This window comes from Desulfobacterales bacterium, from assembly GCA_021647905.1.
Lineage (GTDB): Bacteria > Desulfobacterota > Desulfobulbia > Desulfobulbales > BM004 > JAKITW01.
Genome location: JAKITW010000016.1, coordinates 1 through 40,771 on the forward strand (window position 1 = coordinate 1; position 40,771 = coordinate 40,771).

The 40,771-nt window shown below is 60.7% G+C and carries 32 protein-coding genes; 24 read left to right on the top strand and 8 right to left on the bottom strand.

What is annotated here, in order from left to right; translation table 11 throughout:
• Nucleotides 1-193 precede the first annotated feature (193 nt).
• The 7 genes from rimM to ileS all read right to left on the bottom strand — a co-directional run bounded on the left by rimM (nucleotide 194) and on the right by ileS (nucleotide 7,289).
• Nucleotides 194-739 (bottom strand): ribosome maturation factor RimM, encoded by a 546-nt coding sequence (rimM, locus tag L3J03_04275; protein ID MCF6290196.1) that lies wholly within the window; start codon nucleotides 737-739, stop codon nucleotides 194-196.
• Nucleotides 740-743: 4 nt separating this feature from the next.
• Nucleotides 744-980 (bottom strand): KH domain-containing protein, encoded by a 237-nt coding sequence (locus L3J03_04280; protein ID MCF6290197.1) that lies wholly within the window; start codon nucleotides 978-980, stop codon nucleotides 744-746.
• A 17-nt stretch (nucleotides 981-997) separates the two neighbouring features.
• Nucleotides 998-1,258 (bottom strand): 30S ribosomal protein S16, encoded by a 261-nt coding sequence (rpsP, locus tag L3J03_04285; protein MCF6290198.1) that lies wholly within the window; start codon nucleotides 1,256-1,258, stop codon nucleotides 998-1,000.
• Between the two features lie 78 nt (nucleotides 1,259-1,336).
• A complete protein-coding gene (gene ffh / locus L3J03_04290; protein ID MCF6290199.1) occupies nucleotides 1,337-2,698 on the bottom strand; it encodes a signal recognition particle protein in 1,362 nt (453 codons plus the stop codon).
• A gap of 298 nt (nucleotides 2,699-2,996) precedes the next feature.
• The gene (gene fabD / locus L3J03_04295) at nucleotides 2,997-3,947 is read right to left on the bottom strand and encodes an ACP S-malonyltransferase (GenBank protein ID MCF6290200.1); all 951 of its coding nucleotides are present in this window, start codon (nucleotides 3,945-3,947) and stop codon (nucleotides 2,997-2,999) included.
• A gap of 3 nt (nucleotides 3,948-3,950) precedes the next feature.
• Nucleotides 3,951-4,475: a signal peptidase II gene (gene lspA / locus L3J03_04300; GenBank protein MCF6290201.1), complete on the bottom strand. Its 525-nt coding sequence runs from the start codon at nucleotides 4,473-4,475 to the stop codon at nucleotides 3,951-3,953.
• 21 nt (nucleotides 4,476-4,496) lie between these two features.
• The gene (gene ileS, locus L3J03_04305) at nucleotides 4,497-7,289 is read right to left on the bottom strand and encodes an isoleucine--tRNA ligase (GenBank protein ID MCF6290202.1); all 2,793 of its coding nucleotides are present in this window, start codon (nucleotides 7,287-7,289) and stop codon (nucleotides 4,497-4,499) included.
• A 374-nt stretch (nucleotides 7,290-7,663) separates the two neighbouring features.
• On the opposite strand from ileS, the gene L3J03_04310 reads away from it, so the two are divergent.
• The 5 genes from L3J03_04310 to L3J03_04330 all read left to right on the top strand — a co-directional run bounded on the left by L3J03_04310 (nucleotide 7,664) and on the right by L3J03_04330 (nucleotide 12,979).
• Nucleotides 7,664-8,422, top strand: coding sequence for an AAA family ATPase (locus L3J03_04310; protein MCF6290203.1), 759 nt, complete (start codon nucleotides 7,664-7,666; stop codon nucleotides 8,420-8,422).
• An 85-nt stretch (nucleotides 8,423-8,507) separates the two neighbouring features.
• Nucleotides 8,508-9,287 (top strand): cell division ATP-binding protein FtsE, encoded by a 780-nt coding sequence (gene ftsE, locus L3J03_04315; GenBank protein MCF6290204.1) that lies wholly within the window; start codon nucleotides 8,508-8,510, stop codon nucleotides 9,285-9,287.
• Nucleotides 9,284-10,171, top strand: a complete 888-nt coding sequence (locus L3J03_04320; protein ID MCF6290205.1) for a permease-like cell division protein FtsX — start codon at nucleotides 9,284-9,286, stop codon at nucleotides 10,169-10,171. Before ftsE ends, L3J03_04320 begins: the two co-directional genes overlap by 4 nt.
• A 100-nt stretch (nucleotides 10,172-10,271) precedes the next feature.
• Nucleotides 10,272-11,510, top strand: coding sequence for a peptidoglycan DD-metalloendopeptidase family protein (locus L3J03_04325; protein MCF6290206.1), 1,239 nt, complete (start codon nucleotides 10,272-10,274; stop codon nucleotides 11,508-11,510).
• A gap of 104 nt (nucleotides 11,511-11,614) precedes the next feature.
• Complete coding sequence (locus L3J03_04330) at nucleotides 11,615-12,979, top strand: S41 family peptidase (GenBank protein MCF6290207.1); 1,365 nt, start codon at nucleotides 11,615-11,617, stop codon at nucleotides 12,977-12,979.
• Between the two features lie 149 nt (nucleotides 12,980-13,128).
• Here the strand turns inward: L3J03_04330 and era are convergent, their stop codons facing one another.
• Nucleotides 13,129-14,034, bottom strand: coding sequence for a GTPase Era (gene era / locus L3J03_04335; protein MCF6290208.1), 906 nt, complete (start codon nucleotides 14,032-14,034; stop codon nucleotides 13,129-13,131).
• Between the two features lie 61 nt (nucleotides 14,035-14,095).
• On the opposite strand from era, the gene L3J03_04340 reads away from it, so the two are divergent.
• The 19 genes from L3J03_04340 (at nucleotide 14,096) to L3J03_04430 (ending at nucleotide 40,598) form a co-directional block, all read left to right on the top strand.
• Nucleotides 14,096-14,293 carry a hypothetical protein gene (locus L3J03_04340; GenBank protein MCF6290209.1) on the top strand — a complete coding sequence of 66 codons (198 nt, stop codon included), beginning with the start codon at nucleotides 14,096-14,098 and terminating at the stop codon, nucleotides 14,291-14,293.
• A gap of 198 nt (nucleotides 14,294-14,491) precedes the next feature.
• Complete coding sequence (locus tag L3J03_04345; GenBank protein ID MCF6290210.1) at nucleotides 14,492-16,489, top strand: ribonuclease catalytic domain-containing protein; 1,998 nt, start codon at nucleotides 14,492-14,494, stop codon at nucleotides 16,487-16,489.
• A gap of 460 nt (nucleotides 16,490-16,949) precedes the next feature.
• The gene (locus tag L3J03_04350) at nucleotides 16,950-17,222 is read left to right on the top strand and encodes a hypothetical protein (GenBank protein ID MCF6290211.1); all 273 of its coding nucleotides are present in this window, start codon (nucleotides 16,950-16,952) and stop codon (nucleotides 17,220-17,222) included.
• A 252-nt stretch (nucleotides 17,223-17,474) separates the two neighbouring features.
• Complete coding sequence (mraZ, locus tag L3J03_04355) at nucleotides 17,475-17,948, top strand: division/cell wall cluster transcriptional repressor MraZ (GenBank protein MCF6290212.1); 474 nt, start codon at nucleotides 17,475-17,477, stop codon at nucleotides 17,946-17,948.
• Nucleotides 17,949-18,045: 97 nt separating this feature from the next.
• Complete coding sequence (gene rsmH / locus L3J03_04360; GenBank protein ID MCF6290213.1) at nucleotides 18,046-18,981, top strand: 16S rRNA (cytosine(1402)-N(4))-methyltransferase RsmH; 936 nt, start codon at nucleotides 18,046-18,048, stop codon at nucleotides 18,979-18,981.
• Nucleotides 18,978-19,340 carry a hypothetical protein gene (locus L3J03_04365; GenBank protein MCF6290214.1) on the top strand — a complete coding sequence of 121 codons (363 nt, stop codon included), beginning with the start codon at nucleotides 18,978-18,980 and terminating at the stop codon, nucleotides 19,338-19,340. The genes rsmH and L3J03_04365 overlap by 4 nt, the downstream gene beginning before the upstream one ends.
• A gap of 9 nt (nucleotides 19,341-19,349) precedes the next feature.
• Nucleotides 19,350-21,242 (top strand): hypothetical protein, encoded by a 1,893-nt coding sequence (locus L3J03_04370; protein ID MCF6290215.1) that lies wholly within the window; start codon nucleotides 19,350-19,352, stop codon nucleotides 21,240-21,242.
• Nucleotides 21,243-21,247: 5 nt separating this feature from the next.
• Complete coding sequence (locus tag L3J03_04375; protein MCF6290216.1) at nucleotides 21,248-24,304, top strand: UDP-N-acetylmuramoyl-L-alanyl-D-glutamate--2,6-diaminopimelate ligase; 3,057 nt, start codon at nucleotides 21,248-21,250, stop codon at nucleotides 24,302-24,304.
• Nucleotides 24,304-25,383 carry a phospho-N-acetylmuramoyl-pentapeptide-transferase gene (mraY, locus tag L3J03_04380; GenBank protein MCF6290217.1) on the top strand — a complete coding sequence of 360 codons (1,080 nt, stop codon included), beginning with the start codon at nucleotides 24,304-24,306 and terminating at the stop codon, nucleotides 25,381-25,383. Before L3J03_04375 ends, mraY begins: the two co-directional genes overlap by 1 nt.
• Before the next feature lie 15 nt (nucleotides 25,384-25,398).
• Nucleotides 25,399-26,808, top strand: a complete 1,410-nt coding sequence (murD, locus tag L3J03_04385; GenBank protein ID MCF6290218.1) for a UDP-N-acetylmuramoyl-L-alanine--D-glutamate ligase — start codon at nucleotides 25,399-25,401, stop codon at nucleotides 26,806-26,808.
• 8 nt (nucleotides 26,809-26,816) lie between these two features.
• Nucleotides 26,817-27,926, top strand: coding sequence for an undecaprenyldiphospho-muramoylpentapeptide beta-N-acetylglucosaminyltransferase (gene murG, locus L3J03_04390; GenBank protein ID MCF6290219.1), 1,110 nt, complete (start codon nucleotides 26,817-26,819; stop codon nucleotides 27,924-27,926).
• 17 nt (nucleotides 27,927-27,943) lie between these two features.
• Nucleotides 27,944-29,329 (top strand): UDP-N-acetylmuramate--L-alanine ligase, encoded by a 1,386-nt coding sequence (murC, locus tag L3J03_04395; GenBank protein ID MCF6290220.1) that lies wholly within the window; start codon nucleotides 27,944-27,946, stop codon nucleotides 29,327-29,329.
• Nucleotides 29,330-29,340: 11 nt separating this feature from the next.
• Nucleotides 29,341-30,264: a UDP-N-acetylmuramate dehydrogenase gene (gene murB, locus L3J03_04400; protein MCF6290221.1), complete on the top strand. Its 924-nt coding sequence runs from the start codon at nucleotides 29,341-29,343 to the stop codon at nucleotides 30,262-30,264.
• Nucleotides 30,265-30,273: 9 nt separating this feature from the next.
• A complete protein-coding gene (locus L3J03_04405; protein MCF6290222.1) occupies nucleotides 30,274-31,116 on the top strand; it encodes an FtsQ-type POTRA domain-containing protein in 843 nt (280 codons plus the stop codon).
• A gap of 1 nt (nucleotide 31,117) precedes the next feature.
• Nucleotides 31,118-32,350, top strand: coding sequence for a cell division protein FtsA (gene ftsA / locus L3J03_04410; protein ID MCF6290223.1), 1,233 nt, complete (start codon nucleotides 31,118-31,120; stop codon nucleotides 32,348-32,350).
• Between the two features lie 78 nt (nucleotides 32,351-32,428).
• Nucleotides 32,429-33,616, top strand: a complete 1,188-nt coding sequence (ftsZ, locus tag L3J03_04415) for a cell division protein FtsZ (GenBank protein ID MCF6290224.1) — start codon at nucleotides 32,429-32,431, stop codon at nucleotides 33,614-33,616.
• A gap of 101 nt (nucleotides 33,617-33,717) precedes the next feature.
• Nucleotides 33,718-35,478: a radical SAM protein gene (locus tag L3J03_04420; GenBank protein ID MCF6290225.1), complete on the top strand. Its 1,761-nt coding sequence runs from the start codon at nucleotides 33,718-33,720 to the stop codon at nucleotides 35,476-35,478.
• Entirely contained in the window at nucleotides 35,468-36,916 is a 1,449-nt protein-coding gene (locus tag L3J03_04425) for an ATP-binding protein (protein ID MCF6290226.1), read from the top strand. Before L3J03_04420 ends, L3J03_04425 begins: the two co-directional genes overlap by 11 nt.
• A 757-nt stretch (nucleotides 36,917-37,673) precedes the next feature.
• Nucleotides 37,674-40,598, top strand: a complete 2,925-nt coding sequence (locus L3J03_04430; protein ID MCF6290227.1) for a PAS domain S-box protein — start codon at nucleotides 37,674-37,676, stop codon at nucleotides 40,596-40,598.
• Nucleotides 40,599-40,771 lie beyond the last annotated feature (173 nt).

Here is a 40,771-nt window from a genome sequence, read left to right on the forward strand (position 1 = left end):
CCGAAGTTGTTTCAAATTCCGCTTTTGCCGTCACGGCCGCGGCTCAGGGTCCGCTACACCGTTCGGTATAAGAAAACCCCTTTCCCGGTCCAACCTCAAACGTACGGGGTTTACCGAAACCTTACTCAGTCGCAAATAATCACGGTGCAATAACTATCGAATATCATTACCCCAAACCTGTAAGTGCTTACAGTCAGTCGTTCATGTCGAGCAGCCCAGGAAGCGGCGTAATCACCAGGGTCTGTTGCCGGTCCCGGCTGAAACGGACCATCTCCTCCCGGAGCGGCACCAGATACTCCCGGTCTCGGCCGCGGATCACCAGGATATCATGGGCCTTGGTATTGATAAGCCCGGTCACCGTGCCCAGTTCCCGCCCGTCCTCGGTTATTGCCAGAAATCCCTGAACCTCATGTTGGTAAAACTTTCCGGGTTCCAATGGCGGCAGCTCGGCCCGGTTCACCCACACCTCCAGACCGGCCAGGGCCTCGGACTCGTTCCGGCTGGTCACCCCGGCCAGGGCAAGGATCGCGTTCCGGTTCCGGCTTCTGCTGCCGAGCAGGGTAAATTCGCGGTGTTCACCGGTCTGCGGATGCCGGAGTATTATTCTGCTGTAGGACTTGAAATTATCCGGGCCGTGGATCAAGGAAGAAACCTTGAGTTCGCCCTTGATCCCCTGGGCCTTGAGCACCTTGCCCACCCGCAGGTGGTCCGGCGGGCCGGTCCCACGTCCCCGGGTCATAACCCTATTCCATGATCTCCAGCCGGGTCCGCTTGTTTCCGGCCCGGCCGGCCGCGGTCGCGGCCAGCAACGAGCGCATGGCCCGGGCCGTCCGCCCCTGCTTGCCGATAACCTTTCCCAGGTCCTCCTTGGCAACGGTCAGTTCGACCAGGACCAGGTCCTCCTGTTCCTTCTCATTGACCTGAACCGCCCCGGGCTGATCAACCAGAGCGGTGGCAATATAATCAATCAGTTCCTTCATTGATTCTCCGCTGCGTCCTATGCGGCCTCCACAGCCTCGGCCTTGCGATGTTTGCGGATCAGACTCTTTACCGTGGTGGTGGGAATGGCGCCCCTGGCCATCCAGGAATCGAGCTTCTCCCGGTTGAAAACCACCTCGGCCGGGTCCTTGAGCGGATCATAGGTGCCGACGATATCAAGGAACTTGCCGTCCCGTTTGGCCTCGACATCCGCGACCACGATACGATAAAAGGGCATTTTCTTCCGGCCCAGCCTTGTTAACCTGATCTTTACTGACATTCTTTCCGTGACCTCCTGATGGGGTTCTGCAATTGCATGGGAATGGCGCCGGACAAAGTTACCGGCCCACCTTTTGTTTTATCTCCGTCGCGACAGGCCCTTGGGCAACTTGCGGCGCTTCCTGCCGCCGACCATGGCCCCGGCCTTGCCGCGGAACTTCTTCATCATCTTCAACATCTGGGCATAGCTCTTCAGGACCTTGTTCACGTCCTGCACCGCGGTGCCGCTGCCCTTGGCGATCCGCTGCCGCCGGCTGGCATTGATCATCTGGTAATGATTGCGCTCGCGCCGGGTCATCGAATTGATGATCGCCTCGATCCGCACCAGTTCCCGTTCGTCCGGCGCAGCCACGTCCTTCATCTGCTTGATCTTGTTCAGGCCGGGGATCATCCCCATGATCTGCTCCAGGGAGCCCATCTTCTTGATCTGGCCGATCTGGTCGCGAAAATCCTCAAGGGTAAAGGTGTTCTTGCGGATCTTCCTGGCAAGCTGCTCCGCCTTTTTCTTATCAACAACTGCTTCGGCCTTTTCGATCAGGGAGAGGATATCACCCATCCCCAGGATCCGGGAGGCCAGCCGGTCCGGGTGGAACACCTCCAGGGCCCCCAGATCCTCGCCCACCCCGACGAACTTGATCGGGCAGCGGGCCACCCGCTTGATTGACAGGGCCGCGCCGCCACGGGCATCACCCTCCATCTTGGTGAGAACCACGCCGGTAATATCCAGGTCCTCGTTGAACTTGGTCGCCACATTGACCGCATCCTGGCCGGTCATCGCATCGGCCACAAAGAGGATCTCGGCCGGCTGCAGGACAGCCTTGATCCGCCGCAGCTCTTCCATCAACTCCTGGTCCAGGTGGAGACGGCCGGCGGTGTCGATGATCAGGGTATCGCATTTCACCGTTGCCGCCGCGGCCAGGGCCTCCCGGCAGATGGTCACCGGGTTGTCGCTGGCCCGGGAGGGGTGAACCCGGACCCCCAGCCGCTCGCCCAGCACCTGCAACTGATGAATAGCCGCCGGCCGATAGACATCGGCCGGGACCAGATAGGGGCTCCGGCCCTTGTCGACCAGAAACTTGGCCAGCTTGCCAGCGGTGGTGGTCTTGCCCGAGCCCTGAAGTCCGGCCAGCATCAGCACCACCGGCTGGCGGCCGTCCAGGCGCAGGGTTTCGGTCCGGCCGCCCAGGAGTTCGACCAGCTCCTCATGCACCACCTTGACCACCTGCTGGCCCGGCGACAAGCTGGCGGCAACCTCCCGGCCCACTGCCCGCCCGGCCACGGTATGGATAAACTCCTTAACCACCTTGAAGCTGACATCAGCCTCAAGCAGGGCCATCCGGACCTCGCCGAGCGCATCCTGGATATTCTCTTCAGTGAGCGTGCCGTGACCGCGCAGCTCCTTGAATACCTTTTGCAGCCGTTCCGTTAAATTCTCGAACATAAAAAAAACCGTATCCGTCGAAAACCAGGTTGATCGCCGCCTGCGAACTCGCTGCAAGCGCCCCTGGGGCATGAATTGTTTTCCACCGCAACCAGCGCCCGGATCATGCCGTTTCCGTAACCGTTCGGCAGATTATTAGCGATTCTTCGACCTTGCTGAACAACTCCATTTCCACCGGCCATTGTGACCGGAAGGCAACCGGCCGGCCGGCACACCCTGAAAAACGGGGAAGAATACCGGGATATAACCTGGATGTCAAGCCCATTCACCACCCCACCACGTTTCCCGGCGAGCGGTTTCAGCCCAGTTTTTCCAGGCAGGCGGCCAGGCCGGCCGGGCTGTCCACCTGCAGCCGCTGGTAGTTGTAATCCCGGGGCGCGATCTTTCGCAACAGCCCGCTCAAGACCGTCTTCGGCCCGACCTCGATAAAGATCCGCACCTGCCGGGTCACCAGGGAATTGATACTGTCGAACCAGCGCACCGGGCTGGCAATCTGCCGGGCCACGATATCGCGGATGGCCGCCGGGTCGGTCTCTTCGGCAGCCGTGACATTGAACAAAACCGGAACAGTCGGCCGGGCAAAGTTGATCCTGGCCATGGCAGCCCTGAAATCAGGGACCGCGTCCGCCACCAGGGGACTGTGGTTGGCCACGCTCACCTGGAGGGGAATAACCTTGGCGCCCTGTTCGGCGAACAGGGCCGCGGCCGCATCCAGGCCGGCAGGATCCCCGGAGATCACCACCTGTTTCTCGCTGTTATGATTGGCCGCGGTCACGATCCCGCGACCAGCCAGGCCGGCCAGGGCCCCGGTCACCTCGGCCATGGTCAATCCGAGCACGGCCCGCATCCCGCCGGGATGTTTCCGCCCTTCCCGCTCCATCAGCCGGCCCCGCACGGTGACCAGTTCCATGGTATCTTCAGGGGTCAGGATCCCGGCGGCGCAGAGGGCGCTGTACTCGCCGAGACTGTGACCGACAAAATAATCCGCCCGCACCCCGGCCCGGGCAAGGGCCTGCCAGCAGATGAGATTGGCCGCCGTGATCGCCGGCTGCAGATGCACGGACCGGGTCAGTTCGGACAGCGGTCCCTCCAGGCAGAGAGAGCGGAGCGGAAAACCGCTCACCGCCTCGGCCATGTCCATCAACTCCCCGGCCCGGGGATCGCTGTCCAGGAACTCCTTGACCATCCCGACGTACTGCGAGCCCTGGCCGGGAAACATCACCGCGATCTTTTTCCTCTCATTGCCCATGGGTCAATACTCCTCATCTGAAACCAGCCTGTCCGCCGGCTGTTGCTTGCCATCGAGCCAGAATCCGACCAGAAAAAGGCCTACCCCGATGGTAATGGCGGAATCGGCCAGGTTAAAGGCGGGCCAGTGGTAATCCTTAATATGGAAGTCCAGAAAATCGGTCACCGCGCCGAAGCGGAGACGATCGATCAGATTGCCCATTGCCCCGCCGGCAATCAGGCCGACCGCATAGGCAAAGATCCGGCCCGAGGCCTTGAAATGGCGATAGGAAAAGATCATCACCCCCAGGGCGATTACGGCCACCACCACGAAAAACAGCTGCCGGGCCATGGTCTGCTCGCCGCTTAAAAGGCCAAAGGCCGCCCCGGTATTGCTCACCAGCACCAGGTTAAAGAACCCGGGGATCACGATCTTCACCTCAAAGGGCTGAAAGACCGCGTGTACCCACAGCTTGGTGAGTTGGTCGGCGACCACCACCAGCACTGCCAGAGCGAACACCGCGTAATCCGTTCGAGAGAGTTTCACCATGGCCAGGGCACGCTGTCCTTATTAATAATATTCCGTCACCACGGTAACGCAACGCTGGCAGAGCAGGGGGTGAACATCGTCCCGGCCCACTGTTTCCGAACGGATCCAGCAGCGCTCGCATTTCCCGCCGTTGGCCGGCCGGACCGCCACCGCAAGCCCGGGCAACTCCTCGCTTTGGCATGCATCCGGCCCGGCGCTCTCCACCCGGCGCAGGGAAGAGACAATGGCAATCTCCTGGAGCAGGTCCCACTTGTCAGCCAGGAATCGATCCAGTTCACCGGTCACCGCCACCCGGACCTCGGCCTCCAGCGGATGGCCGATCACCTTGTCCCGACGCGCAAGCTCCAGGGCCTTGGTAATCTCGCCCCGGACCGCGAGCAGCCGCTTCCACTTGTCATCCAGTTCCTGGTCCAGGAACTGGTCGTTCTCCGGCGGGAACAGCGCGAAAAAGACCGTTTCCTCCCGGTCGGCCTGGGCCGGCAGGTGGTCCCAGACCTCGGCCGCGGTAAAGCTTGCAACCGGGGCCATCAAGCGAAGCAGGCCGTCAAGGATGGTATAGAGAACGGTCTGGGCGGACCGCCGGGCCACCGAGGCGGTGGGCGCGGTATAGAGCCGGTCCTTGATCACGTCAAGATAAAAGGCGCTCATGGTCACCCCGCAGAACTGATGCAGGCCATGGAAGACCGGATGGAAATCAAACTGCTCATAGGCGGCGATCGCCTTGCGTTTCATCAGTTCAAACCGGTGCAGGGCCCAGCGATCGATCTCCTCCAGGTCCTGGCAGGCGACCCGGTCCCGGTCCGGTTCAAAGTCAGCCAGGTTGCCGAGCAGAAAACGGATGGTGTTCCTGATCTTGCGATAGGCGTCGGACAGCTGTTTCAGGATCTCGTCGGAGATCTTGATGTCGTCGCGGTAATCCTCGCTGGCCACCCACAGCCGCAGGATCTCGGCCCCGTACTTTTTAATCACCTCTTCCGGGGCAATGACATTGCCCACGCTCTTGGACATCTTCTTGCCCTGGCCGTCGACCACGAACCCGTGGGTAAGCACCCCCCGATAGGGCGGGATATTGCGGGTGCCAACCGCGGCCAGGAGCGAACTCTGAAACCAGCCGCGGTGCTGGTCGCTGCCCTCGAGGTAGAGATCGGCCGGCGCATCAAGCTCGGGTCGCTCCTCAAGCACCGCCGCATAGCTGACCCCGGAATCGAACCAGACATCGAGGATATCCCGTTCCTGGACAAACTCGGCAGACCCGCACTGTTGGCACCGGGTATCCGGGCCGAGGAAGTCGATGGCATCGTGCCGGAACCAGGCATCCGCGCCCTCGGCGCGAAAGAGTCGGTCAATCCGGTCGATCACCGCCTGGTCGCGGAGCACTGCATTGCATTTTCTGCAGGTGAACACGGTCAGCGGCACCCCCCAGGCCCGCTGCCGGGACAGACACCAGTCGGGCCGGGACTCGACCATGCCATAGATCCGCTCCATCCCCCATCCCGGGGTCCAGGTCACCTCCTTGATCGCGGCCAGGGCCTTATTGCGAAGCCCGTTCTCCTCCATGGAGATGAACCATTGCTCCGTGGCCCGGAAAATCACCGGTTTCTTGCAGCGCCAGCAATGGGGATAGCTGTGACTGATCCCCTCCTCGTGCAGCAGCAGTCCCTTGTCGGCAAGGTCGTGGTTGATCCTGCGATTGGCCGCATGGATCTCCAGGCCGGCATAGGGGCCGGCCTCAACAGTGAAACAACCGCGGTCATCCACCGGCGACAGGATCGGCAGGTCGTACTTCAGTCCGCTCAGGTAATCGTCCCGGCCATGGCCGGGCGCGGTGTGGACACAACCCGAGCCCGCGTCCAGGGTCACATAGGGGGCAAGGATCAGGAGCGACTGCCGCGCCAGCAAGGGGTGATTGCACTTGCGCCCCTCGATCAGGCCGGCGGAAAAGGTAGCCAGAACCTCGTACTCCTCGATACCGCACCGGGAACAGACCGCTGCCACCAGTTCCTCGGCCATCAACAGGACCTCGTCAGCCACTGCCACCGCGGCGTAGGGATACCCGGGATGCAGGGCCACGGCCAGGTTGGCGGGCAGGGTCCAGGGGGTGGTGGTCCAGATCAGGGCTGCGACCTTTTTTCCGGCCAGGGCCGGGATCACCTCACCCAGGTCGTCGGCCAGGGGGAATTTCACAAAGATCGAGGGCGAACCATGGTCATGGTACTCCACCTCGGCCTCGGCCAGGGCGGTCCGGCAGGAAGAACACCAGTAGACCGGCTTCTTGCTCCTGACCACGCTGCCGGACAGGAGAAAGCGGTTGAATTCCCGGGCAATGGCCGCCTCGTAGCCATGGTTGATGGTGAGATAGGGATCGTCCCAGTCACCGAGGACCCCGAGCCGGCGGAACTCATTCTTCTGGATCTTGATCCATTTCCGGGCATATTTACGGCAGGCGTTGCGCACCCCCAGGATGCCGATTTCATGCTTCTTTTTTCCCAGTTCCTTGTCAACGTTATGCTCAATCGGCAGACCGTGGCAGTCCCAGCCCGGCACATAGGGGCAATTGAAGCCGGCCATCCGCTTGGACTTGAGAATAATATCCTTTAATATCTTGTTAAAGGCAGTGCCCAGATGAATGTTACCATTGGCATATGGCGGGCCGTCATGCAGGATATAGGCGGGCCGGCCGGCGGTATGCTCCTGGACCCTGGCGTACAGGTCTTCCTTTTCCCAGCGCGCCAGCAGCAACGGCTCCTTCTGGGGCAGGTTGGCCTTCATCTTGAACTTGGTCTGGGGCAGATTCAATGTTGCCCGGTAATCCATATATATACTCTCCCGTTACCATCGCCCGGCAAGAAATATCCCGCCGGGGGAACACTGGTGGAATTCGCTTCCAAGGCCCGCGGACAGGCCGCCAGGAGGCAACGGCGGAGCCCTGTCCGGCCCGGAAATCACGGCAAAAAAACGCAGCCGCTAACCATACCAATTAGGCTGCAAGTTGCAAGGGTAAAGTTGCAGCCCGCCGGGGCGTGAAGCCGCAATGGACGCCGCTCTTTGCATTTGACATCCTTCGGACCGGTCCCTATAGTGAAAAGGATCAGGGGCCGGTGTCTGCCGGGGGTCCACCACGCGACCCGGCCGGAACACCGGTCTGTTTTTTTCAATTTCAGTATCCGTGGCACGGAAGGAGACACACCATGTCCAAGGTCATAGCCATGGCCGGCAAGGGAGGGACCGGCAAGACCACCCTTTCGGCCCTGCTCATCCATTACCTGCTCACCACCGAACAGACCCCGGTACTGGCGGTGGATGCGGATGCCAACGCCAACCTCAACGAGTTGCTCAACCTTAAGGTGGAGATGACCCTGGGCCGGATTCGCCGGGAGCTTAAAAGCGAGATGCCGCCCAATATCACCCGGGACCAGTACATGGAGATGAAAATCCACCAGGCCCTGGTGGAGGAACGCGGCTTTGACCTGCTTGTCATGGGCCAGCCCGACGGGCCGGGCTGCTACTGCGCCGCCAACCAGTACCTGGCCATGACCATGGACCGGCTGGCGGCAAATTACCGCTACATCCTGGTTGACAACGAGGCGGGGATGGAACACCTGAGCCGGATGAACATCAATGAGATCGACGTGCTGCTCATTGTCTCCGACCCGTCGGCCCGGGGCATCCTCACCGCCCGGAGAATCGCCGAACTCACCGGTCCCCTGGGGCTGCGGATAAAAGAACAGTACCTGGTGGTCAACCGGGCTCCGGAACCGATGCCGGCCGAACTCACCGCCAAGATCAAAGAGGCGGTGGCCGCGGCTGACATGGAACTTGCCGGAACCCTGCCCGACAGCGCGGTCCTGGCCAGCCAGGAATTGAGCGGCAAGTCCTATCTTGCCCTGCCGACCGACGCCCCGGTGGTGGCTGCCGCCTTTGCCCTGTTCGAAAAAATTCTCAACTGATCCGGACGGTTCCCATCGGTCCGGCCGTTGGAAAAGGTTGACAGATCCGCTGGTTCGTAATAGAGAAAACAGGTCGTCATTCAGCATGGCCGGACCATATCGGCCGGCTTTTCACCCGGCAGCCGCCGGGAACGCCGCACTGCCCGAACATTCCGTGCATACCATGAACAAAACAATGGTGGACCTGGTCAAGGTCACAAAGATTTATCCCCCGGATGTGGCGGCCCTTGAGGATGTCAGCCTGAGCGTGGCCCAAGGGGAGATGCTTTTTCTTACCGGGATGAGCGGGGCCGGAAAATCGACCCTGTTGAAGCTGATCTGCGGCATTGAGACACCCAACAAGGGGCTGATCGAGGTGATGGACCGGGACCTTGCCAAACTCAAGCCCAGGGAGCTTCCCCGGCTGCGCCAGAAGGTGGGCATGGCCTACCAGGACTTCAAGCTGCTGCCGGACCGGACCGTGGCCCAGAATGTCGGCATGGCCATGGAGGTCTCCTATGAGAACTACCGCAACATCCGCAGCCGGGTAAAGGAACTGCTCCGGCAACTTAACCTGGGGCATAAACACGATACCCTGGCTGACAAGCTTTCCCGCGGCGAGCAGCAGCGGGTGGCCATCGCCCGGGCCGTGGCCAACTTTCCGGCCCTGGTGCTGGCCGACGAGCCCACCGGCAATCTGGATGCCACCACCACTGAACTGGTGATGACCCTGCTCAGGCAGTACAACGATGCCGGCTGCACGATCATCATCGCCACCCACGATCAGTCTATCTACCGGAACAGCGACCATCGAGTGATCGAACTCAGCCTGGGACGGATCGTCGATCAACCGGCAGGGCCGCTCAATGCCCGGGAGTCGCGATGAAATTCCTGACCCATGTCCTGACCCAGACCGGACGCAACCTGCAGAAGACCTGGGCCACCCAGTTGATGACCCTGCTCACCGTGAGTCTGTCGGTGCTGATATTCGCCTTCTTCTTCCTGATCTATACCAATGTGATCAAGGCCGGAGAGCGGCTGGGCGATCATCTCCGGCTCACCATCTATCTGGACGAGGAACCGGGCCCGGAGATGCGGGTCCTGTTGACAAAAAAAATCACCGACTTCAACGAGGTGGAGAAGATCAAGTTCACCTCCCGGGCCCAGGCCTTCAAGCGACTCTCCACTCAACTTGGCGACGATCAGGAGGTGCTGGCCGACATGGACCCCTCCTTTCTGCCGCCCTCCATCGAGATTTACCCGAAAAAGGACCTCAACAGCCTGGCCCGGATCAAGGCGTTTTCCGACTATCTCGAAACCCTGCCGGGCGCCACCAAGGTCCAGTACGGGCATGGCTGGGTGGAGCGGTTTCACTATTTCACCAAGCTGGTCCGGGTCATCGTCCTGTTGAGCGGGATTCTGCTGATCCTGACCACGACCTTCATGGTGGCCTACACCATCCGCCTGGCCGTGATGAACCGGCAGGCGGAGCTTGAGATCCTCAGGCTGCTGGGGGCCACCAACAGCTATATCCGAGCCCCGTTCCTGCTGGAGGGGCTGCTCCAGGGGCTGCTCGGTTCGGCCCTGGGGATTTTCCTGCTGCTCATGCTCTTCCGCTGGATCAAGATGTTGTTTACCGGAGAAGGCTTTCTGAACCTGTTCGAATTTTCCTTTTTCCCGCCGCTCACCACCGGAATCATTATGGCCGCGAGCATACTGCTCTGCACCGTGGGCAGCCTCTCGGCCATGCGGAAATTCATGCGCATATAAAATGAACAACAACGCTTTCGGGAAATCGCAGCCCATTGGTACCCGGGCACCATCCAGCAAAGCAAAACAGGGCCGGAGATGTCGGCCGGCCCCCCTCCTTATGGCCGTGCTGCTGGCCGTAATTGTCTGCGCCTCCCCCCTGCCGATCGAGGCGACCGGGCCCCGGCTCGCCATTAAGCCGCCGCAGGCAGAGATCAAGGTCAACAATAAAAGAATCCAGCGACTGCAGGAAGGAATCATCGAGCAGAAGCTCAACATCCTTAACTCCCGGAAAAAGGAACGCGACGTTTTAAACGAACTGGCGGAAATCAACAACCGGTTGCTGAAACAGCGGCAACGGTTGGCAAGGATCAAGCATGAATATATTATTCGGGAACAACAGTTGGACGCGGACCAAAAAAAACTGGTCCGGATAACCGTGGAACATGAAGCCTTCAAACCCCACGTGGAAAAACGGCTGGCCGCCTATTACCAGACCGGTACGGTCAGCATGGTGAATGTCCTGTTTTCCAGCCGCAGCCTGCCGGATATGCTCGACCTGCGGGAATCCTTTCGCCGCCTCCTGCAACATGACCGCAACGCCATAAGAAACTACCGGGCCACCGTTGCCGAACTGGAACAGACCCGCCGGGTCCATACCCGGGAACGGGAAAAGCTGATCGCGATAATGGAACAGGTCCGCCGGGAGGAACAGAGCCTGGCCGACACCCAGGCGGCCCGGCAAAGGCTGCTCAAACGAATCGGCACGGAAAAGGCTCTGTATCAACAGGCCGCGGCAGAGATCAAAAAGGCGGCCACCGAACTGGCCGACACCCTGCGGGAGCTGAGAATGCGAGCCACCCCGGTGCTGGCCGCCGCCGCGCCGGCCCCTGTCCGACCCTTGGCGGCCAGGCCCGAAGCAACGGCAAACGACCGCTCCTTTGCCGGCCACAAGGGCCGGCTCGCGCCGCCGGTGGCCGGCATTCTCCTGCCCCGCTCCCGCAGGAACAGTTCCGGCAAACTGGTCGAAACTCCGGGAATCGACATCCAGATCCCGGCCGGGACCCCGGTCAAGGCGATCTATGCCGGCCGGGTTATCACCTCGGCCCGGCTCAAGAACTATGGCAACCTGCTTATCATTGATCACGGCCACCAGTACTACTCGGTTATTTCCCGGGCCGCCCGGTTTTACAAGAAAGAGGGGCAGCTGGTAAAAAAAGGCGAGATTATCGGGCAGACCGGGCCGGACACCGCCCGACCCGGCCATGGCCTGCATTTCGAACTGCGGCACGGCGTCAACCCTGTCGACCCCCTGGAATGGCTCAATACCTCCACCCTCACCGGACGGTCCTCTCGCTGACAATATTCTGTTGATAGGACAGCACCCGCCGTGCTAAGTATAGCGAAGTTACTGAGTTATTAGTTATGCCCCGGGTCACCGGCAAACCGACAAAAGGATCCCCCATGAACCGAAAAAGAAGTCTGAACGGCAGAAACACCCTGATATTGCTGGTTGCCTGCCTGTCCTTTCTCCTCCCCTCCCCGGCCGCTTCCGCCGAAAAAACCGGTAATCTTCAGGAGACCTACAAGAGCCTGGAGATCTTTTCCAACGTGTTGAGCGAAATCCAGAAGAACTATGTGGAAGAGGTCGACACCAAGGAGGTGATCAAGGGGGCGATCAATGGAATGCTGGCGGCCCTGGACCCCCATTCCTCCTTCATGTCTCCCGAGGATTTCAAAGAGATGCGGATGGAGACCAAGGGCAGCTTCTCAGGGATCGGCATTGAAATCACCATGAAGGACGGGGTCCTGTCCGTGGTGTCCCCCATTGAGGGCACGCCCGCCTTTAAGGCCGGAATCAAGGCCGGTGACATGATTGTTAAAATCGAGGGTGAAACCACCAAGGGGATGACCCTGATGGATGCGGTAAAAAAACTGCGCGGCCCCAAGGGTACCGAGGTGACCATCTCGATCCTGCGCCGGAACTGGACCGATATCAAGGAGTTCACCCTGGTCCGGGACGTGATCCCCCTGCACAGCGTCAAGGCCAAGATGCTTGAGCCGGGCTTCGCCTATATCCGGATCACCAACTTCCAGGCCCAGACGGCCCGGGACCTGAAAAAGGAACTAAAGGACCTCACCGGTCAGGAGGATATCACTGGTCTTATTCTTGACCTGCGCAACAATCCCGGCGGGCTGCTCGACCAGTCGATCAAGGTGGCGGACTTTTTCCTTGAAAAAGGAATAATCGTTTCCACCCGCGGACGGCTGGAGGACCAGAACATGGAATACCGAGCCCACGCCGGGGGAGATAATTACCACTTCCCGCTGGTGGTCCTGGTCAACGGCGGTTCGGCAAGTGCTTCGGAAATCGTGGCCGGCGCCCTGCAGGACCAGCGCCGGGCCCTGATCCTCGGCACCCAGACCTTTGGCAAGGGCTCGGTACAGACAATCGTGCCGATGAACGACGGCTCTGGACTGCGCCTGACCACGGCCCGCTATTATACCCCCGACGGCACCTCCATCCAGGCCAAGGGCATCACCCCGGATATCGTGGTTCCGTTCAAAACTCCGCCGACCGGTGACCAGGCTGAAGCCGGTCATGAAAACAGAAAAATTGTACGGGAAAAGGACCTGCGCCACCACCTGAAGAACGGCGACGAATCAAAGAAAACCGACCGGCAGGTGGTGGAAGAGAAAGGCGAAAAAAGCAACAAGGATGATCAGGCCGCTGAGATCAAAAAAGAGCTGGCCCGGGACAATCAGTTGAACACCGCCCTGCTCATCCTCAAGGGCCTGAACATGATGGACCGCGGAACAACGGAATAACAGAGGGCGGTATCGGACTGACAGGACATATCCGACCTATGACCTATGGCTCGCGTTTCGCGAGCGATGTTACTGGCCACTGCCTACCCTCCTCTGTCTTTTGTCCTCCGTCCTCTGTCTTCTGTCCTCTGTCCTCCGTCCTCTGTCCCTCAAAATCCCAGCTCTTTCAGAAACCGCATGTTCCGGCTCCAGTTCTTCCGGACCTTGACCCACAGCTTGAGCAACACCCGCTGGTCGAGCAGGGTTTCGATATCCGCCCGGGCAGTACTGCCGATCTTGCCGAGTTTGGTCCCCTTCCTGCCGATGATGATCGCCTTCTGGGAGCCCTTTTCCACATAGATGGTGGCATGGATGGTGACCAGGCCGCGCTGTTCGTCCTCCTTGAAACTGTCGACCAGCACTGCGGTGGAATAGGGCACCTCCTGCCCGGTGAGCAGAAAAATCTTTTCCCGGATGATCTCGGCGACAATGAACCGTTCGGTGCTGTCGGTGGGAATATCCTCGGGATAGAGGCGCGGCCCGGACGGCAGGAGGCGGATAATCTCCTTGACCAGAATATCGGTGCCGTTGTTGTTCAGGGCCGAGATGGGCACAATGGCGGCAAAAGGATATACCGCCTGGTACATCTTGATCAGGGGGAGGAGCTGCTCCTTGTCCAGCAGATCGATCTTGTTGAGTCCGAGGATCGCCGGCCGTTTGCTTCCGGCAAGATAGTTTATCGCCTTTTTCTGTTTTTCCGGGAGCGGCAGGGATACATCCGCTAAAAAGAGGATCACCTCCACCTCGGTCAGGGTGGACAGGGCGATCTTGACCATCTCCTCGTTCAAGGGCTGCCGGGCCTGGTGCAACCCCGGGGTGTCAAGCAGGATGATCTGGTATTCCGGAGCGTTCATGATCCCCAGAATCCGGTTGCGGGTGGTCTGGGGCTTGGGGGTGACAATGGATATCTTCTGCTCAAGCAGGGTATTCATCAGGGTGGACTTGCCCGCGTTGGGCGGCCCGACAATGGCCACCATCCCTGTCCTGCACTGCTGTTCGTTGTTCTCCGAATGCATATTCCCGCTCTGTTTGATTTTTTGTAACCGTTCACCGGGGGTACGGATTTACGGTAATCTCATGCCCGTAAGCGGTTACCAGTGGCTTAGATTCGTTCATTTGGGACTGCGAAGCATACTGGTGCTATTCGAGCAGGCCGAAATGGGCGAAGATGAGGTGCTGGTGAACGCTTACGATTTTTTTTCGGTTGCCCATCATACCCGATGTGGGGCCGGGCAGCAGTGTAAAAATGATGACAAATCACCAGAGACCTGGTAGATGATCCATCTCCCGACGGTAAACGCTTACCGGCCGGTGGGTTCCGTAAATCTGTAGCCCCTGGGGAACGGTTACTCCCGACGTACGGAGTTCGGGTTTTCTCCTGAAGATCACTACTTGCAGGTAACTGATCCCGGGGCAACCACCCAGTTGAAATTACAACGAAAAACCTGCACACTTGAAGAGCACGCCTGTCCCATGAGTCTGCACGGAAAACTGATCGAATATCTTGCCGAGGGCCGGATTCTCTGCGCCCTGGTCCATGAAGATTCCGGAAAACGGTTACGGATCTTCAGCCAGAACGGCAGGGAACTCAATCTGCCCCACTCCCGGGTGATCCATCACTCCCGGACATCCTATCCCCTGACCCTCTCCCGGGAAGAGGAGATCGCGCTGCTCAAGGATGTTGCCGCCACCCGGCAGGCCCTGGCCGCGACCGTTGATCTGAAAGAGCTGTGGGAACTTGTTGTTGACGAGCCCACCAATGTCTTTACCGCCTCCTTCCTGGCCGGGCTCTCCTTTGGCCATGATCCCGACGACGACCATGGGGCCGCGGTTGTTCGCGGTGTCCTTGGCGACAAACTCTTTTTCAAATATAAACAGGGCAATATCATCGCCCATCCCCCCGGGGTGGTGGAACAACTGCGCCAGCGCCGGGAAAAGGAAAAAGAGCAGGAAACCCTGCTGATTGACGGGGCACGGGAGCTGAAGCGGATATGGGCCGGCGACAGCCCCGGGGAATGGCCCGGGCAAAAAAAATACCTTGACCTGGTGCGGGACTATTATCTGCACGGTTCCGAGGTCCCGGAACACGCGCTGGCCCGGAATCTTTTAAAAAAAGCAGGCCTCACCGGGCCCCACGACGCCTTCCATCTGCTGGTCAAGGCCGATGTCTGGGACCAGGACGAAAATATCCCCCTGCTCCGTCAGGGACTTGAGGTGGACTTTGAGGCAGCGGCATTGGACCAGGCCGCGGCCATGGTCCCGCCCCCGGTCGAGGAGCTTCTTGCCGAGGGGCGCCAGGATCTCCGCGACCTGGAGCTGCTCACCGTTGACGGACCCGCCACCCGGGATTTTGACGATGCGCTCCACCTTGAAAAAAGGGGTAACGACTACCTGGTCGGCATCCATATCACCGACGTGGCCGCCCTGGTCAGGCCGGGGACCCCCCTTTTCGAGGCGGCCCGGACCCGGGTAACCTCGCTCTACTTTCCCGACCGCCAGATCCCGATGCTGCCGTCCGGACTTTCGGAAGACCTCTGCAGCCTGCGGGCCGGCCAACCCCGCGCGGCGATGAGTTTCATGGTCCGGATCTCCGCAACCGGCGAAATCCTGGATTTCGATGTGAAGCCCAGCGTGGTAACAGTGAAACGACAGTTGCACTATGCTGAGGCCGACCGCCTGGTAGAGACGGATGAGACCCTGGCCGGGCTCCACCGGCTCGCCCGACAACTGCGGCGGCAACGACTGGAGGCCGGGGCCCTGCTTCTGCCCTTTCCGGACGTCAACATCCGGATCACACCTGACAAGGAGATCGAGATCACCCTGGCCGAAGTCGATACCCCGGGCAGGATGCTGGTGGCCGAGTTCATGATCCTGGCCAACACCCTGGGGGCCCAGTATATCGCCGAACGGGAGGCCCCGGGACTTTTCCGGTCACAGCCCCGGCCCCGCCAGCGGTTGGTCCAAGGGGAGGACAAGGACCTTTTCCTCAACACCCGGCAGCGGAAAAAACTCGCGCCAGGTTCCCTGTCAACCGTGCCCAGGGCGCACAGCGGTCTCGGGGTATCGCAATACACCACCCTCACCTCTCCCATCCGCCGCCTGTTGGATCTGGTCATGCAGATTCAACTTCAACACCTGGCCATGGGCAAGGGGGTCTTCTTCTCCAAAAGCGAGATAAAGGAGTTCGTCCACATCATCCTCAACACCCAGACCAGGGTAAACGGGGTAAAGTTTCTCCGCCACCGCTATTGGCTGCTCAAGCACCTCGAATCACGCACAGGCGAGGCGTTCCCAGCCATCATCATTGACAAGGGACAGCGCCGCGCCCATATCCTGGTAAAGGATTTTCTCCTTGACGCGGATCTGCCCAATTCCCAGGTCGCCGCCTTTGCAGCCGGGGAAACCATCATGGTCCGGATCACCAAGGCCGATGCCCTGGCCAATGTTCTTGTACTGGAACCCACGCACTAACCAGCATGGCTGGACCATGATTTTGGGTCCGCAGCCACAACAAACTATGAAAATATCCCCGGACAGCGAGTTTCGTCCGGCACGACTTTCATATAACCAGCATGGCTGGACCATGATTTTGGGTCCGCAGCCACAACAAACTATGAAAATATCCCCGGACAGCGAGTTTCGTCCGGCACGACTTTCATATAACCCAGCATGGCTGGACCATAACTTCTGGGCCGCGGCCACAATCAAACAATAAAAGACGTCACTCCGGCATGGCAAGGCCGGCCTTTTCCCTGCCCCACTTTGCGCCCCGGCCTGGAACGCCCCCCTTCCCCGTAAGGTTTCGGTAAACCCCGTACGTTTGAGGTTGGACCGGGAAAGGGGTTTTCTTATACCGAACGGTGTAGCGGACCCTGAGCCGCAGCCGTGACGGCAAAAGCGGAAATTGAAACAACTTCGGCAGGATATGCTTATGGCTTCCGAATCGCCGCCGCGGCGAAGCGAGTTCCTGTTTGATAGCCTGGTTATGAACAGCCGGCCCTTCTCAATGGAGCGGCCGTTGGTAGAAGAAGACCCCTTTCCCGACAGGAGGGGGGGTACTGAATGTTTACCCTTCCCCCAACACCATCATGGCCGTAGCTCATTTAATTTATATCTCTTTCAGGAAAGCATATTTTCCGTTTCCGCCTGGCAAAAGATATCTGCAACCGTCCGTTTCAACCCCGCGCAACCATGCCCCCATTGACGGATGGCAGCAGCCACCTTTTCCAGCAACAGCCGCCCCTCCCCTTGCCCAGGGAAACAATACCATATATAGCAGTGCAACACGGGTGATGCCACCATATGTAGAGTGCATGCCCGGCACATAAAAAAAACAACTATTCCCCGGGACATCGGCCCGGGTTTTTTCCCTTGACAGGAGCGGGCAGGTTCTATAAAAAAAGGGGAACAAAGTGGTACAAAGTGGTGATAAAGGGAAATCCGGGGAGACAAAGGGATGGCCGACAGCGGGACTTCAACGGAAAACCGCTTCCGCAGCAGGTCCGAACACACCATTGACGGCAAGGGCAGGCTCAACATCCCGGCCCGTTTCCGGGAGGTACTGCACCGCCAATATGGCGACAAGTTGATCATCACCAACTGGCATAAATGCCTCAAGGCCTATCCCGGCGAAGTATGGGAGGCAATCGAGGCCACCCTGCTCAACCAGGGCAAAAAACAGCCGGGCATGGTTGAATTTATTCGCTATGTCATCTCCGGGGTGACCGAATGTCCGGTGGACAAACAGGGCCGGATTCTGCTCCCCGCCACCCTGCGGGTTGACTTTGCAATCAAACGGGAAGTGATGCTGAACGGCATGCTCGATCATTTTGAGATATGGAACAAGGCGGCCTGGGACACGGAAACCAAAAAGACCCGCGAAAACTTCCAGAATTTTGAAAGCAGTCTGTCCACCCTGGGTATTCTCTAAAGGCTCTTAGCCACGGAATCCGGAGTCCCGCCCGCCCGCCGGCATGGCGGTTGCGAAAAAAGGCTTTTTTCCGACCAGCCACTGACTGGAAAAAGGGATGCCCGTGAAACAGGCCCTGCACCCTGCCGAAATCCATCGTCCCGTTCTGCCGGAAGAGATAATCCGCTTCCTGGCCCCCCGGGACAAGGGGGTATATGTGGACGCCACCCTGGGACTTGGCGGACATACCGAACGGATCCTGGCCGGGTCGGCGCCCGCCGGCCGGGTGATCGCCTTTGACTGGGACCTCCGGGCGATTAATCTGGCCAGGGAGCGATTGGCGCCTTTCAGGGACCGGCTGACCTTTGTTCATCGCAGTTATGCTGAAATCGAACCGGGCCTGGCCGAGGCCGGAGTGACCAGGGTTGACGGGATACTGCTCGACCTGGGTCTCTCATCCCTGCAGCTCGACTCCAGTGCCGAGGAGGTGGGCCGCGGTTTCAGCTTCCAGCGAGGAGAACCCCTCGATATGCGGATGGACCAGCGCACCACCCGGACCGCGGCCGAGTTGATCAACAACGCAACCGAGCAGGAACTGGCGGATATCTTTTACTACTACGGCGAGGAGAAACAGGCCCGGCGGATTGCGGCCCATCTTGTCAAAGCGAGAAAGAAAAACCGGTTCGAAACCACGGACCAACTGGCGGAACTGGTGGCCCGGGCAATACCCAGACGTTTTCATCCCCACAGGATCCATGTTGCCACCCGGGTCTTCCAGGCCGTCAGGATCGCGGTCAACCAGGAGCTGGAGAACCTTGCCACCCTGTTGAAAAAAGCGCCGGCCCTGCTCAACCCGGGGGCCAGACTATGCATCATCTCGTTTCACTCCCTGGAGGACCGCCTGGTAAAATGGGGGTTCCGCAACGACCCCTGCTGGGAGATCCTCACCCGGAAGCCGGTGCTTCCGGGCCGGGATGAGGCCCGGGACAATCCCCGCTCCAGGAGCGCCAAGCTGCGGGTCGCGGCGCTGCGACCAAGGAAGGAGGGACCATGATCAAGGATTATTCCGACCGCTGTCCGAACGGTTCCGGCAGGAACGGCCGCCGGCCCGGACAGATTATCGCCCGCCGGTCCCCGGCCGCGGCCGACGGCCGCCTGATGCTCAAGACCATCGGGGTGCTGGTGGTGCTCACCCTCGGCCTTGGTGTCGGATCAACGGTTTACTACGGGCTGCGGATCCGGAGCGCCCTTGATCAGATTGGCCACCAGGCAGAACTCAATACAAAACTTGTTACCCGCAACCGGGAACTCATCGCCCACCGGGACCGGCTGTTGACCCGGGAAAACATTGAAAAGGCGGCCGCCGGGCTGGGCCTCTTTCCGCCATCGCCCGGCCAGCTCCGCCGGCCATGATGCAACGGGATGAAAAAAACAAAACCTGACCCCAGACATCCACGCCAGAAGAGACATAAGCTACGGGGAGCAGTCGCCGGAACGGCGGCTTTTGTTGTTTTTTTGGCCCTGGCAATTGCCGGTCACGACAAGGGATTTGCCATCCCCTTCACCCTTTTCTCAAAAAACAATCCCCAGCCGGAAGCAGCCGTGCTTGAACTGCAACTGCCCGAGCAGGAACGGGGTAATATCTATGACCGGAACTACCGGTTGCTGGCCGGCAGTTACCGGACAACGGCCATCTATGCCCGGCCCCTGGAGATTGTTGACCTGGTCCTGGCAGCGGAAAAAATCGCCCCGCTGTTGGGATTGAGCGAAAAAGAGCTGCTCATCACCCTGAAGTCGGAGCGGGCCTTTGTCTGGCTCGGCCGCCGGATTTCGCCGGACATGGCAACGCGGATCGCGGCCCTTGACCTGGCCGGCATCTATCCGGTCGAGGAAATGAACCGCGTCTATCCCCATCGGACCGTGGCAGCCCATACCCTGGGGTTTGTCAGCAAGAACCAGGGGCTGGACGGGGTCGAGTTCTACTACGACACCCTTCTCCGCGGCGGCCGGCTCAAGGATCTCAAGTTGCCGCTCCGGCTGGAGCCCGCGGATATTGAGACCCTGGCGGACAAGGGCGGCCACCTGGTCCTTACCCTTGATCTTGAAAGCCAGAAAATACTCGAGGCGCGGTTGGCCAGCCTGATCGAAAAATCCGGGGCCCTAAGCGGCGCCGGACTGGTAATGGACCCGGAAACCGGGGCCATCCTGGCCATGGCCAGCCTGCCCGGCTTTGATCCCAACCGTTTCTGGGACTTCACCAGCAGACAGCGGCGCAACCGGACGCTGGAGGCCGCCTTTCCCCTGATTGCCGACAAGGTCAGGCCGGACCGGGACAGGGCCGCGGCCGGCAGGAACGCCCAGACCACGGCCACAAGACCGCTGTTACTCCTCCCGGCCGGGAAAAAAACAAGGCTCCGGCCGGGCCGGTCCCTCAGCCTGGAGATTGATAATCCCCTGTTTGAAATGGACCGCTACTTTATCACCGCTCCTGTTTTCAGGGTAGACCTGCCCAGGGGCGCGGGCCTTTCCTCCGCCCCATCTCCTCCAACAGCCAGCAGCCGGCCCCTTGACCTCTCGCCGACAACGGCAAGTCCGTTGGAGCTGCTGAGCGCTTTTGTCTCCCTGGTCAACCAGGGGCAGGGGGTCACCCCCCACCTGCTGTCCGGAATCCTCGCGCCTGAAAGCAAACGGGTGCTGACCGCCCTCCCCCCCGGCCGGGCCGTTTCCCTGCTCGATCCGGCAACCAGGGAGAGGCTCTGGCAGGAAATGGCGGTCATCGGCACCCCGGGGCCTGATAATTCGCTCCTGTTCGAGGAACTTGATTCCAACCCCTCGGCCGGGCTGGCCCACGGCCTCCTCCTGGGGATCGCGCCACAACAGAAACCCGAGCTGGCCCTGTTGCTTCTGGTGAACTTCGCCCGAGCCGACAAGACCTCCGGCGATTCGCTCAGATCATTGCTGGACCAGGCCGGCCGCGGGATCGTTCCCCGGCTGCTCAGCCGGGCCCGGGTCGCCCGGCCGGAACTGCCCCCTGATTTCTGGCGCCGGGATCAGCAACCGGTTCTTGATCTGGCCGGCCGGGCCGGGCGACCGGAACAGGAAGAACCAGGCCCGGGACCGGAAAAACAGCAGTTCACCATGCCGCTGGTAAACGGCAAGAGCCTGCGTTGCGGGCTGCAGGCCATCCAGGATATCGGGGCCCGGGTAAAGGTCATCGGCTCCGGACTGATCGTGGCCCAGCATCCCCGGGCCGGCGCCCTGATCAGCAAGGGAGAACTCTGTATCCTGAAACTCGAGGCCCGGGCAAGGGACTGAAACCAATGGCCGCGACGATCAGCAAAAATCTGGGCCAGCTGCTGCGGGATCTGCGTCCGGATCTGGACCGGGAACAGCAGAAGATCGTTGTCACCGGGATCAGCGCGGATTCACGCGCTGTCGGGCCGGGCGATCTGTTTATCGCAACGGCCGGACAGACCGTGGACAGCCACGACTATATCAGCGCTGCCATTGACCAGGGCTGCGCGGCAGTGGTGGTTGAAGCCGGCCGCCCTGTTCCGGAGCCGCTGGCCCGGAAGGGACCGCCCCTGGTAGAGGTTGCCGACAGCCGCGGCGCGGTTGCGCGGATCGCGGCCGCCTTTTACGGCCATCCGGCCCATGGAATGCGGATGATCGGGATCACCGGCACCAACGGCAAGACCACGGTCACCTACCTGGCTGAATCGATTATCCGGGCCAGGGGCGGCAGACCCGGGGTAATCGGCACCATCAACTACCGCTATGACGACCGGGCCGGCAAGCAGATGCTGGTGCCGGCCCCGCTCACCACCCCGGAGCCGGTGTTCCTCCAGAAGCTGCTCCACCAGATGGCCGCGGCCGGAGTGACCCATCTGATCATGGAGACATCTTCCCATGGCCTGGCCCAGGGCAGGTTGGCTGGAATCTTTTTTGATATCGCGGTATTTACCAACCTGAGCCGCGACCACCTTGATTTTCACCGGGATATGGACGATTATTTTGCCAGCAAAAAACGACTGTTCCAGGAACAGCTGAAACCAAAAGGACGGGCGGTGATTGTCCAAGAAAAGGCCGCGACCTTGCCGGCCGAGGCCTGGGGCCGGAGGCTGGCCGCCGAACTCCCCGGCCGGCAACTGCTCACCTGCGGCCAGGACCCGGACAATCTTATCCATCCCTTGCGCTTTGCCTGCGACCTCTCGGGAATCCGGGCCGAACTGGCCACCCCGCGCGGCCGGATCAAGATCCACTCCGCCCTGGTCGGAGAGTTCAATCTCAACAACATCCTGGCGGCAACGGGAATCGGCCTGGCCCTGGATATTGTTCCGGAAACCATTGCCCGGGGCCTTGATCAGGCCCGGACCATACCCGGCCGGCTGGAACGGATCTACCCGGATCATCCCCTGAAAAGGGCGCCCACCGTGCTGGTCGACTTTGCCCATACCCCGGATGCGCTGGACAACGTTCTCTCCGCCCTGAAACAACTCAAGCCGGAGCGGTTGTTCTGCGTCTTCGGCTGCGGCGGCGACCGGGACCCGGGCAAGCGGGAGTTGATGGGTGAAACAGCCGGTCTTCTTGCCGACGTGGTTATCGCCACCTCGGACAATCCGCGCTCCGAGGAACCGGCCGCAATCCTTGATGCGGTGCTCGCCGGGATCAAACGTACCGGCAGAGCCCGGCTGCAGCCAGATACGCTCGACCTTCCAGGGGCCAGGGGGTATATGGTGATCGTCTCCCGCCGGCAGGCGATCCGTGTCGCCGTCTCCCATGCCGGACCGAACGACCTGGTCCTGGTCAGCGGCAAGGGCCATGAGACCTGCCAACTCCGCGGCAAGACCAGAAAATTCTTCAGCGACCGGATCGAGGCGGAGAAACAGCTGGCCTGTCTGTACGGCCCCGGCCCGGCCTGGTCCCTTGAACAGGTGACCGCGGCCACCCGCGGCAGGGTCATGGGTAAAGAAAATCTGCACACCGACCGCTTTTCCGGGGTATCCACCGATACCCGCACCCTGCAACCCGGCAATCTGTTCGTGGGTCTGAACGGCCCTAATTTCATTGGCCGCGACTTTGCCGATACCGCGGTACAAAAGGGCGCCGCCGCCCTGCTCCTTGATCAACCGCCGGCCGGGCCGGCTGCCGCGTCCTCCTGGTCCGAGGTGCCGGTGATCCTGGTGGACGACACCCTGGAGGCCCTGGGCAACCTGGCCGCGGCCCACCGGGCCCGGCTCGGCAATTTAAAGGTCCTGGCCATCACCGGCAGTTCCGGCAAGACCACGGTCAAGGAGATGACCGCGGCCATCCTGGCCAGAACCCTGCCCACCCTGAAGAGCGAGGGTAACTTCAACAACCTGATCGGCCTGCCGCTCACCCTGCTCCAGGCCACGGCCGACCACCGGATCGCGGTGCTGGAGATGGGCATGAACCGGCCCGGCGAACTGGCCCGGCTGGCGGAGATCGCCGCACCGGACTTAAGCTGCATCACCAATATCCAGGAGGCCCATCTTGCCGGGCTCGGCAGCATCAACGGGGTGGCCCGGGCCAAGGGCGAGCTTTTCGCGGGCAGTAAAAGCTCCGCCATCCTGGCGGTCAATCTTGACGACCAGCGGGTACGGAAACTGGCCCGGCCGCAGAAACAAAAAAAAATCACCTATGCGGCCACCCCGGCCGGCCGCAGATACAAACCACTGATCAGGGCCACCCGGATCAGCAACCTGGGCCAGGCCGGCACCGCCTTTACCCTGCATATCAGCGGCAAGCACCGCCGGGTCCGGCTGTCAAGCCCGGGCCGCCACAATGTCGGCAATGCGCTCGCCGCGGCAGCCCTGGCCCATGGCGCCGGAACATCCCTGCCGTCAATCGTTGCCGGACTGGAGAGCTACACCCCCCTTGCCAAGCGGGCCGAGATCGTCACCCTGCCGAACGGGATCAAGATAATCAACGACACCTACAACGCCAACCCCGCCTCCATGAACGCGGCCCTGCGCACCCTGCGGGACATCCGCCAACAGGGAAAAACCGTGGCCGTGCTCGGTGAGATGCTGGAACTGGGCAGATACAGTGATGACGCCCACCGGACCCTCGGCACGGCCGCGGCAGAGCTGCCCTGCGACTTTGTCGCCGCAATCGGCGAACATGCCGGAATCCTGGTCAAAGCGGCCCGGAGCAAGGGAATGGCCGCGGACCAGGCCCGAAGTTTCAGCGATAAACAAAAATTATGCGCCTGGCTGGCCGGACTGATTACTGCCGGCAGGCTGACCAGCAACGACTGGATCTTGATCAAGGGCTCCCGCGGCATGCGGATGGAAACCGTTATCAAAGAACTGCAGCAGTGTGGCTTGACCACACGGCAAAGGACCCTGAACTGATGCTCTACCACTTTCTCTATCCCCTAAGCACGGTGTTCAGCGGCTTTAACGTGTTCCGCTACATCACCTTCCGCAGCATCGGCGCGGCGGTGACCGCCTTTTTGATCATGCTTTTCCTGAGCCCCCGCTTCATCCGCTATCTCCGCCACCGTCAGCTCGGCCAGGTGGTCCGCAGCGATGGGCCGGAGACCCATTTCAACAAGCAGGGCATCCCCACCATGGGCGGCCTGCTGATCCTCTTCACCATTGTCAACTCCACCCTGCTCTGGGTCAATCTGGCCAACAGCTATGTCTGGCTTATTTTATTGATCACCCTCTGGTTCGGGGTGATCGGCGCAATGGACGATTTCCGCAAGATCAGCAGGAAGAACAGCCAGGGGCTGAGCGCCCGCAACAAGATGCTCCTGCAGATAAGCGGCGCCGCGGTGGTGGGCCTGTTTCTCTATACCCATCCGGGATTTGACAGCCGCTTAAGCTTTCCCTTTCTCAAAAACGTCAATCCCGACCTCGGGCTCTGGTACATCCCCTTTGCGATGCTGGTCATTGTCGGGGCCTCCAATGCGGTCAACCTCACCGACGGGCTGGACGGACTGGTATCCGGGCCCACGGTGATCACCAGCAGCGTCTATGTTATCTTTGCCTACCTGGCCGGCCACGCGGTGTTGGCCGATTATCTGAATATCTCCGCCGTGCCCGGCGCCGGCGAGGTGGCGGTTTTCTGCAGTGCGATCACCGGCGCCTGCCTGGGCTTTCTCTGGTTCAACTGCCATCCGGCCCAGATCTTCATGGGCGACGTCGGCTCCCTGCCCCTGGGCGCGGCCCTGGGCACCGTGGCGGTGATCACCAAGCAGGAGATCCTGCTGGCCATTGTCGGCGGGGTCTTTGTAATGGAGGCCCTGTCGGTGATTCTCCAGGTCGGTTTTTTTAAACTCTCCGGCGGCAGACGGATCTTTCTGATGGCCCCGTTCCATCACCATTTTGAAAAAAAAGGCTGGGCTGAACCCAAGGTGGTGGTCCGCTTCTGGATCATCTCGATCATCCTCGGCCTGGTGGCCCTGGCAACCCTGAAACTGCGTTAGTTTTTTCAACAAAACATGACTGCTCGCAACCAATACATCACTGCCGACACTCACGTTCTGGTGGTGGGTCTGGGCAAATCCGGCCAGTCGGCCCTGAGTTTCTGCCGGACCCGCGGCGCCACGGTCTCGGTCTCCGAGTCCCGGCCCCGGGAAGAGCTGGACCAGGACCTGGTCAAGGGCCTGAAAAAAGAGGGCATCTACCTGGAGACCGGCGGCCATACGCCGCAACTCTTTTCCTCGGTGGACCTGGTGCTGGTCAGCCCCGGAGTCTCCCTTGACATTGAACCGATCAGCGCGGCGCGCAAGGCCGGGATTCCAGTGGTCGGCGAACTGGCCATTGCCGCCCAGTACCTGAAGACACCGGTGGTGGCGGTTACCGGCACCAACGGCAAGACCACGGTCACCACCATGCTGGGCGACATATTTACCGCGTCGGGCAGGAAAACCTTTGTCGGCGGCAACATCGGCACCCCGCTGTTCGACTACCTGGCCGGCCCCCAGGAGGCCGACGTGGCAGTGGTCGAGGTGAGCAGTTTTCAACTGGACAGCGCGGGCGGCAAAAACGGCTTCCGGCCGGACACCGCCCTGCTTTTAAACATCAGCCCGGACCATCTTGACCGCTACTCGACCTATTCCGCCTACGTTGCCTCCAAGTTCGGGATCTTTACTGCCCAACGGCGGTTTGACAGCGCGATCATGAACTGCGACGACCCGGAGATCATGACCCGGGAACATCTGTGGCCGGCCAGCCGCCGCTTTTTCTTTGGCAGCAATCTGGCGGGAAGGGCCGGGGCCGCCATCCGCGGCGCCCGGGTCTGCCTGAGCGGCCTCGACGGACCGGACCGGGACCGGGACCGGGAAGAATGTTACGACCTTGCCGGCAGCCGGCTGGACCAGCCGCCCAACCTGCAAAACAGCGCGGCCGCCATCCTGGCGGCCAGGCTGATGGGTTGCCCGGCCAGGGGGATCCGCGAGGGACTGGCCCGGTTCAGCCCGCTGCCGCACCGGCTGACCCGGGTGGCGGAGATCAACGGAGTCAGTTATTACGACGATTCAAAGGCCACCAATATCGGCGCGGTCCATTCAGCGCTCGGTTCCATCCAACAGCCGGTGGTGCTGATTGCCGGCGGCCGGGACAAGGGCGGCGACTACAGCCTGTTGAACGACCTGGTCAGGACCAGGGTCAAGGGCCTGGTGCTGATCGGCGAGGCTGCCGACAGCATGGCCCGCTGTTTCGCGGAACTGACCCGGGTGGAACGGGCAACCACCCTTGAGGAGGCGGTGCGGACCGCAACCGATCTGGCCGAACCCGGGGACGCGGTACTGCTGTCGCCGGCCTGCGCCAGTTTCGACATGTTCACCAGCTACGGCCACCGCGGCGAGGTGTTCCGCCGGGCGGTGCATGCCTTGCCGGAAAAGGGGTAAGCAACCATATGGCCGACACACCGACATATAGAATAGTGATCACCGGCGGCGGCACCGGGGGCCACCTCTTTCCCGGAATCGCCCTGGGCCAGGCCTTGCTCCGCACCTATCCCGGCAGTTCGGTGCTCTTTGTCAGCACCGCACGGAGCATCGACAGGACGACCATGGACCGGCTGGGGCTGGACATTGCCACCATCCGCTGCCGCGGTCTTAAGGGCGCTGGTTTTCTAGCCGGGATCCGCACCCTGATCGGACTGCCGCCAAGCATTGTTGCCGCGGCCCGGGTCCTGCTCCGGTTCAAGCCGGACCTGGTCTTCGGGGTGGGCGGTTATGTCACCGGACCGGTGGTGCTGGCGGCCCGGCTGCTGGGGATTCCGGCCTGCATCCATGAACAGAATTCGATCCCCGGCCTTGCCAACCGGATGCTCGGCCGGATCGTTAAAAAAATATTCATCTCCCTGCCCGGCAGTGAACGCTTTTTCCCGGCTGCCAGGACCGTGCTTACCGGCAACCCGGTCCGCCGGGAGATCCTGGCCGCGGCTGAAAAATCCGCCACCGGTCCGGTGACAGACGAACAGACGAACAACACCCTCCTGGTCCTGGGCGGCAGCAAGGGGGCGCACCGGGTCAACACCCTGGTACTCGAGGCCCTGGCCGGCCTGATCGATGAGTTACCCGGAAATTTTAATCTCATCCACCAGACCGGGGCCGATGATTATGAGATGGTGGTCAAGGGCTATGGACAGTTGGGGATCAAGGCCCGGGTGGCACCCTTTTTCCAGGACATGGCCGGAATATACTCCCTGGCCGATGTGGTAATCTCCCGGGCCGGGGCCACCACCCTGGCCGAGTTGATGGTGATGCGCAAGCCAACGATCCTGATCCCCTATCCCTTTGCCGCGGACAACCATCAGGAGGAAAACGGCCGCCTGGTCGTGGAAAACAAGGGCGCCAGGATGTTCCGGGAACAGGAGTTGAGCGGCGCCATCCTGGGACATGAACTGCTGACCCTGATCAGGGATTCCGGACTGCGGAGTCAACTGGCCGCAAATATCGGCCAACTGGCCCAGACCCGGGCAACCGAAAAAATCCTGGATGCATGCCTGGCCCTGGTGTAAACAACCGCGGGAAGATAATGTACAAAAAAAGCAAAAAAATTCATTTCGTCGGTATCGGCGGCATCGGCATGAGCGGCATCGCCGAGGTGCTCCTCAACCTCGGCTACCAGGTAAGCGGCTCTGACATCAGGCTGAGCCCGATCACCGAGCGGCTCCGCCGGCTTGGCGGCCTGATCAGGATCGGCCATGCGGCGAAAAATTTCCAGGACGCCGACGTGGTGGTCTATTCCTCGGCAATCAAGGAGGACAACCCGGAAATCGTCGCGGCCCGCGCCGCCCATGTGCCGGTGATCCCCCGGGCCGAGATGCTGGCCGAGCTGATGCGGCTGAAGAAGTTCGGGATCGCGGTGGCCGGCAGCCACGGCAAGACCACCACCACCTCGATGGCGGGCTGGGTCATGGCCCATGCCGGCCTGGACCCCACGGTGATCATCGGCGGCCAGGTCAACATCCTGGGCGGCAGCAACGCCAAGCTCGGCCAGGGCGAATTTCTGGTGGCCGAGGCCGATGAGTCGGACGGCTCTTTTTTGAAACTCTCGCCGGTACTGGAGGTGGTCACCAATATCGATCTGGAACACCTGGACCATTACCGGGACCTGGATCAGATCAAGTCCATCTTTCTGGAGTTCATCGACAAGATCCCCTTTTACGGCGCGGCAATCCTCTGCCTTGACGATCCCCATGTCGCCTCGATCCTGCCCCGGATCGGCAAACGGATCATCACCTACGGCATGACCGGCCAGGCGGATATCCATGGCCGCGATCTCAGCACCGCAGGACTTAGTACCAGCTTCGAGGTCTGTCGCCGGGAAGAGCGCCTGGGGCGTATCACCCTGGCCATGGCCGGGACCCATAACGTGTATAACGCCCTGGCCGCCGTGACCCTGGGGCTGGAGCTGGATATTCCCTTTGCCACCATTGCCGAGGCCCTGACCGCCTTCTCCGGGGTGCAACGGCGGCAACAGATCAAGGGCGAGAGCAGGGGAATCCTGGTGGTCGATGATTACGGCCACCATCCCACCGAGATCCGGGCGACCCTGACCGCCCTGGGCGAGGCCTGGCCGGAGCGACGGCTGCTGGTGCTGTTCCAGCCCCATCGCTACAGCCGGACCCAGGCCCTGGCCGAGGAGTTTGCCACTGCCTTTCACCGGGCGGATATCCTCCTGCTCACCGAGATCTACGCTGCTGGCGAACAACCCATCCCCGGGGTCAGCGGGGCCGCCCTGCTGGCGGACATCAGGAAACATGGTCAGCGCCGGGCCTATCTTGCCGAAACAACGGAATCGCTGATCGAGCAGACCCTGGCCCTGGCCCGGCCGGGTGATGTGATCCTTACCCTGGGGGCCGGCAACATCTGGCGGGTCGGCGAACAATTGCTTAAAACGCTTACCAAAAAGAACTGAAAGGATTGAGAGTGACGGAGTTGCAGGCACATGCCGGGGAATTGACCCGAATCTGGGACGGCGCCATCCATTGGCACTGCCCCATGGCCCGCTTTTCCACCTTCCGGGTGGGCGGCCCGGCCGAGGCGGTGCTGATCGCCGAATCCAGGGCAGGGCTGATCCGGACGATCCCCTGGCTGAATCAAAAAAATATCCCCTGGCAGGTGATCGGCCGGGGCAGCAATATCCTGGTGCCGGACCAGGGGCTGGCCGGGGCGGTGATCATCCTCGGCGGCGAGCTGGCCATGGTGACCGCAAAACCCGCCGGCCGGCCGGCGATCCGGGCCGGGGCCGGGGCATCCCTGGCCAGTCTGGTCCGGCAGGCCGCTGATTCCGGGCTCTGCGGCCTGGAATTCCTGGTGGGCATCCCGGGCAGTGTCGGCGGGGCACTGGTCATGAATGCCGGGGCCTGGGGGGATGAAATCGGGCCCCTGGTCCAATCGCTGACCTTCCTTGACCGGAGCGGAACAGCACGGATAATAACGCGGCCGGAACTTAATTTTTCCTACCGCCGCTGGGATGACCGCCAGGGCAAGCTGGTACTTGATTGCGATCTGGATCTCCGGCCCGGCAACTGCGAGGAGATCATGGCCCGCGGCCGGGAATACCTGGGGCGCCGAAAGGCGACACAGCCCTGCCATCAGGCCAGCGCCGGCTCTTTTTTCAAGAACCCCGAGGGCGATGCCGCCGGCAGGTTGATTGAGGCGGCCGGGCTCAAGGGATATGCAATCGGCGGGGCCATGGTCTCAAGGGAACACGCCAACTTCATCGTCAATACCGGGACAGCCACGGCCGGGGAGATCATCGCCCTGATGCAGGAGGTCCGGTCCCGGGTTCTGGACCGGTTCGGGATAACCCTGGAGCCGGAGGTACGGATCCTGGACAACCAGGCATAAGGAGCATTGATGCGCAGTATCACCTGTGCCGACAAAATGCAGCACCTGCGACGGAACCGGAACCGGTCCCAACGCTGGTTTCCGGTTGTGAACGGCCGCACCCTGGCCAAGGGCGCCGGGATGGCCGGGCTGGTCATCCTGCTCTGGCTGGGCGCAAACCTTGCCCATCAATGGATGTGCAGCTGGGATTTCTTCCGGATCACCACCATTGAGGTCAACGGCTGCAACAGAACAACCGAGCAGGAAATCAAGGCCAAAAGCGGGGTGGATGTCCACTCCAACCTGATGGCCCTGAAACCGGCGCTGGTGGAAGAGGCCCTGGCCCAGCATCCCTGGATCGACCAGGTCAAGATCAGCCGCGACTGGCCGAACCGGCTGCTGATCACGATCAAGGAAAAAGAGGTGGCCGCGATTATCAACCGCCGGGACGGACTCTTTTATATCGATCGCCGGGGCCGGGCCTTCTGGCCGGCTGCCGCTGCCAATGATCTCGATTTCCCGGTAATGACCGGCAATTTCAACGCACCCGGCCCGATCCCGGCGACCCGGCTCAAGCAAGCGCTCCATTTTCTGGAACTGGCGCGCCGGAGCAGCAACTCTTTTTTGCAGGAGCAGAACATCTCCGAGATACACCTGAGCGAACAGAACGAGCTGGTCCTCTTCCTCCTGGGCCGGCCGTTTCCCATCTACCTGGGCCACGGCGGGATCAAGCAAGAATATTCCCGGCTGCTCTCGCTGTTGAAACAACTGTACCGGAGCAAGGAGTTCGCCTCCACCGCCTTCATCGACATGGGCTATATGCCGGACAAGGCGCTGGTGGGCAAGAACAATGGTAACAAAAAACAGGGCTGATATGGAGAAGGAACAGAGAGGAGAACTGATAGTCGGACTGGATATCGGCACCACCAAGATATGTACGGTGATCGGCGAGGTCTTTCCCGAACGGCTGGACATCCTCGGGATCGGCACCCACCCCTCGGCAGGAATGAAAAAGGGAATGGTGGTCAATATCGAAAGCACGGTGGATTCCATCCGCCGGGCGGTCGGCCAGGCCGAGGAGATGGCCGGCTGCGAGATCAACGCGGTCAGCATCGGCATTGCCGGCAGCCATATCAAGGGCTTTGCCAGCCCGGGAATTGTCGGGATCAAGGGACGGCAGATCACCCAGGAGGATATCAACCGGGTGATCGACGCGGCCCGGGCGGTGAACATCTCCCACAACCAGGAGATCATCCATGTCCTGCCCCAGGAGTTCATGGTCGACGACCATACCGGGATCCAGGACCCGCTGGGCATGACCGGGGTACGGCTGGTGACCAACGTCCACATCGTCACCGGCAACGCCACCGCGGTCCACAACCTGGTCATGTGCTGCAACCGGGCCGGCCTGCAGGTCTCGGGCATTGTCCTTGAATCCCTGGCCTCGGCCAGCGCGGTCCTGAGCCGGGAAGAGATGGACGTCGGGGTGGCGCTCCTTGATATCGGCGGCGGCACCTCGGACCTGGCGATCTTTGCCGACGGCACGATCAAGCATATCTTTGAGCTGGGCCTGGGCGGCAACAATCTTACCAACGATCTGTCAGTGGGACTGCGCACCCCGGTCCGGGCGGCGGAGCGGCTCAAGAACCATTACGGCTCCGCCCTGACCTCGATGATCGACAAGGACGAGATCATCGAGGTGCCCACGGTGGGCGACCGGGCCGCCCGCAAACTGTCGCAGCGGATCATGGGCGAGATCCTTGAACCGCGGATCGAGGAGATGTTGTTTCTGATCAACCAGGAGATCCTCGATTCCTCGTTCAAGGACCGGATCACCGCCGGGGTGGTGATCACCGGCGGCACTGCCAAGCTGGCCAACATCGTTGACCTGGCCGAGCAGATATTCGACCTGCCGGTGCGGATCGGCACCCCCCGGGAGCTGCGGGAGGCGCCTGAGGACATATACAGCCCGCAGCACGCAACCGGGGTCGGGCTGGTGCGCTACGCCAGCCAGAACGCCTCGGAGCACAGGTTCCGCAGCAAGGAGAAAGGGTCCATGGGCCGATTCGCGGCCTGGGTCAAACGCGGTTTCCGCAACACATTATAGAAAAACGTCCGGTGCGGCCGGAGGGCGCCGGCAGGGCGCGGACTTTTGATAACACTCTAGACAAAGGGGGGCAAGAACATGTCTTTTCGTTTGGCAACCGATCCATTGGCCAGAATCAGGGTCATCGGGGTGGGCGGCGGCGGCGGCAATGCCGTCAATACCATGGTGACCAACAAACTCCAGGGAGTGCAGTTCATCGCGGCCAACACCGATATCCAGGCCCTGGAGAACTCAAAGGCCGACGTCTGCCTGCAGCTGGGCCCGGGGATCACCCGGGGGTTGGGCGCGGGCGCGGACCCGGAAAAGGGCAAGGGCGCGGCCCTGGAAAGCACCGAGGAGATCAAAAAGGTGCTCAAGGGCGCGGACATGGTCTTTGTCACCGCCGGACTGGGCGGCGGCACCGGCACCGGCGGCGCGCCGGTGGTGGCCAAGATCAGCAAGGAGATGGGCGTGCTCACCGTGGCCGTGGTCACCAAGCCCTTCTTCTTTGAGGCCCGTTCCCGGATGCAGAAGGCGGAATCGGGCTGGGAAGAGCTGAAAAAACACGTGGACACCATCATCACCATTCCCAACGACCGGCTGCTGGCGGTGATGCAGAAGGGCAGCAAGTTGATGGACATGATGAAAAAGGCGGACGACGTCCTGCTCCAGGCGGTCAAGGGCATCACCGACCTGATCACCCTGCCCGGCCATATCAATGTGGACTTTGCCGATCTGCGCGCGGTGATGCAGCAGGTGGGTCCGGCGATCATGGGGGCCGGGGTGGCGGTGGGCGAGGACCGGGCCGTTGAGGCGGCCAAAAAGGCCATTGACAACCCGCTCCTGCAGGACGTGGGAATCGACGGCGCCAAGGGCGTGTTGATCAACATCTCGGCCAGTGAAGAGAGCCTGACCATGAACGAATTCATGGGTGCGGCCTCACTGGTCCAGGAAAAGGCCCATCTTGACGCCAATATCATCATCGGCGCCCTGTTCGACGAGTCCCTGGGCGACGAGCTGCGGGTAACCGTGATTGCCACTGGGATCAACTCCGCCGACGAGGCGGCCGCGGCCAAGCCGCTGATGACCCTGCGCCGCAAACCAAGGGCGGTTGAAGAGGAACCAGCGGAACCCGCGGCCGGAGAAGGCCGGCCGCGGGAGAGATCACGGCGGAGCATGCTTAATAACCGCGCCGGCAGCGGAACCCGGCGGTCCCTGCCGCTGCCCCATTTCCTTGACGAGGCGGAGTTGGAGACCCCGACCTACCTGCGCCAGGCCGCTGACTGACCAGCATGGCTGGACCAATTTTTTGCGCCCCAGCCGCAACCAGTAATAAAAATCTCCAGGGACAGCGAGCTTTGTCCAGGACCACTTTCATATAAAATAAGATGAATCAGGACCCGCGCTTTGCCGGCCGGACCGGGCCGGAATTGCTGGCGGCCGAGACCGGCGGCTGGAAAAAGAAATGGAAAGACAAACTCCCGGTGGGGCTGATCTTTCCCAGCAGCTACCGGGTCGGCATGTCCAACCTGGGTTTCCAGCTGGTCCATGACCTGCTCAACCGCAATCCGGACATTGTTGCCGAGCGGATCTTTTTCCCGGACGGCAATGATCAACCCCGCTCAGTGGAATCGAACCGGTCGCCGGCCGACTTCCCCATCCTCTTCTGCTCGATAAGCTTTGAGCAGGACTACCCCAACCTGCTCAAGCTGCTGGCCATGGCCGGGATCCCCCCCCTGGCCGCGGACCGGACCGGGGATGGCGACGACCAGGGCCGCCCCTTTGCAGCGGGCCGGCCTCTGGTGATCGGCGGCGGGGTGGCCTGCTTCATGAACCCCGAGCCCCTGGCCCCATTTATCGACCTGTTTGTGCTGGGCGAGGCAGAACCGGTCCTGGGGCTGCTCATCGAAAAACTGCTCAGACCCCTTCAGGGGGTCGGCAGGCTGGAGTTGCTCCGGCAACTGGCCCTGGACCTGCCGGGCTGCTACCCGCCGGCCCTGTACCGGATTGGTTACGACCGGAAAGGCGGATTTGCCGGTCATATCCCCGAACCCGGCCTGGACGCCCGGATCCGCCGGGTGACCCTGGACGCCTGTCCCGATAAGGCGGGCCACTCCCGGATCCTCACCCCCAATGCCGAGTTTGCCGACCTGTACATGACCGAACTGGGTCGCGGCTGCAGCCGCGGCTGCCGTTTCTGCGCCGCCGGCTTCGTCTATCGGCCGCCCCGGCTCTGGCCGGCCGGGGCGATCATCTCCGCGCTGGAGCAGCGGCCCGCAACCGCCAACCGGGTCGGGCTGCTGGGCATGGAGATGGCCCGGCCGGAAGATCTGGCCTTGATTGCCGAAAATCTGCTCGCATCCGGCTGCGCCCTCTCCTTCTCCTCCCTGCGGGCCGACGTAATCAGCCCGCAACTGCTGGAACTCTTGGCCAAAAGCCGGCTTAAAAGCGCGGCCATTGCCCCGGACGGGGGCTCTGAACGATTGCGCCGGGTAATCAATAAAGGTATAACCGCTGATGAGGTGCTTGCCGCGGCCGAGTCACTGGTCAAGGCCGGGATCATCAACCTGAAGCTCTACTTCATGATCGGCCTGCCCACTGAAACCGAAGAGGACCTGGAAGAACTGGTCGCCCTGTGTCTGGCGATCAAACAACGGATCCTGGGCCATGGCCGCGCCCGGGGCCGGCTGAGCAATATGAGTCTGAGCGTCAACAGCTTCATCCCCAAGCCGTGGACCCCGTTCCAATACCACCCCTTTGCCAGGGTGAGCGTTTTGAAAAACAAGATAAAATTCCTGCGCAAACGGTTGGCCAACGAGCCCAACCTGACCATCAGCGCCGAACGGCCCGAGCGGACCCTGCTCCAGGCGGTCCTGGCCCGGGGCGACCGGCGGGTGGGCCGGGCCATGCTCCATTTGCCGGGCGGGACATGCACCTGGCAACAGGCATTAAAACGCGAGCGGCTGCTTGCCGCGGAGTATGTTTATCGAACCCGGGACCGGGACGAACCCTTGCCCTGGGAGATCGTTGACCAGGGGATCGACCGCAACTATCTCTGGCGCGAATACCAGCGAGGCCTGGCCGGCAAAACCACCCCGCCCTGCAACCCGGAAAAATGCCGCCGCTGCGGAGTATGCCATGACCAGTGATGAAAAAAACAGCCGCAACCTCGACTCCAGGAAGATCGCCACCCTGCAGCCCTTCCGGCTGGTAAAGTTTTTCTCCTTTACCGCCCTGGCAATGATCCTGGCCGCCACCCTGGCCCTGTCCTGGGTGATCTCCAACAATGCCAAGAAAGTGCTGCTCGACCGGAGCGAGACCTATGCCCTGCTCCTGGCCGAAAACCTGAACAACCAGGTATTTGTCCGTTTCGTGGTGCCCACGGCGATCCGCTACGGCGAGATCGCCCTGAGCAACCCCGACCAGTTCAAACTGCTCGACAGCGTGGTCCGCACCACCACCCATGGTTTCAAGGTGGATTCGGTGACCATCTACGACTCCAACCGGAACATCATCTCCTACAGCACCATCGCCGACCTGGTCGGCAAGGAGGACATGGGCGGGGAGGAATACGAAAAGGCGCGCAAAGGGGAGAGCATCTCTGTCCTGCTCTCCACCGGCTCCCTGCTCAACCTGCTCCCCGGGGCCGGGCCGATCACCTGCAAGCTAAAGACCTATATCCCCTTTAAACGGGAATCGGACAAAGACCAGCAGGTCATCATGGGGGTGACCGAAATCGTCCTGGACCTGTCCGATGACCTGCTGGCGATCATCCGGCTCCAGGGCACGATCATCAGTTCCTCCCTGGTGATCATGGCCGGACTGTTCGGCATGCTCTGGCTGGTGGTATCCCGGGCCGACCAGATTATCGAGGCCCGGGCCAGGGAACGGCGCCGGCTGGAGATCAAGCTCGACAACGCCGAGCGGCTGGCCGGGCTGGGCAAGATGGTCACCGCGGTGTCCCACGAGATCAAGAACCCGCTGGGCATTGTCCGCAGCACCGCCGAGATTCTGGAACGCCGCTTGAAAAGCGTGTCCCCGGACAACCAGCACCTGGCCAAGATCATCATCGATGAAACCAGCCGGCTGGACGGGGTGGTGATGGAGTTTCTCGACTTTGCCCGGCCCCTGAGCCCGGAGTTCAAACCGGTTCAACTCAACGAGCTGCTGACCAAGGCGCTCAGCTTCATGGAGCCGGAACTGAAAAAACAGGGGATCAGCGTCAAATGGCGGCTGGACAAGGAGCTGCCCACTGTTCAGGCAGACCCGAACCAGCTCTACCGGGCCCTGCTCAACATCCTGATCAACGCGGTGCAGGCCATGCCCGGGGGCGGCGCAATCAGGCTGGCCACCAGAAAGACCCCGGGCCCAAACCACGCGGTGCGGATCAGTATCCGGGATTCCGGGATCGGGATCGGCAAGGAACGGCTTGCCAGGATCTTCCAGCCCTTCTACACCGACAAGACCCGCGGCACCGGCCTGGGGCTGGCCATTGTCAAGAACATCATTGACAGCCATAACGGCCGGATCACCGTGGAGAGCACCGAGGGCAACGGCACCGGCTTTACCATCATCCTGCCGCAATAGGAGGTCAGCGGTCGGAGGTCGGGGGTCGGGGGTCGGGGGTCGGGGGTCGGGGGTCGGGGGTCGGGGGTCGGGGGTCGGGAAAATATTATATCATAATTGTCGGTCTCGCAACAACCCGCTCGACGGACGTGATTCGTCTTGTAACTTGTTGATTTTATTGGGTGGCATTTGAAGCCTTTCGGGTTGTTACGAGTTCATCATAATTAATGATAATGGGATTTTTTTCATTTCCGCCCTTTGCATCTGCGATTTTAGGCACTATATTAATAGGAATGATTGACAGAGAAGAAAAACCCTTAAAAAGGAGTTACCACCATGGCAGTATTCAAGTGTGAAAAATGTGGTGCCACCAAGGAAGGCCGGTGCAAACCAAAAAAATGCCCGGTCTGTGCCGAGAGCGGCTGCATGGCAAAACAGGAAGAAAAAAAATCATCCGGCTGCGGCTGCAGCTGCAAAAAATAAGCAACACAGCTGATTCATCTGCAATTGAGCTGAGAAAACTCCCGTCCGGACGGACGGGAGTTTCGCATTTTCCGACCCAGGCCACCACCCCCAGGGGCAGAGAGTAATTCGAGCAGCAGATCAATTTCCATGTTTTTCCCTTCACGACCGCGGCCCATGCGGCGTTCTCCCTATCGCCGGCAGATACCGGCGGCGCTGTTGAGCTTCGCGGCTCGCCCCAACCGATCCACATAAAACCGTTGCATAACCTGCTTTCAGCAATTCGTATAACTTGAAAACAGAGGAGGGCATCCCTTTGAAAAAAACAGGCTTCAGAACTGATCCCTGGCTTTGGTTTATTCTTGTGGCAGTGCTGGCAACCGGATTTATTGCCGGAGGCTACTGGTACGCCCGGCAACAGGTCCAACTGGTTCGCAACTCGAAATACCAGGAACTGAAATCCATTGCCCAGCTTAAAATCAATCAGATCGCCACCTGGCGCAATGAGTCCATCTTTGGCATTCAGGTCTATGCAACAAACCCTTTATTCAGGGAATCCGCTGCCCGGTGGCTGCAAGAAAATGAAAACAGCCGCCTGAAAGATCAGATCCTCAGCGGCTGGGAAGTAATCCGGGAACATGCCGGTTTTAAGAACATCGTTCTTGCCGGTCTGGATAGCAGCGTAAGATTATCGCTCGATCCCAACGTGGTCAAGTTGAGTCATTATGCAAAAGACATGGTTAATAAAACAAGCTCCACGGAAGATATTATATTCAGCGATTTTTTCCGCTGCCCGGTCAGCGGCGCCATCTATATTGACGTGATGGCGCCGGTTTTCGACCCGGCCGGCCGGCCGGTTGCAGTGCTTATTCTGCGACTCGACCCGGCAAGAGACCTGTACCCGCTGATCAGGTTCTGGCCGACCCCGAGCCCCAGTTCGGAAACAATGATCGTTGCCAAGGATGGAAGCCAGGTGCTGTTCCTGAACAAGTTGCGGCACGATCCTCAGCATGCCCTGACCAAGCGGTTGCCGCTGACCCGGTTAACCAGTCCGGCGGTCCAGTCGGTTTTAGGCCGGGAAGGTGTTTTCGAGGGCAGAGACTACCGCGGTGCAACCGTGGTGGCTGATATTTCTCCGGTGCCGGATACGCACTGGTACATGGTCACCAAGGTGGACAAAAGTGAGATTCTGGCCGCGACCCGTTATCACTCGTTTTTTATCGGCATGGTTGTTCTGCTTCTTTTATTGTTGACCGGCGCTGGCAGCGGATTTATTTACCGGCGCCAACGGGCGGAAGTCTACCGGCAATTATATGGCGCGGAAAAAGAGCGTAATGAGATCCTGGAGGAATTCCGGATCACCCTTTACAGCATCGGTGACGGCGTTATCTCAATGGATGCATCGGGCAGGATCCGTCACCTGAATCCGGTGGCCGAAAGGCTTACCGGCTGGAGTGAGGCCGAGGCGCGGGGCAGACCGCTGGGCGAGGTGTTCCACATTATCCATGAAAATACCCGCAAGGCATTGGTTGATCCGGGTGAACGTGTTCTGCGGGAAGGAGGCATCGTCAAGCTGCCCGACGATGCCCTGTTAATAGCCCGTGACGGCACGGAACACCCGATTGCCGACAGCGCCGCGCCGATAAACGGGGACCGGGACAGTCTGATAGGCATTGTCTTGGTTTTCAGTGACGTTACAGAGGAGCGGAAGGCCCGGCGGGCGCTGCGTGAAAGCGAAAAACGGTATCGTAATTTCTTTATGGAGGATATTACCGGTGTTTTCATTTCAACCCCTGAGGGAGAGCTGCTGGACTGCAACCCGGCATTTGCCCGGATCATGGGACTCACCTCTGCGGAACAAGCCAATAAACTCGATATGACAACCCTGTTCTCCTCACCCGCGGCCAGCGATGACCTGTTAACCCGTCTCCGCCAGGAGAAAAAAGTGATCGATCATGAACTGGAAATGCGGCGCGTGGACGGAAAGACCATTCATGTGATTGAAAACGTCATTGGCAAATTTGACAACAGCGGCAATCTTGTTGAAATTCAGGGTTATCTGTTTGACATTACGGAACGGAAGAAACTGGAGCAGCAGCTCATGCAGGCCCAGAAGATGGAGGCCGTGGGCCGGCTGGCCGGCGGCGTGGCCCATGATTTCAACAACAAGCTCAGCGTGATCATGGGCTACAGCGAAATGGCGCTGGCCGAGATCCCCAAGCCGGGCGGCGCCTGGAACGATTATCTCCAGGAAATTCTGAAGGCGGCGCAGCACTCCGCCGATCTCACCCGCCAGTTGCTGGCCTTTGCCCGAAAACAGATCATTGCCCCCAGGGTGCTTGACCTGAACGACGCCGTAACGCAGATACTGAAGATGTTGCAGCGGCTTATCGGCGAGGATATTGATCTGGTCTGGCGGCCTGACGCCGATCTCTGTAAGGTGAGGATCGACCCGGCCCAGATCGACCAGATACTGGCAAATTTCCTGGTCAACGCCCGGGACGCCATCAGCGGGGTGGGCAGGGTTGTCATCAGAACAGAGAATGTTGTCTTTGATGAATCCTATTGCGCCGATCATGCCGGATTCAGCCCCGGCGAATATGTTCTGCTGGAGGTAAGCGATAATGGTGACGGCATGGACAAGGAGACGCTGGCAAATATCTTCGAACCCTTCTTCACCACCAAGGAGCAGGGCAAGGGGACCGGCCTCGGCCTGGCCACCGTATATGGGATCGTAAAGCAGAATGAAGGCTTTATCAACGTCTACAGCGAGCCGGGACAAGGGACAACCTTCCGGATCTACCTGCCCCGGTTTGCCGACCAGGCTTCCTGTTCTCCGGCCGCTCCCGCTCCCGAAACGGTCCAACAGGGCACGGAAACCATTCTATTGGTGGAAGATGAGGAGGCGATTCTGAAAATGGCCAGACAGATGCTTGAAAGTCTGGGCTATACCGTACTGGCGGTCGGTACTCCGGTGGAAGCGCTACACCGGGTCGAGGCCTGTCCGGGCGAGATTCACCTGCTGATCACCGACATAGTGATGCCGGAAATGAACGGCCGCAACCTGGCCGACCAACTCGGTTCGATCAAGCCGGCGCTGAAATGTCTGTTCATGTCGGGATACACGGCCAATGCCATTGCCCACAGCGGCATCCTGGATGAAGGCGTACACTTTATCCAGAAGCCGTTCTCGATCAAGGACCTCGCGGCCAAGGTACGCCAGGCGCTGGAATCTGAATAAAATCGGAGATAATACAATAAGTTCCAGATATTGCATGGAAACAATTACGTAAGGTTTCGGTAAACCCCGTACGTTTGAGGTTGGACCGGGAAAGGGGTTTTCTTATAGCGAACGGTGTAGCGGACCCTGAGCCGCAGCCGTGACGGCAAAAGCGGAATTTGAAACAACTTCGG

What these genes read in the sequence shown, in the direction of transcription:
- era (MCF6290208.1), bottom strand. Translation starts at nt 14,034, where the DNA reads ATGCATTCGGAGAACAACGAACAGCAGTGCAGGACAGGGATGGTGGCC.
- L3J03_04365 (MCF6290214.1), top strand. Translation starts at nt 18,978, where the DNA reads ATGATCAAGGATTATTCCGACCGCTGTCCGAACGGTTCCGGCAGGAAC.
- L3J03_04320 (MCF6290205.1), top strand. Translation starts at nt 9,284, where the DNA reads ATGAAATTCCTGACCCATGTCCTGACCCAGACCGGACGCAACCTGCAG.
- mraY (MCF6290217.1), top strand. Translation starts at nt 24,304, where the DNA reads ATGCTCTACCACTTTCTCTATCCCCTAAGCACGGTGTTCAGCGGCTTT.
- ileS (MCF6290202.1), bottom strand. Translation starts at nt 7,289, where the DNA reads ATGGATTACCGGGCAACATTGAATCTGCCCCAGACCAAGTTCAAGATG.
- mraZ (MCF6290212.1), top strand. Translation starts at nt 17,475, where the DNA reads ATGGCCGACAGCGGGACTTCAACGGAAAACCGCTTCCGCAGCAGGTCC.
- L3J03_04340 (MCF6290209.1), top strand. Translation starts at nt 14,096, where the DNA reads ATGCCCGTAAGCGGTTACCAGTGGCTTAGATTCGTTCATTTGGGACTG.
- L3J03_04405 (MCF6290222.1), top strand. Translation starts at nt 30,274, where the DNA reads ATGCGCAGTATCACCTGTGCCGACAAAATGCAGCACCTGCGACGGAAC.
- L3J03_04420 (MCF6290225.1), top strand. Translation starts at nt 33,718, where the DNA reads ATGAATCAGGACCCGCGCTTTGCCGGCCGGACCGGGCCGGAATTGCTG.
- ffh (MCF6290199.1), bottom strand. Translation starts at nt 2,698, where the DNA reads ATGTTCGAGAATTTAACGGAACGGCTGCAAAAGGTATTCAAGGAGCTG.
- rimM (MCF6290196.1), bottom strand. Translation starts at nt 739, where the DNA reads ATGACCCGGGGACGTGGGACCGGCCCGCCGGACCACCTGCGGGTGGGC.
- ftsA (MCF6290223.1), top strand. Translation starts at nt 31,118, where the DNA reads ATGGAGAAGGAACAGAGAGGAGAACTGATAGTCGGACTGGATATCGGC.
- rpsP (MCF6290198.1), bottom strand. Translation starts at nt 1,258, where the DNA reads ATGTCAGTAAAGATCAGGTTAACAAGGCTGGGCCGGAAGAAAATGCCC.
- L3J03_04310 (MCF6290203.1), top strand. Translation starts at nt 7,664, where the DNA reads ATGTCCAAGGTCATAGCCATGGCCGGCAAGGGAGGGACCGGCAAGACC.
- murC (MCF6290220.1), top strand. Translation starts at nt 27,944, where the DNA reads ATGTACAAAAAAAGCAAAAAAATTCATTTCGTCGGTATCGGCGGCATC.
- L3J03_04425 (MCF6290226.1), top strand. Translation starts at nt 35,468, where the DNA reads ATGACCAGTGATGAAAAAAACAGCCGCAACCTCGACTCCAGGAAGATC.
- L3J03_04325 (MCF6290206.1), top strand. Translation starts at nt 10,272, where the DNA reads ATGGCCGTGCTGCTGGCCGTAATTGTCTGCGCCTCCCCCCTGCCGATC.
- L3J03_04350 (MCF6290211.1), top strand. Translation starts at nt 16,950, where the DNA reads ATGGCTTCCGAATCGCCGCCGCGGCGAAGCGAGTTCCTGTTTGATAGC.
- L3J03_04345 (MCF6290210.1), top strand. Translation starts at nt 14,492, where the DNA reads ATGAGTCTGCACGGAAAACTGATCGAATATCTTGCCGAGGGCCGGATT.
- fabD (MCF6290200.1), bottom strand. Translation starts at nt 3,947, where the DNA reads ATGGGCAATGAGAGGAAAAAGATCGCGGTGATGTTTCCCGGCCAGGGC.
- L3J03_04330 (MCF6290207.1), top strand. Translation starts at nt 11,615, where the DNA reads ATGAACCGAAAAAGAAGTCTGAACGGCAGAAACACCCTGATATTGCTG.
- L3J03_04280 (MCF6290197.1), bottom strand. Translation starts at nt 980, where the DNA reads ATGAAGGAACTGATTGATTATATTGCCACCGCTCTGGTTGATCAGCCC.
- murD (MCF6290218.1), top strand. Translation starts at nt 25,399, where the DNA reads ATGACTGCTCGCAACCAATACATCACTGCCGACACTCACGTTCTGGTG.
- ftsE (MCF6290204.1), top strand. Translation starts at nt 8,508, where the DNA reads ATGGCCGGACCATATCGGCCGGCTTTTCACCCGGCAGCCGCCGGGAAC.
- lspA (MCF6290201.1), bottom strand. Translation starts at nt 4,475, where the DNA reads ATGGTGAAACTCTCTCGAACGGATTACGCGGTGTTCGCTCTGGCAGTG.
- murG (MCF6290219.1), top strand. Translation starts at nt 26,817, where the DNA reads ATGGCCGACACACCGACATATAGAATAGTGATCACCGGCGGCGGCACC.
- ftsZ (MCF6290224.1), top strand. Translation starts at nt 32,429, where the DNA reads ATGTCTTTTCGTTTGGCAACCGATCCATTGGCCAGAATCAGGGTCATC.
- L3J03_04370 (MCF6290215.1), top strand. Translation starts at nt 19,350, where the DNA reads ATGAAAAAAACAAAACCTGACCCCAGACATCCACGCCAGAAGAGACAT.
- rsmH (MCF6290213.1), top strand. Translation starts at nt 18,046, where the DNA reads ATGCCCGTGAAACAGGCCCTGCACCCTGCCGAAATCCATCGTCCCGTT.
- L3J03_04375 (MCF6290216.1), top strand. Translation starts at nt 21,248, where the DNA reads ATGGCCGCGACGATCAGCAAAAATCTGGGCCAGCTGCTGCGGGATCTG.